54 protein-coding genes (1 of these 54 only partly in view) are annotated in these 54,351 nt (G+C 65.8%); 30 read left to right on the plus strand and 24 right to left on the minus strand.

Going from position 1 to position 54,351, the window contains the following annotated elements; genetic code table 11:
* Nucleotides 1-102 precede the first annotated feature (102 nt).
* A complete protein-coding gene (metE, locus tag N5D48_RS07755) occupies nucleotides 103-2,406 on the plus strand; it encodes a 5-methyltetrahydropteroyltriglutamate--homocysteine S-methyltransferase (RefSeq protein WP_279882832.1) in 2,304 nt (767 codons plus the stop codon).
* Nucleotides 2,407-2,486: 80 nt separating this feature from the next.
* Nucleotides 2,487-3,005, plus strand: coding sequence for a histidine phosphatase family protein (locus N5D48_RS07760; RefSeq protein WP_279882834.1), 519 nt, complete (start codon nucleotides 2,487-2,489; stop codon nucleotides 3,003-3,005).
* Between the two features lie 47 nt (nucleotides 3,006-3,052).
* On the opposite strand, the gene N5D48_RS07765 is transcribed toward N5D48_RS07760, so the two are convergent.
* Nucleotides 3,053-4,006: a bile acid:sodium symporter gene (locus N5D48_RS07765; protein ID WP_279882836.1), complete on the minus strand. Its 954-nt coding sequence runs from the start codon at nucleotides 4,004-4,006 to the stop codon at nucleotides 3,053-3,055.
* A 76-nt stretch (nucleotides 4,007-4,082) separates the two neighbouring features.
* Here N5D48_RS07765 and N5D48_RS07770 point away from each other — a divergent pair, with 76 nt between their 5' ends.
* Together N5D48_RS07770 and N5D48_RS07775 are read left to right on the plus strand one after the other, a co-directional pair.
* Nucleotides 4,083-4,790, plus strand: coding sequence for an SDR family NAD(P)-dependent oxidoreductase (locus tag N5D48_RS07770; RefSeq protein ID WP_279882838.1), 708 nt, complete (start codon nucleotides 4,083-4,085; stop codon nucleotides 4,788-4,790).
* Between the two features lies 1 nt (nucleotide 4,791).
* Nucleotides 4,792-5,334, plus strand: a complete 543-nt coding sequence (locus N5D48_RS07775) for a nucleotidyltransferase family protein (protein ID WP_279882840.1) — start codon at nucleotides 4,792-4,794, stop codon at nucleotides 5,332-5,334.
* 41 nt (nucleotides 5,335-5,375) lie between these two features.
* Here N5D48_RS07775 and N5D48_RS07780 read toward each other — a convergent pair whose 3' ends face one another.
* The 4 genes from N5D48_RS07780 to N5D48_RS07795 form a co-directional block, all read right to left on the minus strand.
* Complete coding sequence (locus N5D48_RS07780) at nucleotides 5,376-6,263, minus strand: hypothetical protein (protein WP_279882842.1); 888 nt, start codon at nucleotides 6,261-6,263, stop codon at nucleotides 5,376-5,378.
* Between the two features lie 375 nt (nucleotides 6,264-6,638).
* Nucleotides 6,639-7,817, minus strand: a complete 1,179-nt coding sequence (locus N5D48_RS07785; protein WP_279882844.1) for an acetyl-CoA C-acetyltransferase — start codon at nucleotides 7,815-7,817, stop codon at nucleotides 6,639-6,641.
* 155 nt (nucleotides 7,818-7,972) lie between these two features.
* Nucleotides 7,973-9,337, minus strand: a complete 1,365-nt coding sequence (locus N5D48_RS07790) for an ATP-binding protein (RefSeq protein ID WP_279882845.1) — start codon at nucleotides 9,335-9,337, stop codon at nucleotides 7,973-7,975.
* Complete coding sequence (locus N5D48_RS07795; protein WP_279882847.1) at nucleotides 9,334-9,999, minus strand: response regulator transcription factor; 666 nt, start codon at nucleotides 9,997-9,999, stop codon at nucleotides 9,334-9,336. The genes N5D48_RS07790 and N5D48_RS07795 overlap by 4 nt, the downstream gene beginning before the upstream one ends.
* 147 nt (nucleotides 10,000-10,146) lie before the next feature.
* On the opposite strand from N5D48_RS07795, the gene N5D48_RS07800 reads away from it, so the two are divergent.
* Genes N5D48_RS07800 through N5D48_RS07810 form a run of 3 tightly spaced genes read left to right on the plus strand, consistent with a single transcriptional unit; the run spans nucleotide 10,147 to nucleotide 12,640 of the window.
* Nucleotides 10,147-10,413: a PepSY domain-containing protein gene (locus N5D48_RS07800; RefSeq protein WP_279808796.1), complete on the plus strand. Its 267-nt coding sequence runs from the start codon at nucleotides 10,147-10,149 to the stop codon at nucleotides 10,411-10,413.
* Nucleotides 10,413-10,949: a cytochrome b/b6 domain-containing protein gene (locus N5D48_RS07805; RefSeq protein WP_279882849.1), complete on the plus strand. Its 537-nt coding sequence runs from the start codon at nucleotides 10,413-10,415 to the stop codon at nucleotides 10,947-10,949. Before N5D48_RS07800 ends, N5D48_RS07805 begins: the two co-directional genes overlap by 1 nt.
* 14 nt (nucleotides 10,950-10,963) lie before the next feature.
* The gene (locus N5D48_RS07810) at nucleotides 10,964-12,640 is read left to right on the plus strand and encodes a phosphoethanolamine transferase (RefSeq protein ID WP_279882851.1); all 1,677 of its coding nucleotides are present in this window, start codon (nucleotides 10,964-10,966) and stop codon (nucleotides 12,638-12,640) included.
* Between the two features lie 209 nt (nucleotides 12,641-12,849).
* Here the strand turns inward: N5D48_RS07810 and N5D48_RS07815 are convergent, their stop codons facing one another.
* The 4 genes from N5D48_RS07815 to N5D48_RS07830 are packed head-to-tail and all read right to left on the minus strand — an operon-like array spanning nucleotide 12,850 to nucleotide 17,010.
* Nucleotides 12,850-13,959: an agmatine deiminase family protein gene (locus N5D48_RS07815; RefSeq protein WP_279882853.1), complete on the minus strand. Its 1,110-nt coding sequence runs from the start codon at nucleotides 13,957-13,959 to the stop codon at nucleotides 12,850-12,852.
* 4 nt (nucleotides 13,960-13,963) lie between these two features.
* Nucleotides 13,964-15,058: an extracellular solute-binding protein gene (locus N5D48_RS07820; RefSeq protein ID WP_279882855.1), complete on the minus strand. Its 1,095-nt coding sequence runs from the start codon at nucleotides 15,056-15,058 to the stop codon at nucleotides 13,964-13,966.
* Nucleotides 15,059-15,061: 3 nt separating this feature from the next.
* Nucleotides 15,062-15,958 (minus strand): N-carbamoylputrescine amidase, encoded by an 897-nt coding sequence (aguB, locus tag N5D48_RS07825; protein ID WP_279882857.1) that lies wholly within the window; start codon nucleotides 15,956-15,958, stop codon nucleotides 15,062-15,064.
* Entirely contained in the window at nucleotides 15,955-17,010 is a 1,056-nt protein-coding gene (locus N5D48_RS07830; protein ID WP_279882859.1) for an agmatine deiminase family protein, read from the minus strand. Before N5D48_RS07830 ends, aguB begins: the two co-directional genes overlap by 4 nt.
* A 134-nt stretch (nucleotides 17,011-17,144) precedes the next feature.
* Between N5D48_RS07830 and N5D48_RS07835 the strand changes: the two genes are divergently transcribed.
* From N5D48_RS07835 to N5D48_RS07850, 4 genes are all read left to right on the plus strand, one after another.
* Complete coding sequence (locus tag N5D48_RS07835; RefSeq protein ID WP_279882861.1) at nucleotides 17,145-17,993, plus strand: LysR substrate-binding domain-containing protein; 849 nt, start codon at nucleotides 17,145-17,147, stop codon at nucleotides 17,991-17,993.
* A 230-nt stretch (nucleotides 17,994-18,223) separates the two neighbouring features.
* Complete coding sequence (fabV, locus tag N5D48_RS07840) at nucleotides 18,224-19,435, plus strand: enoyl-ACP reductase FabV (protein WP_279882863.1); 1,212 nt, start codon at nucleotides 18,224-18,226, stop codon at nucleotides 19,433-19,435.
* 166 nt (nucleotides 19,436-19,601) lie between these two features.
* Nucleotides 19,602-20,288 carry an N-acetyltransferase gene (locus N5D48_RS07845; protein ID WP_279882865.1) on the plus strand — a complete coding sequence of 229 codons (687 nt, stop codon included), beginning with the start codon at nucleotides 19,602-19,604 and terminating at the stop codon, nucleotides 20,286-20,288.
* Between the two features lie 161 nt (nucleotides 20,289-20,449).
* On the plus strand, nucleotides 20,450-21,358 hold the full coding sequence (locus N5D48_RS07850) for an alpha/beta fold hydrolase (protein ID WP_279882867.1): 909 nt from the start codon (nucleotides 20,450-20,452) through the stop codon (nucleotides 21,356-21,358).
* A gap of 46 nt (nucleotides 21,359-21,404) precedes the next feature.
* On the opposite strand, the gene N5D48_RS07855 is transcribed toward N5D48_RS07850, so the two are convergent.
* The 5 genes from N5D48_RS07855 to N5D48_RS07875 form a co-directional block, all read right to left on the minus strand.
* A complete protein-coding gene (locus N5D48_RS07855; protein ID WP_279882869.1) occupies nucleotides 21,405-21,746 on the minus strand; it encodes a HopJ type III effector protein in 342 nt (113 codons plus the stop codon).
* On the minus strand, nucleotides 21,739-22,035 hold the full coding sequence (locus N5D48_RS07860; protein WP_279882871.1) for a DUF1244 domain-containing protein: 297 nt from the start codon (nucleotides 22,033-22,035) through the stop codon (nucleotides 21,739-21,741). The genes N5D48_RS07855 and N5D48_RS07860 overlap by 8 nt, the downstream gene beginning before the upstream one ends.
* An 11-nt stretch (nucleotides 22,036-22,046) precedes the next feature.
* Entirely contained in the window at nucleotides 22,047-22,739 is a 693-nt protein-coding gene (gene folM, locus N5D48_RS07865; protein WP_279882873.1) for a dihydromonapterin reductase, read from the minus strand.
* A 76-nt stretch (nucleotides 22,740-22,815) separates the two neighbouring features.
* The gene (locus N5D48_RS07870; RefSeq protein ID WP_279882875.1) at nucleotides 22,816-23,388 is read right to left on the minus strand and encodes an antibiotic biosynthesis monooxygenase; all 573 of its coding nucleotides are present in this window, start codon (nucleotides 23,386-23,388) and stop codon (nucleotides 22,816-22,818) included.
* A gap of 148 nt (nucleotides 23,389-23,536) precedes the next feature.
* Nucleotides 23,537-24,160, minus strand: a complete 624-nt coding sequence (locus N5D48_RS07875; protein WP_279882877.1) for a hypothetical protein — start codon at nucleotides 24,158-24,160, stop codon at nucleotides 23,537-23,539.
* A 185-nt stretch (nucleotides 24,161-24,345) separates the two neighbouring features.
* On the opposite strand from N5D48_RS07875, the gene N5D48_RS07880 reads away from it, so the two are divergent.
* Nucleotides 24,346-24,801 carry a flavodoxin gene (locus N5D48_RS07880; RefSeq protein WP_279882879.1) on the plus strand — a complete coding sequence of 152 codons (456 nt, stop codon included), beginning with the start codon at nucleotides 24,346-24,348 and terminating at the stop codon, nucleotides 24,799-24,801.
* Nucleotides 24,802-24,898: 97 nt separating this feature from the next.
* Here the strand turns inward: N5D48_RS07880 and N5D48_RS07885 are convergent, their stop codons facing one another.
* Entirely contained in the window at nucleotides 24,899-25,786 is an 888-nt protein-coding gene (locus tag N5D48_RS07885) for a LysR family transcriptional regulator (protein ID WP_279882881.1), read from the minus strand.
* 101 nt (nucleotides 25,787-25,887) lie between these two features.
* Here N5D48_RS07885 and N5D48_RS07890 point away from each other — a divergent pair, with 101 nt between their 5' ends.
* From N5D48_RS07890 to N5D48_RS07910, 5 genes are all read left to right on the plus strand, one after another.
* Nucleotides 25,888-26,274: a CidA/LrgA family protein gene (locus N5D48_RS07890; RefSeq protein ID WP_279882883.1), complete on the plus strand. Its 387-nt coding sequence runs from the start codon at nucleotides 25,888-25,890 to the stop codon at nucleotides 26,272-26,274.
* Nucleotides 26,264-26,950, plus strand: a complete 687-nt coding sequence (locus N5D48_RS07895) for an LrgB family protein (protein ID WP_279882885.1) — start codon at nucleotides 26,264-26,266, stop codon at nucleotides 26,948-26,950. Before N5D48_RS07890 ends, N5D48_RS07895 begins: the two co-directional genes overlap by 11 nt.
* A gap of 173 nt (nucleotides 26,951-27,123) precedes the next feature.
* Nucleotides 27,124-28,029 carry an alpha/beta hydrolase gene (locus N5D48_RS07900; protein ID WP_279882888.1) on the plus strand — a complete coding sequence of 302 codons (906 nt, stop codon included), beginning with the start codon at nucleotides 27,124-27,126 and terminating at the stop codon, nucleotides 28,027-28,029.
* 117 nt (nucleotides 28,030-28,146) lie between these two features.
* Nucleotides 28,147-29,061, plus strand: a complete 915-nt coding sequence (locus N5D48_RS07905; RefSeq protein WP_279882889.1) for an SDR family oxidoreductase — start codon at nucleotides 28,147-28,149, stop codon at nucleotides 29,059-29,061.
* Nucleotides 29,062-29,494: 433 nt separating this feature from the next.
* Entirely contained in the window at nucleotides 29,495-32,725 is a 3,231-nt protein-coding gene (locus N5D48_RS07910; RefSeq protein WP_279882891.1) for a DUF6543 domain-containing protein, read from the plus strand.
* Here N5D48_RS07910 and N5D48_RS07915 read toward each other — a convergent pair whose 3' ends face one another.
* Nucleotides 32,726-33,508, minus strand: coding sequence for an IclR family transcriptional regulator (locus N5D48_RS07915; RefSeq protein ID WP_279882893.1), 783 nt, complete (start codon nucleotides 33,506-33,508; stop codon nucleotides 32,726-32,728). It lies immediately after the preceding gene.
* Nucleotides 33,509-33,700: 192 nt separating this feature from the next.
* On the opposite strand from N5D48_RS07915, the gene hmgA reads away from it, so the two are divergent.
* The 4 genes from hmgA to N5D48_RS07935 all read left to right on the plus strand — a co-directional run bounded on the left by hmgA (nucleotide 33,701) and on the right by N5D48_RS07935 (nucleotide 38,472).
* Nucleotides 33,701-35,002, plus strand: a complete 1,302-nt coding sequence (gene hmgA, locus N5D48_RS07920; RefSeq protein ID WP_279882895.1) for a homogentisate 1,2-dioxygenase — start codon at nucleotides 33,701-33,703, stop codon at nucleotides 35,000-35,002.
* Nucleotides 35,003-35,005: 3 nt separating this feature from the next.
* Nucleotides 35,006-36,298 (plus strand): fumarylacetoacetase, encoded by a 1,293-nt coding sequence (fahA, locus tag N5D48_RS07925; RefSeq protein ID WP_279882897.1) that lies wholly within the window; start codon nucleotides 35,006-35,008, stop codon nucleotides 36,296-36,298.
* Nucleotides 36,299-36,308: 10 nt separating this feature from the next.
* Nucleotides 36,309-36,938, plus strand: a complete 630-nt coding sequence (gene maiA, locus N5D48_RS07930; RefSeq protein WP_279882899.1) for a maleylacetoacetate isomerase — start codon at nucleotides 36,309-36,311, stop codon at nucleotides 36,936-36,938.
* A 184-nt stretch (nucleotides 36,939-37,122) separates the two neighbouring features.
* Entirely contained in the window at nucleotides 37,123-38,472 is a 1,350-nt protein-coding gene (locus N5D48_RS07935; RefSeq protein WP_279882901.1) for an aromatic acid/H+ symport family MFS transporter, read from the plus strand.
* Here the strand turns inward: N5D48_RS07935 and N5D48_RS07940 are convergent.
* Nucleotides 38,461-39,267 (minus strand): tetratricopeptide repeat protein, encoded by an 807-nt coding sequence (locus N5D48_RS07940; protein WP_279882902.1) that lies wholly within the window; start codon nucleotides 39,265-39,267, stop codon nucleotides 38,461-38,463. The two genes, N5D48_RS07935 and N5D48_RS07940, sit on opposite strands and share 12 nt — an antisense overlap.
* Before the next feature lie 123 nt (nucleotides 39,268-39,390).
* On the opposite strand from N5D48_RS07940, the gene N5D48_RS07945 reads away from it, so the two are divergent.
* The gene (locus N5D48_RS07945; protein WP_279882905.1) at nucleotides 39,391-40,410 is read left to right on the plus strand and encodes a Glu/Leu/Phe/Val dehydrogenase dimerization domain-containing protein; all 1,020 of its coding nucleotides are present in this window, start codon (nucleotides 39,391-39,393) and stop codon (nucleotides 40,408-40,410) included.
* A gap of 57 nt (nucleotides 40,411-40,467) precedes the next feature.
* Here N5D48_RS07945 and N5D48_RS07950 read toward each other — a convergent pair whose 3' ends face one another.
* Nucleotides 40,468-40,731 carry a YebG family protein gene (locus tag N5D48_RS07950; protein ID WP_279882907.1) on the minus strand — a complete coding sequence of 88 codons (264 nt, stop codon included), beginning with the start codon at nucleotides 40,729-40,731 and terminating at the stop codon, nucleotides 40,468-40,470.
* Between the two features lie 245 nt (nucleotides 40,732-40,976).
* Between N5D48_RS07950 and N5D48_RS07955 the strand changes: the two genes are divergently transcribed.
* Nucleotides 40,977-41,447: a phosphate-starvation-inducible PsiE family protein gene (locus tag N5D48_RS07955; RefSeq protein WP_279882909.1), complete on the plus strand. Its 471-nt coding sequence runs from the start codon at nucleotides 40,977-40,979 to the stop codon at nucleotides 41,445-41,447.
* 3 nt (nucleotides 41,448-41,450) lie between these two features.
* On the opposite strand, the gene N5D48_RS07960 is transcribed toward N5D48_RS07955, so the two are convergent.
* The 5 genes from N5D48_RS07960 to N5D48_RS07980 all read right to left on the minus strand — a co-directional run bounded on the left by N5D48_RS07960 (nucleotide 41,451) and on the right by N5D48_RS07980 (nucleotide 46,301).
* On the minus strand, nucleotides 41,451-41,738 hold the full coding sequence (locus N5D48_RS07960) for a DUF3509 domain-containing protein (RefSeq protein ID WP_279882911.1): 288 nt from the start codon (nucleotides 41,736-41,738) through the stop codon (nucleotides 41,451-41,453).
* A 120-nt stretch (nucleotides 41,739-41,858) separates the two neighbouring features.
* Nucleotides 41,859-42,206: an HPF/RaiA family ribosome-associated protein gene (locus N5D48_RS07965; protein ID WP_279882913.1), complete on the minus strand. Its 348-nt coding sequence runs from the start codon at nucleotides 42,204-42,206 to the stop codon at nucleotides 41,859-41,861.
* Nucleotides 42,207-42,384: 178 nt separating this feature from the next.
* Nucleotides 42,385-44,697, minus strand: a complete 2,313-nt coding sequence (gene fecA / locus N5D48_RS07970) for a TonB-dependent Fe(3+) dicitrate receptor FecA (protein ID WP_279882915.1) — start codon at nucleotides 44,695-44,697, stop codon at nucleotides 42,385-42,387.
* A 186-nt stretch (nucleotides 44,698-44,883) separates the two neighbouring features.
* Complete coding sequence (locus N5D48_RS07975) at nucleotides 44,884-45,810, minus strand: FecR family protein (RefSeq protein ID WP_279882917.1); 927 nt, start codon at nucleotides 45,808-45,810, stop codon at nucleotides 44,884-44,886.
* Complete coding sequence (locus tag N5D48_RS07980; RefSeq protein ID WP_279882919.1) at nucleotides 45,807-46,301, minus strand: sigma-70 family RNA polymerase sigma factor; 495 nt, start codon at nucleotides 46,299-46,301, stop codon at nucleotides 45,807-45,809. The genes N5D48_RS07975 and N5D48_RS07980 overlap by 4 nt, the downstream gene beginning before the upstream one ends.
* Before the next feature lie 198 nt (nucleotides 46,302-46,499).
* On the opposite strand from N5D48_RS07980, the gene N5D48_RS07985 reads away from it, so the two are divergent.
* From N5D48_RS07985 to N5D48_RS08010, 6 genes are all read left to right on the plus strand, one after another.
* Nucleotides 46,500-46,805 carry a DUF3649 domain-containing protein gene (locus tag N5D48_RS07985; protein WP_279882921.1) on the plus strand — a complete coding sequence of 102 codons (306 nt, stop codon included), beginning with the start codon at nucleotides 46,500-46,502 and terminating at the stop codon, nucleotides 46,803-46,805.
* Nucleotides 46,802-48,364 carry a PepSY-associated TM helix domain-containing protein gene (locus tag N5D48_RS07990; RefSeq protein ID WP_279882923.1) on the plus strand — a complete coding sequence of 521 codons (1,563 nt, stop codon included), beginning with the start codon at nucleotides 46,802-46,804 and terminating at the stop codon, nucleotides 48,362-48,364. The genes N5D48_RS07985 and N5D48_RS07990 overlap by 4 nt, the downstream gene beginning before the upstream one ends.
* Complete coding sequence (locus tag N5D48_RS07995) at nucleotides 48,364-48,690, plus strand: DUF3325 domain-containing protein (RefSeq protein ID WP_279882925.1); 327 nt, start codon at nucleotides 48,364-48,366, stop codon at nucleotides 48,688-48,690. Before N5D48_RS07990 ends, N5D48_RS07995 begins: the two co-directional genes overlap by 1 nt.
* 4 nt (nucleotides 48,691-48,694) lie before the next feature.
* The gene (locus tag N5D48_RS08000; RefSeq protein ID WP_279882927.1) at nucleotides 48,695-49,252 is read left to right on the plus strand and encodes an RNA polymerase sigma factor; all 558 of its coding nucleotides are present in this window, start codon (nucleotides 48,695-48,697) and stop codon (nucleotides 49,250-49,252) included.
* On the plus strand, nucleotides 49,249-50,220 hold the full coding sequence (locus N5D48_RS08005; protein WP_279882929.1) for a FecR domain-containing protein: 972 nt from the start codon (nucleotides 49,249-49,251) through the stop codon (nucleotides 50,218-50,220). The genes N5D48_RS08000 and N5D48_RS08005 overlap by 4 nt, the downstream gene beginning before the upstream one ends.
* A gap of 212 nt (nucleotides 50,221-50,432) precedes the next feature.
* A complete protein-coding gene (locus N5D48_RS08010; RefSeq protein WP_279882931.1) occupies nucleotides 50,433-52,835 on the plus strand; it encodes a TonB-dependent receptor in 2,403 nt (800 codons plus the stop codon).
* Here N5D48_RS08010 and N5D48_RS08015 read toward each other — a convergent pair.
* A complete protein-coding gene (locus N5D48_RS08015; RefSeq protein WP_279882933.1) occupies nucleotides 52,832-53,758 on the minus strand; it encodes an AraC family transcriptional regulator in 927 nt (308 codons plus the stop codon). The two genes, N5D48_RS08010 and N5D48_RS08015, sit on opposite strands and share 4 nt — an antisense overlap.
* Before the next feature lie 222 nt (nucleotides 53,759-53,980).
* Here N5D48_RS08015 and N5D48_RS08020 point away from each other — a divergent pair, with 222 nt between their 5' ends.
* A protein-coding gene (locus N5D48_RS08020) for a DMT family transporter (protein WP_279882935.1) crosses the window boundary here: on the plus strand, nucleotides 53,981-54,351 show its start. It continues 529 nt past the right edge of the window; only the first 371 of its 900 coding nucleotides appear in the window; its start codon is at nucleotides 53,981-53,983; its stop codon lies off the right edge, out of view.

Consider the following 54,351-nt stretch of genomic DNA (forward strand, 5'->3'; position numbering starts at 1 on the left):
ATGAACATATCTTGAGTTCATCTCAAATTTAATGAGTTTGTCTCACCTTTCCCGTCCCCCCAGAATTCCCTCATTCACGTTTAAGGATCGAGGGACGACAACATGGCACTGGCACACAACCTGGGTTTTCCACGCATCGGCCGCGACCGTGAGCTGAAGAAAGCCCAGGAGGCCTTCTGGAAGGGCGAGCTGGACGAAGCCGGCCTGCGTGCCGTGGGTCGTGGCCTGCGCGCCGCGCACTGGCAGGTGCAGAAGGCTGCCGGTATCGAGCTGCTGCCGGTGGGCGACTTCGCCTGGTACGACCAGGTGCTCACCCATTCGCTGACCTTCGGCGTGATCCCCGAGCGCTTCCGTGCCAAGGACGGTGCCAAGCCGACCCTGCAGACCCTGTTCGCCATGGCCCGGGGCGCCGTGGCGACGGACCGCAGCGATAGCTGCTGCGGCGGCGCCCACGCCCAGGAAATGACCAAGTGGTTCGACACCAACTATCACTACCTGGTCCCCGAATTCACCGCCGACCAGCAGTTCGCCCTGAGCTGGGAGCAGTTGTTCGAGGAAGTCGAAGAAGCCAAGGCCCTCGGCCACGCGGTCAAGCCGGTGGTGATCGGCCCGCTGACCTACCTGTGGCTGGGCAAGACCAAGGGCGCTGATTTCGACAAGCTGGAGCTGCTCGACCGCCTGCTGCCGCTGTATGACCACATTTTCAATCGCCTGGCCGTGCAAGGCGTGGAGTGGGTGCAGATCGACGAGCCGATCCTCGCCCTGGACCTGCCGCAGGACTGGAAGAACGCCTACGAGCGGGTCTACAACATCCTCCAGCGCGCGCCGCTGAAAAAGCTGGTCGCCACCTATTTCGGTGGCCTGGAAGACAACCTGGGGCTGGCCGCCAACCTGCCGGTCGATGGTTTGCACATCGACCTGGTACGTGCGCCGGAGCAGTACCCGACCATCCTCGATCGCCTGCCGGCCTACAAAGTGCTGTCGTTGGGCGTGGTCAACGGTCGCAACGTCTGGCGCTGCGATCTGGAGAAGGCGCTGGAGGTGCTGCGCCATGCCCACGAACGCCTGGGTGACCGCCTGTGGGTCGCGCCGTCGTGCTCGCTGCTGCACAGCCCGGTGGACCTGGCGCGCGAAGACCAGCTCGATGACCAACTGAAAAGCTGGCTGGCCTTCGCCGTGCAGAAGTGCCAGGAAGTGGCGCTGCTGGCCAAGGCGCTCAACCAGCCCGAAGCGGTCGATGTGGTCGAAGCCCTGGCGCAGAGCCGCGCCGTGCAGCACGGCCGCGCCACCTCGCCGCGTATTCACAAACCGGCGGTGCAAGCTCGCGTGGCGGCGATCAAGCTCGCCGACAGCCAGCGCGTCTCGGCCTTCGAGCAGCGCATCGCCAAGCAGCGCGCCAGGCTGAACCTGCCGGCGTTCCCGACCACCACCATCGGTTCGTTCCCGCAGACCTCGGCGATTCGCCTGGCGCGTCAGGCGTTCAAGCAGGGCAGGTTGACGGAGGCGGACTACGTCGAGGCCATGCACAGCGAGATCCGCCACGCGGTGCAGATCCAGGAGAACCTGGGCCTGGACGTGCTGGTGCATGGCGAGGCCGAGCGCAACGACATGGTCGAGTACTTCGCCGAGCAGTTGGACGGCTATGCGTTCACCCGTTTCGGCTGGGTGCAGAGCTATGGTTCGCGCTGCGTGAAGCCGGCGGTGATTTTTGGCGACCTGAGCCGCCCGAAGGCGATGACCGTGGCGTGGATCGAGTACGCCCAGGGGCTGACCCGCAAGGTCATGAAAGGCATGCTGACGGGGCCTGTGACCATGCTGATGTGGTCCTTCCCGCGCGAGGACGTGACCCGCGAAGTACAGGCCCGCCAGCTGGCGCTGGCGATCCGCGACGAGGTGGTCGACCTGGAAGCGGCGGGCATCAAGATCGTGCAGATCGACGAGGCGGCCTTCCGTGAAGGCTTGCCGCTGCGCCGCAGTGCCTGGCCGCGCTACCTGGAATGGGCCATCGAGGCGTTTCGCCTGTGCGCCTCGGGCGTGGGTGACGCAACCCAGATCCACACCCACATGTGCTACAGCGAGTTCAACGATGTGATCGAGTCGATCGCGGCGATGGATGCCGATGTGATCACTATCGAGACTTCGCGTTCGGACATGGAATTGCTGGAGGCGTTCGAGCGCTTCGACTACCCGAACGAGATCGGCCCGGGGGTGTACGACATCCACTCGCCGCGGGTGCCGGACAAGGACGAGATGGTCACGCTGCTGCGCAAGGCGGCTCGGCGTATTCCGGCCGAGCGGTTGTGGGTCAACCCGGATTGCGGGTTGAAGACCCGCGCCTGGCCGGAGACCGAGGCGGCGTTGGTGAACATGGTCGCTGCTGCCCGCGAGCTGCGTGCGAGCGTCTGATCCTGAAGGGCCCTCTCGCGCATGTTTCCCGCACTTCGGCTAGAGTGCCCGGACACTCCAGCCAAAGCCCCGCCATCGCCATGAAACCCATTCACCTCACCCTGATCTGCCACGCCCGCACCGAGGCGCAAAGGGTGGGGCGCTTCGCCCTGGACGACGAACCGCTGCGTGATCCTCCGTTGCTGGCGCCTGAGCGTTCGGCCCGCTACCTCACGGCACCTGAGCTGCGCACCCGCCAGACCGCCGAGGGGCTGGGAGCGGTGGTCGATGACGGCTTGCGCGACTGCGACCTGGGTCGCTGGAAAGGCTTGCCGCTCAAGCAACTGGATGACGCAGACCTCCAGGCTTGGTTGGCCGATCCGCAGGCCGCGCCCCACGGTGGTGAGTCGATCGCCGGCCTGTGTCAGCGTGTCGCCGGTTGGATGGACAGTGCCCTGAGCGAGGGCGAGTGGGTCGCCATCACCCATCCTTTCGTTATCCGTGCGGCGATGTTGCATGCGCTGGGTGCGCCACTGCAGGCCTTTGAGCGCATCGATGTGCCACCGCTGGCGCGGGTGCGGTTCAGCCATAGTGGCCTGTGGCGGTTGCAGCTGGGCTGACGGTATGCCTTTCGAGGTGTTCGCCGCAGCCCTTGCAAGGCCCAGGTCTAACGCCGAACCAACGCCGGTACTGCACGGACATAGAGCAGCTCGCTCACCAACTCCACCAACGTCTGGGTGATCACCGCCGCGGCCGCCAACGCGCGGATCGACTCCGGCAGCGCCAACGCCAACGGCAGCACCACCAGCGAATTGCGCGTGGCGGCACTAAACGTCACCGCTCGGGCTTCGCCTGTGGACAACCGGAACAGCCGCGCAGCGATCATCCCCAGCAGCGGTGCCAACAGGGCAAAACCGACATACACCGGCACCACCGGCAGCAGGTCGTCCAGCCGGCTGGCCACCACGCCGATCTGCGAGCCGATCACCGCGATCAGCACCAGGGCCATGGCCGGCACTGGCAGCCAGGCCCAGGCGTCGTTCCATTTGGCGACCAGCGTCGAGCGCCGTGCTCCCGCGCTGGTGGCGACCGCCAGCAACAGCGGCAGCACGATCAGCAGCACGAAGGCCTCGACGAAGGGCGCGATGGAAATCTCGACCTGGCCGCCACCAAGCATCAATGCCAGGTACAGCGGCAACAGCGCCAGTTGCACCAGCAGGAGTACCGGCGTGGCGGCCAGGGTCAGGCGCGAGTCGCCCTTGCCGATATGGGTGAACACCACCACATAGTCGATGCACGGGGTCAGCAGCACCAGCAGCGCGCCGACCAGCACCGCCGGATGATCGACCAGCCCGCGGGTGCCGATCCATACCAGCAGCGGCACCAGCACGAAATTGGCCAGCAGCAGCGCGGCCATGAAGCGTCGGTTGCCCAGGCCGGCGCGCAGGTCGAGGAAGGGGATCTGCAGGAACATCGCATACATCAGCACGGCGATGGCCGGGGTCACCAGCATCTCCAGTGACTGGGCCACGCCCGGCGCCAGCAGGCCGACGGCGGCGGCGAGCGCCACGGCGATGAAGTACAGGGGGATCTGGTTGCGTTCGAGCTGCTCTCTGTCCACGGGCGTCCTGGCATTTCTGACTGAATTACTGGGTCGGGCAGGGTACTATCTGGCGCAATCCATAGGGAGTGATTCGATGCGAATTCTAGTGGTGGGTGCGAGCAAGGGATTGGGTAAGGCACTGGTCGAGGGCCTGGGTAACGCGGGCGACACGCTGATCGGCGTGTCGCGTACCCGGCCGGCGTCGTTGCCGAGCGCGGTGCGCTGGATCGAGGCCGACCTGGGCCAGCCGCGCCAGGCGGCGACGGCGATCCATGAGGCGCTGGCCGACGGCGGATTGGATGTGCTGGTCTACAACGTCGGGATCTGGGAGCAACGGGCCTTCGAGGACGACTACGACTTTCTTGGCGATGACGACGGGCAGATCGAGCGCATGGTCGCCACCAACCTCACCGCGCCGCTGCTGCTGATCAAGCGCCTGCTGCCGCTGCTGCTGCAGAGCGACCGGCCACGGATCATCCTTACCGGCTCCACCTCGGGCCTGGCGGGCAGTGGTCGCCCGGAAGTCACCTTCGGCGCGAGCAAGTTCGGCCTGCGCGGGATCGCCGAAACCTTGCGCGAAGGGTTTCGCGAGCAGGGCTTGGGCGTGAGCTGCCTGAACCTTGGCTACCTGAACACCGAGGATGGGCTGGACGTGCCGCTGGCGCAGGCCGAGCAGCGGGGCGAAGGGACGCTGATTCCGCTGCACGATGTGGTGCAGGTGTGTCGGATGATGCTGAGCCTGTCGTCGGCCAGCTACGTGCGCGACATCACCTTGCCCGCGCTGCGCGACGAGCGTTTCTGAGATGACCTTCGAGCAACAGGTCCGAGCGATTATCCACAACGATCCGCTGCGCTGGCGGTTGCTGGCCTGCGTGCGGGAGCTGGCGCTGGCGGATGGCTGGGTTGGCGCAGGCTTCGTGCGCAATGCCGTGTGGGATCACCTGCATGGTCGGGCGACGACGGCCCCGGGCGGGGATGTGGATGTACTGTGGTTCGATCGCTCGCGCACCGACCCGGCAGAAGACCGGCGCCTGGAGGTACGGTTGCAGGGTTATGCGCCACAGGTGCCCTGGTCGGTCAAGAACCAGGCGCGCATGCATCTGCGCAATGGCCAGGCGCCGTACGCCTCGACCGAGGATGCCATGCGCTATTGGCCGGAGACGGCCACGGCGGTGGCGGTGCGGCGCACGGCGGACGACCGGTGCGAGGTGCTGGCGCCGTTGGGGCTGGACGATCTGTTTGGCCTGCGGCTGCGCTCCACGCCGGGCAAGGCCGAGGTGATGGCCGCCCGGGCTCGGGACAAGGGTTGGATGCAGCGCTGGCCGACGTTGCGTTCGCTCGGTTGAACAAGCCCGGCAGGTGAACCTGCCGGGCTTGGTTCGCGGTCTCAACTGACCAGGCAGATCGCTCGCAATGTCGAGCCTGGTTTCACAGGCGTGGTGGTGTCACCGAGCCATTGCTGGGTATCGGTCTTCTGCTGTTTGGCGAACACGTCCCTGACGTTCTCCCAGCTTTCCACCGACAGCTGGTAGACCGCCTGGGACAAGGTGTAGGACGACTGGAAGGTAATGGTGCCTTTCTTGCTGGTGGCCTTGATGGTGAATTCGCTGGCATACAGCATGAAATTCACCGAGCCGGCGATGCCGGTCTGCAGGATGTTCTGGTTGAAGTTGGACTGGCGCTCGGTCTGTTCGGAATAGGACAGCGCCGCGTTCACCAGGCTGCTCAGGGATTTCTTGATCTGTTCGACGTCCTTGGCCGCCAGGCCGATGAAGCCTTTGACGAACGAATCGATCAGCGCATTGGCGTCATGGCTTTTCTGCTGGATCTGCGTTACCTGGGCGGCGAGCAGCGACAGGAAGGGGATCTCGGCGATCTGCTGGGTGAAGGCGATGAAGTGTTCGCGGTCACCCTTGGCCTTGGGCTTCTGGTCGGTGGGTTGGTCCAGTGGGTTGTATTCGGAGCGCCGGCGGGCGATGTCGATGGCGGTCTGCAGGCCCTCGTAGATGCTGACCGGCGCTTTGCCTGGGCTGACGTTCTTGTTGGCATCGTTGGCATAGCTGTCGGTCGCCGAGCCGGCCGCAGGGCTGAAGAACGGGTTGATGGCGTCGGCGCCGCTGCGCATGGAGCGACCTGTCGCGGTGAGCTGGTGGTGATGATTGTAGTCGTGGGCGAAGATGTTGCCGTGTGGTGTCGTCGACTTCACGCGGGCCTTTCCTTCCAGCCAGGCATGAGCAACTTCTTTCTCGGACGGGGCGGCTCCTGGAGCGTTCATGGCAAATCCCTTTAGCAGATTTATTAATAGGGTCTGGTGCGCTGGAACTTAAGCAGTTCATTGGGCGCCTGACTCAGGCTAGAGGGGAGTTTGAAAGTGTCAAAGTGTCATTTCTAACACTGTAGGAAAGTAGTGGAGTACATGGAGCCAATCGAATTAAATAAAGATTGGCTTATCGTGAAATGCAGATATTTATGGATGATGAATATTCATTTGAATATGTTTTATTGGTAAACATATTCGTTGGATTTTTTAAGTAAATTGCAACTAATGCTTCGGAGAGGTCAGGCGGTCGCTGCCGGACGCTTCGCGGGTGAACCCGCTCCCACAGGTTTCGGTGTCGCCGTGGCGGGAGCGGGTTGGTCGGGGCGTGGATCAGCGCTCGATGGCCAGCGCCACACCCTGGCCACCACCGATGCACAGGGTCGCCAGGCCCTTCCTGGCATCGCGCTTGATCATCTCGTGCAGCAGGGTCACCAGCACCCGGCAACCGGAGGCGCCGATGGGGTGGCCCAGGGCGATCGCGCCGCCGTTGACGTTGACCTTGGACGCATCCCACTCCAGCTGCTTGCCCACCGCCAGGGCCTGGGCGGCGAAGGCTTCGTTGGCTTCGATCAGGTCCAGTTCGCCGAGCTGCCAGCCAGCCTTGTCCAGGCAGCGCTGGGTCGCCGACACCGGGCCGATGCCCATGATCGCCGGGTCGACGCCGGCACTGGCGTAGGCGGCGATCTTCGCCAGCACCGGCAGACCGAGGGCCTTGGCCTTGCTGGCGCTCATCAGCAGCACCGCGGCGGCGCCGTCGTTGAGGCTGGAGGCGTTGCCGGCGGTGACACTGCCGTCCTTCTTGAACGCGGCGCGCAGCTTGCCCAGGGATTCGGCGGTGGTGCCGGGGCGTGGCTGCTCGTCGGTGTCGAACACCAGCGGCTCGCCTTTCTTCTGCGGGATGTGGATCGGCGTGATCTCATCCTTGAAGCGCCCGGCCTCGATGGCGGCCACGGCCTTGCGCTGGGATTCGGCGGCGAAGGCGTCCTGCTGCTCGCGGGTCAGGCCGTATTTTTCGACCAGGTTCTCGGCAGTGATGCCCATGTGGTAGTCGTTGAACGCGTCCCACAGGCCGTCGCTGATCATGCTGTCGATCAACTGGCCGTGGCCCATGCGCTGGCCGGTACGGGCCGAGGGCATCACGTAGGGCGCCAGGCTCATGCTTTCCTGGCCGCCGGCGATGACCACCTCGGCGTCGCCGCAGCGGATGGCCTGGGCACCCAGGTGCAGGGCCTTGAGGCCCGAGCCACAGACTTTGTTCAGGGTCAGGGCCGGGACCTCGAAGGGCAGGCCGGCCTTGACGGCGGCCTGGCGGGCGGGATTCTGGCCGGCGCCGGCGGTGAGCACCTGGCCGAGGATCACTTCGTCGACCTGGGCCGGATCGAGCTGGGTCTGGGCCAGCAGCTGGCGAATCACGGCGGCGCCCAGCTCGACGGCGGACACGTTGGCCAGTGCCCCCTGGAAACTGCCGATGGCAGTGCGGGTGGCGGCGACGATGACGACTTCGTTCATTGTTGTTCTCCGGGATACGAGCGTGATCGGCACAGCATCCCCGCCCCGCGCTCATTTGAGAAGTTTGTTTTTCTTTGCGATTGATCGGGTTTGCAAATGAATGGGCATCCCGTGCCGGCCCCACGGCAATAGCGCAAGACTTGAGGTCAGCGCGATCACTGAGGGAGCGGGCTCGCCGCGAAGCGCACCTTCACGCCGAACCCGCCGCCATCACGGTTGAAGTACTCGAGCCCGCCCCCTAGCTGTTCCACCACCAGCGCCACGATCGCCAGCCCCAGCCCGGCACCGCCGGGATTGCTGTCGCTGTAGAAGCGATCGCTCAGCCGCGCCAGCTGCTGTGGCGCCACCCCGGGGCCCTGGTCGAGCACCTGCAGGGTCAGCCAGTCATCGTGCTGGCGCAGTTCGAGGGTGACTTCGCCACCGGGCGGGCTGAAGTGCAAGGCATTGCCGATCAGATTCTGCAGCATCACGGTCACGGCGGTGGGGTCGGCGTAAAGGTGGCAACTGCCTTGCTCGTCGAGCACCAGGTCGACCTGGCGGCGCAGGGCCAGCGGCGCGAGTTGCGCCAGCTCCTCCCGGGCCAGGGCATCCAGGCGTACGCGCTGACGGACTTGGGTCAGGGGCTCCAGGCGGGCCATGGTCAGCAGTTGGCTGGCAAGGCGGGTGGCACGGGCCACGCCCTGTTCGAGAAATACCAGCGCTTCGTCGCGCTCGGCATCGCAGGTGGCACGACGGGCATTGCTGGCATGAATGGCCAGCACCGCCAGCGGCGTGCGCAACTCATGGGCGGCGTCGGCGATGAAGCGGCGTTCGCGTTCGAGCAGGCGGGTGAGCTGCTGCAGTTGATGGTTGAGGGCGTTGGCCATGGGGGCCAACTCAGGTGGGAGCGGTGCGACGGCCAGTGGCTCCAGGCTGTCCACCGGGCGGACGCGCAGGTGCCGGGCCAGGCGCCGCAGCGGTTGCAGGCCCCAGCCTAGCAGCAGCCAGATGGCCACGGCCAGCAGCGGGATGCCGACCAGCGCGGGAGCCAGGGCCTGATCGGCGATGCGCTGGATCAGGTCCTGGCGCAGGTCGTCGCGCTCGCCGACCCAGATCAGCAGGCCGCGCTGGCGGTCTTCGAGCAGCACGCCGCACCAGTCCTGGCCCTGGTAGAGCAGGTCATGGATGCCGGGAGCGGGCGGGCTGTCGAGGTGCGGCGCATCGGCCGAGCGCATCAGCAATTGGCCATCGCTACGCCAGACCATGAAGTCGAGGTTGATCTCGTAGGGGTGGCTGAGAATGTCCCTGCCGGACTGCTCCATGGCTTGTTCCAGCGCCGCGCGCACGCCTTGCCAGTCCTGCTCCGCCGGCATCTGCCGGAACAGTCCCTGCAGCACCCGCGCGGCCTGCACCAGCTGGGCGTCGTAGACGTTCTCGATCTCCTCGTGGTTGTCGCGCAGCACGCTGAGCACCAGGCCGAGGCTGCCGAGCAGCACCAGCAGCAGGGTGGGCAGCAGGATACGTGTGCGGATGGCGGTCATGGGGCATCCTCGATGAGGTAACCGACGCCGCGCACGGTGCGGATCAGGCCACTGTCGAGCTTGCGTCGCAGGTTGTGGATCAGCACTTCGAGGGTGTTGCCGCAGCCGCTTTCGTGCCAGCCGTATAGCGCCTCGGCCAGGCGTTCGCGGGTCAGCACGGTGCCGGGGCGGGCCAGCAACTGGTGCAGCAGCTGGAACTCCATGGGCGTCAAGGCCACCGGCCGGTCCCGGTAGCGCACCGTCAGGCGCGCCGGGTCGAGGCTGACCCCGGCATGCTCCAGCAACGGTTGCGCGCGGCCCTGGCTACGCCGCAGCAACGCACGGATGCGCGCCTTGAGCTCGTCCACGTCGAAGGGTTTGACCAGGTAGTCGTCGGCGCCGGCATCCAGGCCCTGGATTCGTTCGCGGGTGGCATCGCGGGCGGTCAGTACCAGTACCGGCGCCTTGCCCGTGGGGGCGGCGCGCAGGCTGCGCAGCAAGTCCAGGCCATCGCGTCGGGGCAGGCCGAGGTCGAGCAGCACCAGGTCGAAGGTTTCGCCGCGCAGGGCCTGCTCGGCCTCCAGGCCGTCGGCCAGCCAGTCCAGGGTGTAACCCTCGCCGCGCAGGGCGGTGCGGATGCCCTGGGCCAGGGCCTGATCGTCTTCCACCAGCAGTACGCGCATGCTTCGGTTCCCCCGTCGAAGGCGCCATGATGGGCCCTGCGCGCAGCCTGTCGCCCGGGGAAATGTAACCAGTGATGACCTACTAAGCTGCCATTAAGTTTGGCACTGCATCGTGCGGGTCCCTTCTCATCAACGGAGCTTATCGCCATGCGTTTCCTTCTTGCCTTCGCCTTGCTGCTGGGCAGTGGCAGCGTCTTCGCCGCCACCCAGTGCACCACCGCCGACAAAAGCACCTGGCAGGACCCGGACAAGTTCCAGGCCCAGCTCAAGGAGCAGGGCTACAAGATCAACAAGTTCAAGGTCACCAAGGGCAACTGCTACGAGATCTACGGCTTCGACAAGGACGGGCGCAAGGTCGAGATCTATCACGACCCGGTTAGTGGCAAGGCGGTGAAGACCGAGATCGAAGACTGATGCCCGAGGCCACGGTGCGCCTGTGGGACCCCTTGCTGCGGGTGTGCCACTGGTCCTTCGCCACCGTGTTCTTCGCCAACTACTTCTTCACCGAAGAGGGCGAGGACTGGCACCAGTGGCTCGGCTACTACGCCGTTGGCTGTGTACTGCTACGCATCGTCTGGGGCTTCGTCGGGCCGCGCAGCGCGCGCTGGGCCGACTTCTGGCCGACGCCCAGGCGCCTGGCGGCCCACGCCAGGGCGCTGCTGAACGGGCAGCCCTACCATCGCCTGGGCCATTCGGCCATCGGCGCGCTGGTGATGGTGCTGATGCTCGCCTGCATCGCTGGCCTGGGGCTGACCGGCTGGCTGGCCGAGGAAGTCGATGCCCTGTGGGGCGCCGATTGGCCGATGGACCTGCACAGCTGGCTGGCCGATGCGCTGCTGGCGCTGGTGTGCGTGCATGTGCTGGCGGCGCTGGTCGAGAGCCTGCGCCTGGGCGAGAACCTGCCACTGTCGATGCTCACCGGCCGGCGCCGTTACCGCGACGATCCCTGACCACGAGATTTCCCATGCTGATGTCCCTGACCCTGCGCGCCCAGCCCGAGCGTGGCGCCGCCTGGCTGCGTTTGTGCGCGCTGGCCAGTTTGAGTTGCGCGTTGCTGCTGGCTGACGATTTCATCCAGCAACTGTTCACCGGCAACAACCGCGCCGAGCTCGAGGCCGGCTGGGTCGCGGGGCTGTGGGCGTTCTGCGCGGCGTTGTGGCTGTGCAACCTGCGCGTGGTCGTGGTGGCGATCCTGCTGCTGTTCGCCGGCATGCAACTGCTGCAGCTGGCCAATATCAGCTTTTTTGGCGAGCCGTTGAGTGCGGTGGACATTCGCAGCCTGCTGCGCGAGCCCGGGGAGGTCGGGCTGACGGCCTGGCACAGCCTGGGCGCGCATTGGCCGGCGGCGCTCAGTGTCGGGCTGCCCTACGCGTTGCTGCTGGCCTTGCATGGGTGGCTACCGGGACGAGTGAGCCTGCCGGCCAGTCGCTGGGCGCTGCTATTGATCGCCGTGGTGCTGCTGGCCAAGCCGTATCGGGCCACCTATCGCAACCTCGATTCGTTCACTCCGGGGCCGACCCGCAGTGGCCTGCACAACAGCCTCAATGCGTTTTCCGCCTGGGCCGTGCGCCTGGCGTTCGCGCCCGAGGTGAGCTTGCCGGCCGCGCCGTTCGCCCCCTATCGGATCGAGCCGATTCCCAGCAGCGCCCGGCATGTCTGGCTGGTGGTGGCCGACTCGCTGCGCAGCGAGCGCATGGGGTTGTACGGCTACGCCCGGCAGACCACGCCGCGCCTGCAGCGTTACCTGGACAGCCATCCCAGTGCCTTGGTGCGGCCAGGTGTTTCGGCAGGCGTGGCCACCGATGTCAGCCTGCCGTACTTGCTCAACCCGATCCGCGAGCCTGGCCAGGACCACCTGCTGCGCGAGGGCGATATCAACCTGTTCCGCTTCGCCCGCGAGGCCGGCATGCGCACGCACTGGATATCGTCCCAGGAATCGCGCTTGCTGGCGCACCTGGGCAGCCGCCATCTGGACGTGGCGATCACCCGCGAAGACCACCCGCTGCGCTTTCTCAAGCGCCAGGACCATGCCTTGCTGGAGATCCTTGACCAGCAGCGCTTTGGCCCGCGCAACTTCGTGGTGCTCAACCTGCGCACGGCGCATCTGCCTTACGCGCGCAACTACATGCACCAGCAGGGCGAGCGGCCCTGGCCGGATCAGGGCGTGCAGGGGCAGGCCAATGCCTATGACAACTCGATTCATTACCTGGACGGTCTGCTGGAGGACGTCATTGCCCGTTTCGACCGCCTGGAGGGCGAGCGCTACCTGGTGATCACCGGCGACCACGGCCAGCGTCTGGGCGAGGATGGCAAGTGGGGGCACAACGACCTGGTCCCGGAGGTCAGTGACGTGCCGATGATCGTGCTTAGCCGCGAGGCGCCGCGCGAGGCACTGGGGGCGTTGGCGCCGGAGCGCTGGATCAGCCACTACGAGATCGGCAAGTGGCTGGCGGCGCGGCTGGGCATGCGCATCGACAACCCCAACCTGCGCAAGGACGAGCATTTCGTGCATGGCAAGTTGCTGTTCAGCGACAACTATATCCAGCCGGTGTGCGAGACGGCGCAGGGGTTGGTGCACCTGACGCCGGTGCAGCTGAGTGAATGGCTGGCCAGGAGCAGCCAAGGCGCGTGCGGCTCCTGATCGGGCTCGGTTTGCGTGCCGCGAATACCGGAACCGCGTGGCCTGCTTCGCGGCGGCTCGGCGCCCCGATAAGCCCGCCCCCAGGAACAGCACATGGCTTGAGCTCAGTGCGCTCCCTGTGGGAGCGGCTTTAGCCGCGAACACCGGCGAAGCCGGTGCCAGGCACCGCAGCGCCTACATGTCTGCGGCTTTTGCGCAGGCTCCGTCATTCACAGGGCGGGACACTGGTTGGTCACGCAGTGAATCCCGCCGCCACCGGCGGCGATCGCGTCGATATCCAGCAGCACCACGTCCCGGCCCGGATACAGTTTTTCCAGCAACGCCCGTGCCTTCTCATCGGCGCTGCGATCGCCGAACTGCGGGGCGATCACCGCGCCATTGATCACGAAATAGTTGATGTACCCCGCGGCGAAATCCGGGTTGCCCTTGCTGAACTTGTTACGGCGTGGCCTGAGCGGCGGCGACACCGTGTGAATCTCCAGCTTGCGCCCATCGGCGTCGGTGGCGTTGCGCAGGATCTCCAGGTGCTCGCGGGTCACGTCGTGGTCATAGGAATCCGGATCGTTGTCCAGGTTCGCCACCACCACGCCGGGCGCCGCGAAGCGCGCATAGAAGTCCACGTGGGCATCGGTGATGTCCTTGCCCTTGATGCCCGGCAGCCAGATGATCTTGCGCAGCCCCAGCCGCTCTTTCAGCTCCGCTTCGACCTGGGCCTTGCTCCAGCCGGGGTTGCGGTTGTCGTTGATCCAGCTGCTCTCGGTCATGATGCCGGTGCCGTGGCCGTCCACCTCGATGCCGCCGCCTTCGCCCACCAGCCCGCTGCGCTGGTACTGGGCACCCGCCAGCTTGGCGACGCGCTTGGCAAGCTTGCTGTCGTAGCGGTGCTGCTGCTTGCCGCCCCAGCCATTGAAGTTGAAGTCCACCGCCGCCAGCTCGCCATCGTCGTCGACGACGAAGTTGGCGCCGATATCGCGCATCCAGATGTCGTCCAGCTCGGTCTCGACGTAGGTGATGTTGTGGCTGCCGCATTCTTCCTCGGCGATATCCCGCTCGCTGGCGCGGCAGAACACCGTCACCGGCTGGTAGGCGGCGATGGCCCGGGCGATGCGCCCAAGGGCGGCCTGGACGTCTTCGGTGAAGTCCTCCCAGATGTCATCCTGGGCGCCGAAGGCGATGTAGGCACGTTGCTGTTTCTCGCCTTCGTCGGGCATGAACCAACGCTCCGGGTCGGCGGCGCGGGCAACGCCCATGGGCAGGCCGAGCCCGGCGCCGATACCGGCGGCGAGTGACAGTTGCAGGAAGGTTCGACGGGTAGGCATGGGTTCAGTCCTGTGCAGTCTTGAAGCGGGTCCAGACCCGCATGCGCGCGCGCATGTCGGCCTGGGGGATGTCCTTGCCCGGGATCAGCCGGGCATAGGTGGCTGGGTCGATGTAGATATCGGGGTTGTCCCGCAGGCTCGCGTCCACCAGCGGACGCGCCTTGGCGCTGGCGGTTGGGTAGCCGGTGGTGTTGCTGATCGCCGCCATGTTCTCCGGGCGCATGACGAAGTTGATGAAACGATAGGCGTATTCCGGGTGCTTGGCATCGGCGGGGATGGCCATGGTGTCCATCCACACCGTGGTGCCTTCGCGGGGCACGCGGTACTGGAAGTCGATGGTCTTGCCGGCGGCCTCGGCGCTGCGCTGGGCCTGGATCACGTCGCCGCTGTAGCCCAGCGACAGGCAGGTGTTGCCGTTGACCAGCTCGGTGACCGGCTGCGACTGCAGCTTGCGCACGTAGGGGCGGATGCCCTTGAGCAGCTCGCTGGCGGCGGCCAGGTCTTCGCGCTTGGCGCTGCGCGGTTCGCGGCCCAGGTAGTGGAGCACCACGGCGAGCACTTCGTCGGGCGAGTCGATCATCGAGATGCCGCAGTCGGCGAACTTGGCCGCCAGCTCAGGCTTGAACAGCAGGTCGAGGCTGTTCAGCGGGGCGTCGGGCATGCGCTCGCGGATCTTCTTCGCGTCCATGGTCAGGCCGATGGTGCCCCAGGTATAGGGCACGGTGGCCTGGCTGGCCTTGGGGTACTGGTCGTGCAGCTTGCGCAGGCCCGGCTCGATATCGTCCAGCGCGGTCAGTTGCGTCTTGTCCAGCGGCAGCAGGCTGCCGGCGCGCATCAGTCGTTCGGCGACGGTGTCGCCGGGGAAGATCAGGTCGTAGCCGCTGCGCCCGGACATCAGCTTGGCTTCCAGCACCTCGCTGCCGTCCATGACGTCATAGATCACCGGGATACCGGTCTCGGCGGTGAAGCGCTTGAGGGTGTCTTCGGCGAAGTAGTCGGCCCAGTTGTACAGGCGCAGGGCGTCCTGCTTGGCCTGGGCGACGCTGGCGCAGGCCACCAGGGCGGCGATGGCCAGCAGTTTCGATGGACGGCTTGGCATGGTTCAGGCCCTCGCGGTTTGTGGGGTGCGGCCGTCCAAGGTCAGCAGCGGCGCGTACATGCTGGGGCGGCGGTCGCGATAGATGCCCCAGGTCAGGCGGTCCTCGCGCATGCGCGCCAGGTCCAGGTCGTGCAGCCAGACGCCGCTGCTGTCGCGGTCGGCCTCGGCGAGCATCGCGCCCTTGTGGTCGCAGATGAACGACGAGCCGTAGAAGCGCATCGACAGGCTGTCATCGCTGCGCGCCACTTCATGACCGACACGGTTGGCGGCCACCACCGGCAGCAGGTTGGCGGCGGCGTGGCCACGCATGGCCATCTGCCAATGGTCGCGCGAATCCAGTTCGGCGGCGCCCGGCTCCGAGCCGATGGCGGTGGGGAACAGCAGCACCTCGGCACCCATCAGGGCCAGGCAGCGGGCCGTTTCGGGGAACCACTGGTCCCAGCAGATACCGATGCCCAGGCGGCCGAAGGCGGTGTCCCAGACCTTGAAACCAGTGTCGCCGGGGCTGAAGTACTCCTTCTCCTGGTAGCCGATGGCGTTGGGGATGTGGGTCTTGCGGTACACGCCCAACAGGCGGCCATCGGCGTCGGCCACGGTCAGCGAGTTGAAGAAGGCGTTGCCGGCGCGCTCGTACCAGCTTAGCGGCAGCACGACGCCAAGCTCTTTGGCCAGGGCGGCGAAGCGCCTGAGCAGCGGGCTGTCGTGGTAGTCCTCGGCCAGCGCCTGGTGGCTGTGGCATTGCTCGATGCAGAAGTACGGGGTGGCGAACAGTTCCTGCAGCAGGATCACCTGGGCGCCCTGGGCCGCGGCCTTGCGCACCAGCTTCTCGGCGCGCTCGAGGTTGGCGGGCAGGTCCCAGCTGCAGGGCATCTGCGTGGTGGCGATGCGCAGGGTGCTCATGGGCGCTCTCCCTGCACTGGCCAGGCGGGCTGTTGCTGGGTGATGCAGTGGATGCCGCCGCCACCGTGGGCGATGTGGTCGATGCGCACCGGCACGATTTCGCGACCGGGGAAGGCCATGGCCAGCTGCTGCGCGGCGGCCTGGTCGGCGTCGATGCCGTAGGCCGGCATGATCACCGCGCCGTTGGCCAGGTAGAAGTTGGTATAGGAGGCGCAGAACACCTCGGCGTCGGTATCCACGGCGGCGGTGGCCTCGAACAGGTCGAGCAGCTCGAACGAACGGCCCTGGGCGTCGCTGGCCAGTTCCAGGGCGCGGCGGTTCTCGCGCACCACCTCGGCATACACCGACCCCTGGTCGTGGGTAGCGTCCACCAGCAGCACGCCGGGGCGGGCGAAGGCGCACACGCCATCGACATGGCCGTCGGTCATGTCGCCGGTGACGTACTCAGGGTCGCCCGGCAGCCAGATGGTCTTGCGGATGCCCAGCAGGCGGGCGAAGCAGTCCTCGAAGTCGGCCTTGGTCAGCCCTGGGTTGCGGTTGGGGTTGAGCAGGACCGATTCGGTGGTGATCAGCGTGCCTTCGCCGTCCACGTGAATGGCGCCGCCTTCGTTGCACAGCGGGGTGCTGAAGCCTTCCAGGCCCAGCTGGTCGAGGATGCGCCGGGCCAGGCTGCGGTCCTTGCCGTGCTCGGACTTGTTGCCCCAGGCGTTGAAGCGCCAGCTCAGCCCAGCGACGCCGCGCTGTGGATGCACCAGGAAGCTCGGACCGCTGTCGCGGCACCAGCTGTCGTCCACGGCCAGCTCGATCAGTTCGATGCCAGGGCCGCACAGTTCGCGGGCGCTGGCGATGGCGCAAGGGTCGACCACCATCTTCACCGGCTCGTAGCGAGCGATGGCGGCGGCCACGCGGGCATAGTCACGCTGCACGTCGGCCAAGGTCACGCCCCAGCCGGACTCCCACAGCGGTTGGTTGTGCGGCCAGATCATCCAGGTGGCGGCGTGGCGGGCCCATTCGGCGGGCATGCGCCAGCCGCTGTCGATGGACAGGGTCATAGTGAACTCCGATCTATTAGGGATTTTTATCAACGAAGCCCGCCGTCGCGGGTGTTGGGATCAATGTTATGACTGTGAAGTAGGCGCGACAAACGATAGATTTAGCGTACTTCTGATCAGTAAGGCTTATCAGCATGCTCAAGCATTGGCCCCCGCTCAACGCCCTGCGCGGCTTCGAAGCCGCCGCTCGCCTGGGCAGCTTCCACAAGGCCGCCGAGGCCCTGAACCTCACCCAGTCGGCGATCAGCCAGCAGATCCGCAGCCTGGAAAGCTACCTGGAGCAGCCGCTGTTCCACCGCAGCGGTCGCAGCGTCAGCCTGACCGATGCCGGGCATGACCTGCTCAGCACCACCCAGGCCTTGTTGCAGCAACTGGCGGTGGGCATTCGCCGGCTCGACCAGTACCGCAAGCCCAACCAGCTGGTGGTCAACACCACGCCGGCGTTCGCCCGGCACTGGTTGCTGCCGCGCCTGGCGGACTTTCACCAGCGCTACCCGGAGGTGGACCTGTGGCTGTTCACCAGCTTCGAGGCGCCGGACATGGCCAGCGAGACCATCGACCTGGCGATTCGCGACGATATCGGCGCCCAGGCCGAGTGCAGTTTCACCGTGTTGCACCTGGATCAGTTGTATCCGGCCTGCCACCCGGACTTGCCCGCCCAAGGGCGTACCACCTTGCATGGCGAACGGGAGATGGACTGGAGTCACTGGCAGCTGGAGGGGGGCGAGGACATCGGGCAGCAGGGCAAGGGACTGAATTTCTCCGACCCAGGCCTGTTGCTGGATGCGGCGGCGGAGGGGGTGGGCGTCGCGCTGGTCAGCCAGCTGCTGGCGCAGCGGCTGGTGGAGCAGGGGCGCTTGCAGGCTTTGTCGGCGCAGCGGGTGCGTGGGCCGGTGTGGAGTTGCCTGGTGCATTGGGAGAGCCAGGATGACCCGCTGGCGCGGCGGTTTCTGGCGTGGCTGCGAGAGGCCCTGCAGCCCTGAGGGCGCGATTCCCTGTGGGAGCGGGTTTACCCGCGAAAGCTTCACCACGGTGCATGGCACGGGCTGCGCCCGTGTTCGCGGGTGAACCCGCTCCCACAGACCATGCAGCAATCCCTATGACCCCGTAATATGTGTCGGATGTCCCATGAGGGTAGTCTTACCCTCCAGATCAAACGGAACCGTCCGCTATCCGGGCGCTTCCCCAGCCTAAACCTGACGAGGTACAGACATTGGCCATCATTCATCCCAAGGTTCGCGGTTTCATCTGCACCACGACTCACCCCAAGGGCTGCGAGCTCAACGTCCGTGACCAGATCGAAGCCACCCGCAAGCTGGGCGTGCGCGAGGATGGTCCGAAGAAAGTCCTGGTGATCGGTGCTTCCAGCGGCTACGGCCTGGCGGCGCGCATCACCGCGGCATTCGGCTTCAAGGCCGACACCCTGGGCGTGTTCTTCGAAAAACCGGGCACCGAGACCAAGGCCGGTACCGCCGGCTGGTACAACGCCGCCGCCTTCGACAAGTTCGCCAAGGCCGAAGGCCTGTACAGCAAGTCGATCAACGGTGACGCCTTCTCCGACGAGGCCCGCGCCAAGGTCATCGAGCTGATCAAGAACGAAATGGGCGGCAAGGTCGACCTGGTCGTCTACTCGCTGGCCTCGCCGGTGCGCAAGCTGCCGCAGACCGGTGAGCTGATCCGTTCCGCGCTCAAGCCGATCGGCCAGCCGTACAAGTCGACCGCCATCGACACCAACAAGGACACCATCATCGAGGCCAGCATCGAGCCGGCCACCGAGCAGGAAATCGCCGACACCGTCACCGTGATGGGCGGGCAGGACTGGCAGCTGTGGATCGACGCCCTGGCCGGCGCCGGCGTGCTGGCCGAAGGCGCGCGCACCGTGGCCTTCAGCTACATCGGCAGCGACATCACTTGGCCGATCTACTGGCACGGCGCCCTGGGCCAGGCCAAGCAGGACCTGGACGAAACCGCCCTGCGCCTGGACCAGAAACTGGCCGGCGAAGTCAAGGGCGGCGCCAACGTGGCGGTGCTCAAGTCCGTCGTTACCCAGGCCAGCTCGGCCATCCCGGTGATGCCGCTGTACCTGTCCATGGTGTTCAAGATCATGCAGGAAAAGGGCGTTCACGAAGGCACCCAGGACCAGCTGGACCGTATGTACCGCGACCGCATGTACCGCGCCGATGGCCAGCCTGCCGCAGTCGACGACAAAGGCCGCCTGCGCCTGGACGACTGGGAACTGCGCGACGACGTGCAGGACGCCTGCAAGGCGCTGTGGCCGCAAGTGACCACCGAGAACCTGTTCCAGCTGACCGACTATGCTGGCTACAAGAAGCAGTTCCTCAACCTGTTCGGCTTCGAGCGTGCTGACGTCAACTACGACGAAGACGTGGCCACCGACGTACGGTTCGACTGCATCGAGCTGTAAGCAAGTCCTTGACCGCGCAGCCGTTGATGACGGCTGCGCGGTTCCCGCCGACGACTTGTTAATATTCTGAAACAAATCACCAATGGCCCTTTGCCATGGGCACCCTCCGCCTGATCTATACCCCAGCTATTGGCCTGGCAATTCCGCCGGGGCCAGGGAGGGAGCAATGGGCGCACTGCAAAAACTACAAGAACGAATTCGCCAGAAAGGTATCAAGCGCACAGCCAAGACCTTGTTCGAACGCTACGTGTTCTTCCACTGGGAGTTGTTGTGGATGGAGCGCGACCTGGTCAGCCCGGTGCCACCCTACAGCCTCAAGGAACATCCACCCGTTACCCTGGTGCCGATCACCGCCGCCAACGCCGATGCCTTCGCCCGTCATTTCGGCGACCGCGTCGAGACCATGCGCGAATTGGCCGTCGAGGGGCATACCGGGCACATGTATCTGGACGAGCAGGGCGATGCCGTGGCCTTCATATGGGCCAGCGTGGTCGACTACCACGACAAGCACTACTACGGTTGCACCTTCCCGGTGAAGCCTGGCGAGTTCTTCGAGTTCGGTGGCGAGATGACCCGGCGCTACTTCGGCAGCGAGCTGTCGGTGACCGCCCAGGTCGAGCTGTGGAACGCCATGCATGAAAAGGGCTGCCACAAAGTGGTGGACGTGGTGGAGACCCACAACGTACCGGCGATGAAACTGCACCTGCGCATGGGCTACCACGAGCAGGGACGGGTCATGCACGTGTACGGCCTGTTCGGTCGCTGGAAGTTCTTCCGCGAAACCCGCTACGACGGCTCGCGCCTGGCGGTGCTGCGCAAGCCGGGCGTGGCACGGGCCCTGCCGACCACCTGAACCTATCGCGGGGCAAGCCCGCTCCCACGCCAGCCCCGTAGTTGGCGTGGGAGCGGGCTTGCCCCGCGATAGGGCCGGTACAGGCACCGATTTTTTTGCTAGCGTGGGCGCACGACAACAGCCCGTCCGCCAGCATGGCGCGACGCCGCAGGGAGCGCGCCATGAGCAGCCTCACCCAACCCGCCTGTGCCTTTCGTCATGCCGCCGCCGACGGCTACCGCCTCGGCGGTTTGCGCTGGCGCCACGCCGAGTCCGACCCCCGGCGCCCGCTGGTGATCATCAACGCCGCCACCTCGGTACGCTGCCGTTACTACGCGCGCTTCGCCGACTACCTGTTCGCCCAGGGCTTCGATGTGTTGACCTACGACTATCGTGGCATCGGCGAGTCGCGCCCGGCCTCGATGCGTGGTTTCCAGGCGAGCTGGAGTGACTGGGGCCGCCTGGACTTCGAGGCGATGCTGCAGCTGGCCAGTGCCGAGCATCCCGGCCAGCCGGTGCATGTGGTCGGGCACAGCTTCGGTGGCTGGGCACTGGGGCTGGCGCCGTCGGCGGCGCAGGTGCGCCATGCGGTGCTGGTGGGGGCGCAGTTCGCCTACTGGCGCGACTATGCGGCGGATCAGCGCTGGCAGCTGTTCGGCAAGTGGCATGTGCTCATGCCCCTGTTGACTCGGCTGTTCGGCTACTTTCCCGGCAAGCGCCTGGGGTGGCTGGAAGATACCCCTGCTGGCGTTGTGCAGGATTGGAGTACCCTCACGCCGCGCTACGAGCATCGCCCCAGTGGGCGCTTGCTCGAGGCGGTGCCGTTCGATCAGGTGCGCGCGGCGACCTTGGCCGTCAGCTTGACCGACGATCCGTTCGGCACGGTGGCGGCCACCGAGCGGCTATTGAGGTATCTGCGCAACGCCGAGCATCGGCACCTGCGGGTGGCGCCTGTGGATATCTCGGTCGGGGAGATCGGGCATTTCGCGTTCTTTCACGATCGTTTTCGGGAAAGTTTGTGGCCGATTGCGCTGGGCTGGTTACAGAAGGGGCGCCTGGAGGCTGGAGCACCAGGCCAAATCATCAGCTGATGTCATCGGTGTCGGCGAAAGGGCCGCAAAGCGGCCCTATCCGCTATCAGGCCAGACGCGCCAGCGGCTGCGCGGCGAACTTCACGCCGGCCAGGCCATGCTTGATCAGCGCGCGGATGTTGCCGTGGTCGCTGCCCTCGGGGGTGGCCAGCACGCTGCGGTAGTGTTCGCCGAAGGCCAGCAGTGCTTCCTGATCGCTCAGCCCTTCGAGCAGCGCCAGGCCCAGGGTCTTGCACGAGCCTTCGTTCTGCCCGGCGGCGTTATGCACGTCGCCATTGTCGAAGGCCTGGGGCTGGTAGCTGTAGTTCGCGGCGATGAACGCCAGGGTATCGGCGAAAACGTGCTCGCCGCCGGCAAGGCTGTTGCGCAGGGTGTTCAGTTCAGTCACGGGGTTTTCCTTGTTCGAACGCGGCCTGTTGCTCGGCGCTGGCCTCTTTCTGGTACTGGGCTTTCCACTCGGCGTAGGGCATGCCGTACACCTGCTCGCGGGCATCGTCCAGGCTCAGCTCGACCTGGCGCTCGTCGGCCGCGGCCTTGAGCCATTTCGACAGGCAGTTGCGGCAGAAGCCGGAGAGGTTCATCAGGTCGATGTTCTGCACGTCGGTACGCTTTTGCAGATGATCGACCAGGCGCCGGAACGCGGCGGCTTCGAGTTCGAGCTGTTGTTGCGGGGTCATGGGCGGTCTCTTCAGGTCATGCGGTTCTTCAGATGGCGGCCACCGTTGATGACCACCTGGCTGCCGGTGCTGTACTGGCTTTGCAGCAGGAACAGCACGGCGTCGATCAGCGGGCGGGCGCCGGGTTCGAATTCCAGCAGGGCCTTTTTCAGGGTCTGCTGGCGGTACTGCTCGTCGCCGCCTTCCTTGAGGATCAGCAGGCCGGGCAGGATACCGTTGACCCGCACCTGCGGCGCGTACTTTTCGGCGAACGACAGCACCATGTTCTGCAGCGCGGCCTTGGTCGCGGCATAGCCGATGTGGCTCTTGCTGCCGCGCGAGGAGGTTTCGTCGCAGATGTGGATGATGTCGGCCTTGTCCACCTTGCTCAGCAGCTCGCCCAGGGCAAGATTGAGGTGGTAGGGCGCCTCGACGTGCAGGCGGAACATGGTCTCGAGGTTGTCCAGGCCATCATCGAGCCACAGCGAGGCGTTGTGGATGATCGCGCGCAGGCCGTCGTAGTGGCCATACAGGTGGTCGATCAGGGCCTGGCGGTCTTCGCCGCGGGTCAGGTCGGCCTGGAACTGCCGGATGTTCGGGTGTGCCGCCTGGGCATGCAGGCTGCGGCTGGCGCTGACCACCGTATGACCGGCGTGGGCCAGCTCCAGGGCCAGAGCTAGCCCGACGCGCTGGCTGGCGCCGGTGATGAGGATTGGGCTGTTCATGTGCGGGCGGTCTGTTCGTCTGTCCGTGCGTGATGCCCCAGCATACCCGAACTGCGTGGCCTTGCGCGCCTGCGCCTCAGCGGCTGCGCAGGCCGGTGGAGCGTGCCTGCGCATCGCCGGGCGCGGGGTTCAGCCAGCCGGCCAGCAGGCGGGTGGACAGGGGAATGAACAGGTACACCATCACCGGTGTCAGGGCCAGGGTGCTGATCAGCACCCGGGGCAGCAGCTCCAGCGGCGCCAGCCAGTGGCCGAACAGCAGGTTGAACAGCAGCGAGACCGGGAAGAAGGCCAGCCAGATGGCCGTGGCCTGCTTCCAGCGTGGCGGTTTTTGCACCATGTTGGTGCCGAACCAGTCGTCGATGCCGCTTACGCGCCTCTCTTTGGGGCGCTCGAACAGGCCGTTGCCGCGTGCCAGCCAGGCCCGGCGCGAGGCCGAATGCTCCCAGGCGTGCAGGGTCTGCTCGCTGGTGAAGCGGAAGATGATCTGGAATTCGTCGCCCTCGATGGGCGGGGCGAGGATGCCCGAACCGAGATAGCCGGGGAAGTCGGTGGCCAGTTGCTCGCCTTCGTGCAGCCAGGACAGCAGGTCCTGGTAACGGCCATGGGCGGCGCGGCGCGACACCATCAAGGTGACGGGTGGGGTAGACATCGTGTATCTCCTGGCGACGGGGCTAGCGGGTAGCCGGCCCCTTGGCGTGCGGCCCGGGGTGGTGGGCGGCGCAAGCGTGCTTGCAAGAATCGGGCACGGATTATCGCTGATCGATCATGACCGGTCAGTTTCAGTCGGCGGACGGTCGTCAGAAGGTGGTCGGGGCCTGGGCGTGCAGTTCGGGATGGGCCTGGCGGTGGGCCTGCAGGATGTACTCGCGCAGGCGCTCGATTTCCTCGGCGGGGCTGTGGGACAGGTCGTAGGCGGCCAGGCGTGGGCCGATGCGGCGGCGCAGCAGGCCGAGCAGGCCGATGGGTGGGATGTCCTCGGCGGCGAAGCGCAGGTCGAACTGCGCGGGCGCTTCACCGCCGCCGCGCACCTCCACCAGAACGCCCTTGAACGAGATATCGCGCACCCACAGATCGCTGGCCTGGCCGTGGTCGTCCAGCAGGGCGACCGGTTGCTCCAGCGACAGGCGCCAGGGGCGCAGCATGGGGCCGTCTTCGTAGATGTCCGGCGAGCCCAGCTGCAGGTGCAGGGCGTGGAACTCGTCCTCGACCAGTTGCAGGGGGAAGCTCAGTTGCTGGTTGTTGAAGCTGGCTTGCAGCGTCACCTGCTCGTTGGCCACCAGGCGGGTGAGCAGATCCTTCAGGCGGCGATCGCCATTGACCAGCAGGCTGGACATGGGGTCGGCCAGGTTCAACTGGGGCGAATGCTGCATGTCCTGGATGAAATCCAGTTCGTCCTGGGAAAGAAGGGCGTCTGCTTGCATGGTCGAACTCGAAGGGGCGAGCGATTCGGGCGGTTTCTTCACGGCGATGGACAGCGGCAAATGGGCTTTGTTCAGGTCACTCGTCGGATGACGGTGCGGGCATGTGACTTTGGGCTGAGCAGGCCTTTTGCCACTGTCGGATGCTAGTATCCTACGTTTTCACTCAGTTTCGGAATCCTCACCCGATGAAAGTCGCCATTATTTCCGGTTCGGTGTATGGCACCGCCGAAGAAGTCGCCCGTCACGCCGAATCGCTGCTCAAGGCCGCCGGCCTGGATGCCTGGCACGCCGCCCGCGCCACCCTGCAGGACATCGAGGGCTTTGCCCCGGACGCGCTGCTGGCGGTGACCTCGACCACTGGCATGGGTGAACTGCCCGACAGCCTTATGCCGCTGTACAGCGCCATTCGTGACGTGCTGCCAGCGGCCTGGCGAGGGTTGCCGGGGGCGGTGATCGGGCTGGGCGACTCGAGCTATGGCGATACGTATTGCGGCGGTGGCGAGCAGATGCGCGAGTTGTTTGCCGAGCTGGGGGTGAACGAGGTGCTGCCGATGCTGCGCCTGGATGCCAGCGAGACCGTGACCCCGGAGACCGATGCCGAGCCGTGGTTGGCGGAGTTTGTGGCTGTCCTTAAAGGCTGATGTTGCCTGGACTGGCCCTATCGCGGGGCAAGCCCGCTCCCACAAGTGCCATTTGGGTCTGTGGGAGCGGGCTTGCCCCGCGATAGGGCCGGTCGCCTCAATGCATGGCTGAATGTTCACGCAGCAACGCCAGCCACGCCTGCGCCGCCCGCGAAAGATACGCTCCGCGCCGCCAGATGAAAGCGATATCCCATCTCAGGTAGTCCGGTGCCCGCAACGGCAGGCGCACCACCCCGGGGCGCTCCAGCGCCCGGGCGACGATCGCCGGCAGCAGCACCACGCCTTGCCCGGCCGCCACCAGCGCGGCGAGAAAATCCGCCTGGCCGCTGCGGCCACCTTCCTTCGGCGTGAACCCCACCTGCTGACAGGCACTGAGCAGCCGGTCGTTGAGCAAGAAACTGCGCTGGTACAACAGGAATGGCGTATCGGCCAATTGCGCCAGTTCGACTTCAGCCTGCCCAGCCAGTGAATGCTCGGATGGCAGCAAGACTTCCAGCGGTTCATTGCAAAAGGGCTGGTACTCGAACGCCGGATCGTTTGGCGTGAGGCTGCCGCCCAGTTCCAGCTCGCCACTTTTCACCGCCTGCTCGACCATGCGGCTGCCGCCTTCGAGCAGCTGAATGGCGATGTTCGGGTGGCGTCGCCGGTACTCGGCGAACAACCCGGCGAACAGCGCGTCGCTGCCCAGCAGCGGCAGGCCCAGGCGCAGCTCGCCGCGGGCCATCTGGCTGAGGTCGTCCAATTCGCTGAGCAGTTCCTGGCGCTGGCGCAGCAGCGCCTCGCCGCGCTCGAGCACGATGCGCCCGGCGGCGGTCAGCAGCAATTGCGAGCCCTGGCGTTCCAGCAGCGGCTGGCCGATGTCCTGCTCCAGTTGGGCGACTTGCTTGCTCACCGCCGACTGGCTGACATGCAGCGTGCCTGCCGCCTGGGTGAAACCGCCGCGATGGACGACTTCGATGAAGCTGCGCAGCTGTTTGAATTCCATGTTCGTTGAATTCCATTTTGGAATGGATGCCATTCTAACAATTCGCTTCTGGCCTAGCTGGGTGACTTTTACAATGGCCGCGTTGTCGAGGAACTCCCGTCATGAATCCCGAATTGCTCAAGAAAACCCTGCGTCTGCTCGCCGAACTGACGGTGCTGCTGGCGCTGTTCCTGATCGGCGGCCAGCTGGCCGCCTGGCTCGCCTGGCCGATCCCCGCTGGAGTGATGGGCCTGGCGCTGCTGCTGGTGCTGTTCGCCACGGGCGTGCTCAAGCCAGCCACCCTGCAACTTGGCGCCGGCTGGCTGATGGCCGAGATGCTGCTGTTCTTCATTCCGGCGCTGATGAGTCTGCTGGACTACGGCAGCCTGCTGCGCAGCGAAGGCTGGCGCATCCTGCTGGTGATCGCCGTCAGCACCTTGCTGGTGATGGTGGTCACCGCCGCGACTGTGGAGCTGGTGTGCCGCTGGAGGCTGCGCCATGAGCCTTGAACCCATGCCGCTGTTCTGGCTGGCACTGACCCTGGGCGCCTACCTGGGCAGCCGCTGGCTGTACCGGCGCAGCGGGCGCTACCTGCTGTCGCCGTTGATCCTGGTGCCGGCGCTGTTGCTGGCGGTGGCCGTGCCGTTGCACACCGCCTACGCCGAGTACGCCCGCAACACCCACTGGCTGATGGGCGTGCTGGGGCCGGTGACGGTGGCTTTCGCGGTGCCTATCTGGCAACAGCGGGCATTGCTGGCGCGACACTGGCCGGCGTTGCTGGTGGGCATGCTGGCCGGCAGCGTGGCCTCGATCGGCAGCTCCTGGGCATTGGCGCACATGCTGGCGCTGGACGATTCGGTCAGCCTGTCGTTGCTGCCGCGCTCGATCACCACGCCGTTCGCCATGCCGGTGGCCCAGGATCTGGGCGGGGTGCCGGAACTGACGGCGGTGTTCGTGATGTTCACCGGCGTGCTCGGGGCGATGTTCGGCGGCATCCTGTTGCGCTGGCTGCCGCTGCGCACACCGCTGGCGCGGGGCGCGCTGTTCGGTGTCGGGGCCCATGGCGCCGGGGTGAGTCGGGCGCAGGAGGTCGGGCGCGAGGAAGGATCGGTGGCCGGGCTGGTCATGGTCCTGACCGGGTTGCTGAACCTGCTGGCCGCGCCTTTGCTGGCGAGGCTGATCTGACCGTTCGTGCCACTGACCCGTTCGGTCATCAGGCTGGCTGCCAAGGCGACCTATCACCTTCGTATTGGCTTCTAGACTCAGCCTCGACATAGAGAGCACATGTATGTGCCGAGGTGACATGCAATGAACGCAGCCTTGCCCTATTCCGACACTTATCCACCGGGACGACCGTGATGCCACTGGCCGAGATTCCATTGTGCGTCTGGCGCACCCGGAGCCAGGGTTTCACCTTCCGGGGCCAGAACATCCGTTACTGGACGGCAGGGCAGGGCGAGCCGCTGCTGCTGCTCCATGGCTTCCCCACCGCCAGCTGGGACTGGCACTACCTGTGGGCACCGCTGGCCCAGCGCTTTCGCGTGGTGGCCTGCGACATGCTGGGCTTCGGCGACTCGGCCAAACCCGCGGACCACGACTACAGCCTGTTGGAGCAGGCCGATCTGCAGCAGGCGCTGTTGGCGCACCTGCGTATCGATCAGCCGGTACACCTGCTGGCCCACGACTACGGCGGCAGCGTGGCCCAGGAGCTGCTGGCCCGCCACCACGAGCAGCGTCTGCAGATCGCCAGCTGTGCATTCCTCAACAGCGGGCTGTTTCCCGAGACCTGTCGGGTGCTGCTGATCCAGAAGCTGTTGCTGAGCCGGCTGGGCTGGCTGGTTGGGCGCTCGTTCGGGCGAGACGACCTGGTGCGCAATGTCATCCAGGTCTACGGCCCCTGCACCCATCCCAGCGAAAGCGCGCTGGACGATTACTGGAGCCTGATCGCCTCCAACCGTGGGCCGCGTATCTTGCACAAGCTGATCAGCTTCCTGCCCGAACGCCGAGCCCAGCGTGAGCGCTGGGTCGGGGCGCTGCAGCGCGAGGGCGTGCCGCTGCGCTTCATCAATGGCGCGGTCGACCCGTTGTCCGGGGTGCATATGGTCGAGCGCTACCGCCAGTTGGTGCCGGAGCCGGACACCGTGGTGCTACCGGGCATCGGCCATTATCCGCATACCGAGGCACCGGTGCAGGTGCTGCGCCATTACCTGGCCTTTCGCGAACAGCCGATGAGCTACCTGCCGCAGAAGGTCGCCTGGTCCTGACCGGGCGATCATCGCCGTGCGTTATTGCCCGGCATTCGCCGCGATGCGCTTGATTGCCCGGCCTTGGCTGGCTGGTCGACACTGCCTTGCATCCCTTCATTGCCAGGAGCCTTGAGCATGAGCGAGCCGGTAAGTCTGCAGGATCGAGTGGTGATCGTCACGGGGGCCGGCGGCGGCCTGGGGCGGGCCCATGCCTTGCTGTTCGCCGCCCGGGGCGCGAAGGTGGTGGTCAATGACCTGGGCGGCTCGACCCATGGCGAGGGCGCCAACGCCTCGGCGGCGGACCAGGTGGTGGCGCAAATCCGCGCGGCCGGGGGCACGGCGGTGGCCAACCATGATTCGGTCACCGATGGCGCGCGGATCGTCGAGCAGGCGCTGGACAGCTTCGGTCGGGTCGATGTGCTGGTGAACAATGCCGGCATCCTGCGCGACAAGACCTTCCACAAGATGGAGGACAGCGACTGGGAGCTGGTCTACCGCGTGCATGTCGAGGGCGCCTACAAGGTGACCCACGCTGCCTGGCCGCACCTGCGGGCGCAGAATTGGGGGCGAGTGATCTTCACCTCGTCCACCTCGGGCATCTACGGCAACTTTGGCCAGGCCAACTACGGCATGGCCAAGCTTGGCCTCTATGGATTGACCCGCACGCTGGCCATCGAGGGGCGCAAGCACGGCATCCTGGTCAACGCCATCGCGCCCACGGGGGGCACGCGCATGACCGAGGGCCTGATTCCACCGCAGGTGTTCGAGCGCCTGAAACCTGAGCTGGTCAGCCCGCTGGTGGTGTACCTGGGCAGCGAGCAGTGCCAGGACAGCGGCGAGCTGTTCGAGGTAGGCGGCGGCTGGGTCGGCAAGCTGCGCTGGGAGCGCAGCCTGGGCATGGGCTTTGACCCGCGCGAAGGTTTCACGCCCGAGCAAGTGGCGGACAACTGGGCGCGGATCGGCGACTTCGACGGTGCCGGGCATCCGCAGGACAGCCTGCAGGCGTTGCAACAGATGATGACGAACCTGCAGAAGTATCCATTGGGTTGAACAATGCCGGGACCGCACAGCGGCCCTTTCGCCGAATTGCCGGCGATGAATCTAGTGTCGATCTTGCGATTCTTGCAGAAATAAAAAAGGCCGCTGCAAACGCAGCGGCCAATCGAGACGTTAGATCAAGGAGCTTCAAAATCAACGTCGGTGAACCTTGGTGGCGCGAAAGGCGGGGGAGAGCCCTGCGTGCCGAACCAATGACGTAAGAATAAGCACTTGGTGGCGCGGGAAAAATAGTCGCTTCTGACATTCTCTATTACGTCCTTCGAGATAATCGTAAAGCTCTTACCCCGGTATGTCGGCCTGCGCTGCTGGTCGTAGGATGCTTCTGCAAGATCGCTCTGGCTTGCGCGTAGGAATGAATTCCCGATTTTTCGCGGCCCAGGCTTGACGACACCATCCGGCTCCATTTTTCCGTTTGGAGTTCGTGATGATTTCTGAGGCCTTGTTTCCCGATCTTTCGTTTCTCAAAAAGCAGAACGCTCCCGCTTCCAACGATGAGTTGCTGGCTCAACTGTCGTTGCTGACATTGGCGCTTCAAGCGCAGCTGTCCACCGTGCCCCGTTTCAGCAAGGAGTATGAACCGGACACCCTCGAGCAGGTGTCGCTCGATACGGCGCGGATCGAACAGCGAATGCCTGAATGGCAGGTCGACATGGATGAGTGGTGGACGGCACAGGGAAAAGGTGGGCCGTCGTCCTCCAATTTACGTGCGCAGCTCTATCAACTGTTCGAGCTGGAGCTGGCCTTGCATGCGATCGTCGAGCCGGAATTCAGGGCGGTGATCGAGTCCCTGCTCAGCGCCGGCGAGCAGTCAGGTGACATGGTCGGCGTCGTGGTCACCGCAGGTGAGGTGCGGGTGCCGTTGGCGGGCAGTTTCGCGGTGGTCCGCGATATTGATGAGTTTGCCGATGACGACGCGTTTCTTTTCTACGGGCCAGCCTGGGGCGTAAAGGTGCACAGCCAACGCATCGATGCTGTCGATAGCCTGCGCCAGGCGTTGCTCCAGGGTATGGCCGAGCAGGCCGGGTGGATTCGATTCCTGCCCGGCGAATTGCTGACTGCCGTTGAGAATGGGGAGACGCTGGCGCTGAGTTTCGAGGACTTTGCGCAGGCGTTCGCGGTGCGGCAGATGGCGGATCTGCGGACGTTGCAGGGCAATCTGTTGGCAGACCTCGAGGCCAGGGCCACCGAGAGCCCGGTCGAGGCGCGTCTGTTCAACGAAACAGCGCGGTTGGACGCTTGGATCGGCCCGATTCAGACGCGTCTGGCCGCCCATATGAAGACGTTGCGGCTAGCGCGTGTGCCTTCCTGGCGCAGTAACCTGGAGGAGGAGGCGTTGGCTGCGTATTCACAGCTGGAGCTGCAGATGGCGCAGACGAAAGCGCGCGTCGATGAACACTTGGGCAATCTACGTGACTACCGCACGTTTGCCGCAAGCAGGATGCGCGATTGGTTGCAGCGCAATCTCAAATGGGCAAGCGTGGCGCCCGAGCGGATTCGGGTTACGGTTCGCACTACCGGCTACGGGGCTCCCCTGTACCGTTCCTGCAGTTTGCTGGACTGGGTCATCAGTGGCGGTTACGCACCTTCCAACGAACTTGGGCACAGGCTTGTAGCAGAGGTGGACGATGAGGGGCTGCGCGAGCGCCTGACACATGCCCAAATGCAGCGGATGATCGATGGCCTGAATCTGCGGCTGGAGTATCGCCGCCTGCTCGTCAACGCCTTGAACACGCCAGCAACCCGCGACCGCTTGAGCGACGCAGCGACTACCCAGCTGGCCCTGGCGAATGCGCAGGCTCACCATTCAGGCGAGCTTCCTGAGCCGATCCACGCGCGCATTACCGAGTTGCTGGCCGGAAATCTGGCTGTCGAGGGGCTTGATCTACACCGGATCAAAGTGCATGGCATGCCACTGCGCAACATCTACTGCATGACTCATGGCAATGACTTCTTGCTCTATGCGCCAGGCGCACCGGGTGGTGACCTTCGACGTTTTGCACCGCTGGTGGCTGTCCAGCTCGCGCTGGTTGGCATGTTGTCCAATCCGACGGGGATGGCCTTCGTGCTGTCGCGCACGCGAGCCGCCCAGCGCGCGAAACTGCAGAGCTATCTCAGCCGGCTCGAGTCGCCCACCTGGTACCCCGGGATGATCACCCTGGAGCCACTCAAGGGCAGCCTCGCCCAAGCAATGGCCAGAGACCTGATCCTGGCGCAGTACGACGAACTCCAGTTGCTCGTGCCCAGGTGGTATCTCAACGCCAAGCCCGAGGATCGACTGCGGATCGCCTCGCTCGACAACGAGTTGGCGTCATTGCAACCGGCGCATCAGGCCGATTGCACGATACCCACGCTCCAGGCCTTCGCGCGTGAGGTGGCGGCCAAACGGATCAACGAGTATCCGGGCAACTCGGGTCGCTGGATCGATCCGGACAGCGTGATGATCGAGTCGACAGAGGGCAAGTTGACCTTTACCCAATGGATGGCCTGGGGCTATCCGAGCAGCGTCAATTTCCAGGAGAGCTCGACGATAAGCTCTGAAGTCGGTCAGGATCTTTCGCACCTGGAACTGGCTTCGCTTGCTGGCGCCATTCGCGAAGCCAGCAGTGGTATGGGAGCCCGATACGCGAACCACATGAAAGCGGTTTTCCTCGATAAGGCGCGTCCGCAGCAGGAGCGGCAATCGTGGTTGCACCGGTCGATGATGGGCGTGAAGGTCCGTCGGGATTTTCTTGCGGCCAGTCTGGCAGGGCACCTCGACACAGAACAGTCGGCGTGGCTACGGTCGATCAGCGAAACCGTCGCGGACGATGACATCCTCAAATTTCATCATTTCGAGCGATTGGCGTTCAAGCAAGGGCTGGACCGGCTGGTGGAGGGGGGCTATCTGCTCAATGGATCGCCAAACGACCATCTCGTCTATCTGAGCGACGCCGCCGATGGGCGTATGGTGCGCACGCTTGCGGACATCGCCGAGTCGTGGCGAGTGGAAAACCTGGGCGTTTATTTCGCCAGTCGGGCCACCTCCGCCGACAAGGCCGCGATGCGGCAATTGGATCATGTTCGGCTGAATGATCCAGAGGGCGTGCAGATTGTGTATGACGCTCATTCCCATACCGCCCAAGGTCGAATAACGGACTGGGATCATGACTTGGTCCTGCGTGCAGATCATCGCCTTCGTGACGCAGCGCATCAGACGACAAGCATCAGTGACCGTGTCCTGCAGTCGATGGAGCATGTCGTGCTTCCTGTGGTTGGCGTCTTGACAGGAGGGATCGCAGTGCTGGGCATGCCTTTGCTGCTGATTTCCTCCACCGTCAACTTGGCGTTGTCCTCGCTGACGTTCTCGGAGGGGGCGCATGCCTGGTGGGAAGGCAACAGAAGCGAGGCCGTGATGAAGTTCGTCAGCGGTGCGATGAGCGTGGGCTCCGCCGTTGGCCTGGGGAAAGTCATCGCCTCGCTCTACACCATCTGGTCCCCGGGCCCTTCAGGGGTTTTCAGCGGGCTCTTGAAAGAGACGCTCTTCGACTGGGGGCCAAAGAGTGCCTCCCCGGTTGCCGAGACATTCGGCGACGAGCTGATGGCGTTTTTGGATAGCGCACTGAGCGGGGCCCCCCAGGCTGCCCGCGAGCTAGCGCCGATTCTCGACCTAACCTGATCAGCCGACAACCTCATGTCCCATTCGCCTGCTGGTCGCCTGGGCGGCGGCCAGCAGGCTCTGCGCCGCAGGCCCCTGTTCATCGGCATGGAAGATCGACGTCGGCCCGACCACGGTCATCACCGCGCAGATCTGCCCCATGGCATTGAACACCGGGGCCGACAGCGCATCCACCCCTGGCATCAGCAGGCCGTGCACATGATGCAGGCCGCGTTGGCGGATCTGCGCCAGCAGTGGCGCATAGTCCCCGGCAGCCTGGCCCAGTGCGGCCAGTTCCCGGTCGCGCAGCTCGACGATCTCCCGCTCCGGCAGATGGGCGGCGAACACCAGCCCGGTGGACGAACTGAGCAATGGCAGCACCGAGCCGATCTGGGTCACCACCGTCACCGCGCGTACCGCCGGCTCGATGCTCACCACCGTCGCCCCTTGGTTGCCCCACACGGCGATGAAGCAGCTTTCGTTGAGTTCGTCGCGCAACTGCGACAGCGGCAGCGCCGCCACCTTCAACACATCGATGCTGCCCAGCGCCGCCATGCCCACCCGCAGCGCCTCGCGCCCCAGGCCGTAGTGATTGGTGGCCGGGTCCTGCTCGGCGAAACCGCTGGCGATCAGCGCCTGCAGGTAACGATGCACCTTGCTCGCCGGCATCTGCACATGCTCGGCCAGGCGCGACAGCGAGGTAGACGGCGAGAGCTCGGCCAGGGCCTTGAGGATATCGGTGCCGACTTCCGCCGAGCGAACCTTCTGTTTGCCGTTGTCGGCGCTGCTGCTGGCTTTGGCCATGGGGGACTTCTTATGCGGATTTTCCAGGGTGGCGCCTTTATAGCTTGACGCCTGCGCAGGAGCAAATTACGTTATTCGTAATCTGATTACGATAAAAACAATGCAGACGCGCTGCCGCCCTTGGTGCCGGTTTCAGGATCGGGCCCGCAGCCAGCTGCCCGCAACGGCTCCCAGCAGCCCGGAGGCACCGAGATGACCCGCGACACCTCACCCGAACTCCAGTACCTGAGCGGTTTCGGCAACGAATTCGCCAGCGAAGCCTTGCCCGGCGCCCTGCCGGTCGGGCAGAACTCGCCGCAGAAGGCCCCCTATGGGCTGTACGCCGAGCTGCTGTCGGGGACCGCGTTCACCATGACCCGCAGCGAACTGCGTCGTACCTGGCTGTACCGTATCCGCCCGTCGGCGCTGCATCCGCGCTTCGAGCGCCTGGAGCGCCAGCCGCTGAACGGCGCGTTGGGGCCGATCAATCCCAATCGCCTGCGCTGGAGCCCGCAACCGATTCCCGCCGAGCCCACCGACTTCATCGAAGGCTGGCTGCCGATGGTAGCCAACGCGGCCTCGGAGAAACCGGCCGGCGTGAGCATCTACATCTACCGCGCCAACCGCTCGATGGAGCGGGTGTTCTTCAACGCCGACGGCGAATTGCTGCTGGTGCCTGAGCAAGGTCGCCTGCGTATCGCCACCGAGCTGGGCGTGCTGCAAGTGGAACCTCTGGAAATCGCGGTGATCCCGCGTGGCATGAAGTTCCGCGTTGAGCTGCTCGATGCCCAGGCACGGGGCTATATCGCCGAGAACCACGGCGCGCCGCTGCGCATTCCGGACCTCGGCCCGATCGGCAGCAACGGCCTGGCCAACCCGCGCGACTTCCTCACCCCGGTGGCGCATTACGAAGAGGACACCGGCCCGGTGCAACTGGTGCAGAAGTTCCTGGGCGAGCACTGGGCCTGCGAGCTGCAACATTCGCCATTGGACGTGGTCGCCTGGCATGGCAGCAACGTGCCGTACAAATACGACCTGCGCCGCTTCAACACCATCGGCACGGTCAGCTTCGACCACCCCGACCCGTCGATCTTCACCGTGCTCACTTCGCCCACCAGCGTGCATGGCTTGGCCAACATGGACTTCGTGATCTTCCCGCCACGCTGGATGGTGGCCGAGAACACTTTCCGTCCGCCATGGTTCCACCGCAACCTGATGAACGAGTTCATGGGCCTGATCCACGGCGCCTACGACGCCAAGGCCGAAGGCTTCCTGCCCGGCGGCGCCTCTCTGCACGGGGTGATGAGCGCCCACGGCCCGGATGCCGAAACCTGCGACAAGGCCATCACGGCGGACCTGGCGCCACACAAGATCGACAACACCATGGCCTTCATGTTCGAGACCAGCCAGGTGCTGCGTCCGAGCCGCCAGGCCCTCGAAAGCCCGCAGTTGCAGGCCGACTACGATAGTTGCTGGGCCACCTTGCCGAGCACCTTCAACCCGAACCGGAGATAACCGATGAACCACACCGCCATTGCCCGTAGCTGGGTCGAGCACGCCAACGGGCACCGCGACTTCCCGCTGCAGAACCTGCCCCTGGGCATCTTCAGCCGTCCAGGGCAGGCGCCACGTTGCGGCGTGGCCATCGGCGACGCGATCCTCGATCTCGAGACCGTGCTGGCCGCCGGGCTGTTCGATGGCGCGGCCAAGGCTGCCGTCGAGGCCACCGTCGGTGGCGCGCTGAACGCCTTCTTCGCCCTTGGCCGTTCGGCCCGCGTCGCCCTGCGCGAGCGCCTGCTAGTACTGCTGGGCGAGGGCAGCGAGCACCAGGCCGCGCTGAAGGCCGCCCTGTACCCGGCCAGCGAATGCCAACTGCACATGCCGGCGCGGATCGGTGACTACACCGACTTCTACGTGGGCATCGAGCACGCCAAGAACGTCGGCAAGCTGTTCCGCCCGGACAACCCGCTGCTGCCCAACTACAAGCATGTGCCGATCGGCTACCACGGCCGCGCCTCGACCATTCGCCCGTCCGGTACCGATGTGCGCCGCCCCAAGGGCCAGACCCTGCCGGCGGGCCAGAGCGAGCCGAACTTCGGCCCCTGCGCGCGCCTGGACTATGAACTGGAGCTGGGCATCTGGATCGGCCAGGGCAACGAGATGGGCCAGTCGATCCCGGTGGGCGACGCCGCCGAGCACGTGGCCGGCTTCTGCCTGCTCAACGACTGGTCGGCACGGGATATCCAGGCCTGGGAATACCAGCCGCTGGGTCCGTTCCTGTCCAAGAGCTTCATCACTACCGTCTCGCCCTGGGTGGTCACCGCCGAGGCCCTGGAGCCGTTCCGCTGCGCCCAGCCGGCCCGTCCGGAAGGCGATCCGCAGCCGTTGCCGTACCTGCTGGACAAGCGCGACCAGGCCGGTGGCGCCTTCGACATCGAACTGGAAGTGCTGCTGCTGACCGCGCGCATGCGCGAGCAGAACCTGCCGGCCCATCGCCTGACCCTGAGCAACACCCGCAGCATGTACTGGACCGTGGCGCAGATGGTCGCCCACCACAGCGTCAACGGTTGCCAGCTGCAACCGGGCGACCTGTTCGGTTCGGGCACCCTGTCGGGCGCCGCGCCGGGCTCGTTCGGCAGCCTGCTGGAGATCACCGAGGGCGGCAAGCACCCGGTGGAGCTGGCCAGCGGCGAGGTGCGCAAGTTCCTCGAGGATGGCGACGAGATCATCCTGCGCGCCCGTTGCGTGCGCGATGGCGTGGCCAGCATCGGCTTCGGCGAGTGCCGCGGCACCATCGTCGCGGCCAACTGAGGGGCTGGCGATGGAACTGTTCACCTATTACCGCTCCACCTCGTCGTATCGGGTGCGCATTGCCCTGGCGCTCAAGGGCCTGGACTACCAGGCCGAGCCTGTGAACCTGCTCAAGGGCGAGCAGCGTGGCGCGGACTACCTGGCGCTCAACCCCCAGGGCCGGGTGCCAGCGCTGCGCCTGGAGAGCGGCGAGCTGCTGGTGCAGTCGCCGGCGATCATCGAGTACCTGGAGGAAGCCTTCCCGGAAGCACCACTGCTGCCCCGTGCGCCCGAAGCCCGGGCCAAGGTGCGCGGCGTGGCGGCGATCATTGGTTGCGATATCCATCCGTTGCACAACGTCAGCGTGCTCAACCAGCTGCGCCAGCTAGGGCACGACGAGGCCCAGGTCAATCAGTGGATTGGCCACTGGATCAGCCAGGGGCTGGCGGCGATCGAGCAGCTGATCGGTGATGACGGCTTCTGTTTCGGCGCTGCGCCGGGGCTGGCCGACGTCTACCTGATCCCGCAGTTGTACGCGGCCGAGCGCTTCAACATCGACCTCGGTGGCTACCCGCGCATTCGCCGCGTGGCCGCCTTGGCCGAGCAGCACCCGGCCTTCCAGAAGGCCCACCCGGCGAGGCAGACCGACACCCCCGACTGACCACAAACCCATTGTGTTGGCAGGGACACTGTGGGAGCGGGTTTACCCGCGAATGCAAGGGTGAGGCCACCGACGCTTTCGCGGGTAAACCCGCTCCCACAGGTACTGCTTCAGCCCGCAGGAGCAAGCTCCTGCAACGACCATCGCGACCCATGGCATAACAACAAAAGACAGGTACCTTGCGATGCACAACCAGATAGCCAGCTTTCGCGCGGCGCTCGACGCGCGCCCGGTGTCACCCTACCAGTGGCGCCTGCTGCTGCTGTTGATCCTGCTGTTGGTTACCGATGGTTACGACGCCCAGGTGTTGGGCTATGTGATCCCCGCCCTGGCGCAGGACTGGGGGTTGGAAAAGGCAGCCTTCGGGCCGGTGTTCAGTGCCAACCTGCTGGGGCTGACGGTGGGGTCGCTGGTGGTGACGCCGCTGGCCGACCGCTTCGGCGTGCGCCGCGTGCTGCTGTGTTGCGTGCTGTTGTACGCCAGCCTGACGGTGCTGATGGTGTTTGCCTCCTCGCTCGACAGCCTGATGCTGGCGCGCTTTCTTTGCGGCATCGGCATGGGCGGCGCCATGCCCAGCGCCATGGCGCTGATGGCCGACTATGCGCCGCCACGCCTGCGCACGCTGATGGTGACCCTGGCGGCCTGCGGCTTCTCCCTGGGAGGGGCGGCAGGTGGCTTCGTCGCCGCAGGTTTCATCGATCACTACGGCTGGCAGGCGGTGTTCCTCGCCGGTGGCGTGGCGCCGCTGCTGCTGTTTCCGTTCCTGGCGCTGTTCCTGCCCGAATCGCTGCCGCGCCTGCTGCGCGACGACCCGCCCTATGCGCGGCTGCAACGGGTAACTGCCCGCCTGCTGCCCGGCTGGCAGGTGCCGACCGCCCAGTTTGCGGCGGATGAACCCGGCAACAGCAAGTTCACCGTGGCGGCCCTGTTCCGTGAGGGCTTTGCCCGGCCGACCCTGCTGTTGTGGAGCACCTTCTTCGTCAGCCTGATCCTGCTGTACTTCATGATCAGCTGGCTGCCTTCGCTGTTGCAGGAAAGCGGGCTGGCGTTGAACCAGGCCAACCTGGTCACCTCGCTGTTCCTGTTTGCCGGCACCTTCGGCGCGGTGTGCCTGGCCTGGTGCGCCGACCGCATGAAGAACAAGGCCTACCTGTTGGCCTGCGTGCTGCTGGGCGCGGCATTGTTCAGCGTGCTGGTGGGCCTGAACCATGACGACCCGCGTTGGCTGGTGCCCAGTGTGTTCGCGGCGGGCTTCTGCATCATCGGTGGGCAGCTGACGCTCAATGCCTTCGTCAGTAATTTCTATCCGGCCCAGGTACGTGCCACCGGCACTGGCTGGGCACTGGGCGTCGGGCGCTTCGGTTCGATCCTGGGACCGTTGCTGGGCAGCCTGCTGTTGACCCTGCATATGCCGGTGGAACAGATTTTCTTCTTCTGCGCCATCCCGGCATTGCTGGGCGCGCTGCTGATCAGCCAGGTACGTGTGCCACGGCCGCGGGAGCCGCTGGCCAAGGCGCAGGTGTCAATGGATTGAGCGTTTGTCGCTGGGCAACTGGCCGAGGCGCTCGCTGAGCTTCAGGCGTTGCACAGGGTCGTCGCTGAGCAGCAGGGCATGCTCCAGGTCGAAGCGCTCGGCCTGGGGGCAGTCCAGGTGCTGGTACAGCGTGGCTCGGGCCAGGTAGTCGCCGACCTGAGCCGGGCCCAGTTGCATCACCCGCTCGGCATCGATCAGCGCGGCGAGGTCGTTGTCGTTGCTGCCGTGCAGTTGGCGCAGGTTGCGCGACAAACGCTGGAGCATCTGCATCGGCGAGGCGCCGCGCAGGTGTTCGGCGCTCAGCGTGGCCTGGGGGCCGAACTGACGGGCGAGCAGTTCCCGGCAGTCGTTGGGGTAGAGTCGACGGCCACCACAAGGGTCGAGCAGATGATCGGCGCCAGGCACGCGCAGCAGGAAATGTCCGGGAAAGTTGACCCCTTCGAGCGGGATCGACAGGCGCCGGGCCAGCTCCAGGGCGAGGATGGCCAGCAGCAGTGGCTGGCCACGGCGGCGTTGCAGCACCTTGTCCATCAGCGCCGCCTGTGGCCGCAGCGGGTGATACTCGTCCTGTTGGAAACCCAACGCATTGAGTTGACGCAGCAGGGGCTGGGCCAGTTCATTGACGGGCAGCATCGGCAGGCAGGTGCTGACTTCCCGCTGCAACTCCTGCAGTCGGGCAAGGCAGGTCGCGGGCTCGACCGTGCGATCATGCTCGACGGCGATCCACAGAGTGGCTTCCAGCAGGGCGACCGGCTCGCGCTCCAGGCAGGCCAGGCAGGCTTGGCGTGGGTTCATGGGACCTCTCCATCACGCTTAACTTGTAGCCCTGGCGCAGGCTTTCGTCCAGTGGTCCGCCCGCGTAGTGTCGGGCCTTGACCTGCCTATACTGGTAGGAGCACCTCTCGGGGGAGCCCGTCGATGTTCGCGCTCATGCAAAGCACCCGTACTCAGTCGCTGCACCTGTTCATCGACCCGCCCACCGGCCTGAAGGCCGTGGTGGTGATCCACAGCGAGCAGCTGGGACCGGCAATTGGCGGTTGCCGCTATCTGCCCTATGCCGATGACGAAAGCGCCATGACCGATGCCATCCACCTGGCCCAGGGCATGAGCTACAAGGCCGCCCTGGCGGGGCTGCCGATGGGCGGCGGCAAGGCGGTGATCGTGCGCAACCCGCATGTGGAAAACCGCGCCGCGCTGTTCGAGGCCTTCGGTCGCTTCGTCGACACGCTGCAGGGGCGTTTCATCACTGCCGTGGACAGCGGCACGTCAACCCTGGACATGGATTGCATTGCCCAATCCACTCCCCATGTCACCAGCACCACGGCCTCGGGCGACCCCTCACCCCACGCGGCCATGGGCGTGTTCGCCGGTATTCGCGCCACCTCCATGGCACGCCTGGGCAGCGACAACCTGGAAGGCTTGCGGGTGGCGGTGCAAGGGCTGGGCAATGTGGGGTATGCGTTGGCCGAGCAGCTGCATGCGGCGGGCGCCGAGCTGTTGGTCAGTGATCTGGACCCGGGAAAGGTGCGGCTGGCGGTGGAGCAGTTCGGCGCTCATCCGGTGGCCAACGATGCGTTGATCAGCACGCCGTGCGATATCTTCGCGCCCTGCGGGGTGGGGCCGGTGCTCACCGGTCAGAGCGTGATGCAGTTGCGTTGCGCGGCGGTGGCCGGTTCGGCCAACAACCAGCTGACCACCTTGCAGGTGGCCGATCAGCTGGAAACCCGGGGGATTCTGTATGCGCCGGACTATGTGATCAACGCTGGTGGGCTGATCTACGTGGTGCTCAAGCATCGAGGCGAGGACCTGGGCACCATCACCGCGCACCTGGCGCGGATTCCGACAAGGCTGACCGATGTGTTCGCCCATGCCCAGGCGGAGAAGCGATCGCCGGCGCGGGTCGCGCAGATGCTGGCGGAGCGGCTGCTGTACGGCTGAAGATGGGTGTCGGCCCCTTCGCGGGCAAGCCCGCTCCCACAGGTACCAGCGCCGAGACTACTCGGCTTGGCCAGCTTCGAGCAGTTCGGCCAGCGCATCGGGTTGGTTCTTGAACGCCCGGGCGAACACATCGCGATGCTTGGCCATGTAGATGCCGGCTTCCTCGACCTGCTGCTCGCTCAGTGACGGCACCGCCTTGTGCAGCACCTCGGCCAGGCGCTCGGCCAGTTCGAGCATCTTGTCGTGACGGTCTGCTTCGGCCTTATCCATGAACAAGCGCTCCGGGTCGCGGCTGCTGCGGTACACCACTTCGACGGCCATTCATCACCTCTATGCCTTTTTGCTGGTTGGGTTGCTGGTTAACTGTATTTTTATACAGTACATGGGCGCGCCACCGACCTGCAAGCTCGATGATGGCCTTGTGCGCAGAAAAACAGCGTAGCCCACAGGTGCCCTGCGGCAATCGACCGCCTTCCAAGACAAGGGCCAAGGCCCGTTAACTGCATGGCACAGCTGTCACAGGCGTGACGCACCATCCTTAAGGTCGTATCGGGGAATCGAACATCGTGAACATCAAATGGGCAGACAGACTGCGCAAGGGCCTGCACGGCTCCGCCGACTCGCTGGGCAACCTGTGCGTGGAGGCATTCCACTACCTGGCGCTGTTCGGCATTGGCGCGATCACCGCCTATGCGGCGGTAGTGACGTTCCTGGACATGCTGAGCAAGGGTGGGGTCAGCGTCGATGACATCCTGCTGCTGTTCATCTACCTGGAGCTGGGGGCGATGGTGGGGATCTACTTCAAGACCAACCACATGCCCATCCGCTTCCTGCTGTACGTGGCGATCACCGCGCTGACGCGCCTGCTGATCGGCGACGTATCGCACCACAAGGCGCCGGATGTAGGCCTGTTGTACCTGTGCGGCGGCATCCTGCTGCTGGCGTTCGCCATCCTCGTGGTGCGCTACGCGTCGTACCGCTACCCCTCGACCCGGGTGCTCGATGCCAACGGCAAGGAAGTGGACGAGGGCAAGTAGCCTTCAGTTGGCCAGGGTGCTCGCCGGCAGGTGATGGCTACGGGTGAGCGCGGCGAGCACTTGCAATGGATTCTGGCCGAGTTCGATGGCCAGGCCCAGGCGGATGCTGTCGATGACCCGCTGCAGGCGCACCGGGTCGTTGCGCTGGGCCTGGCTGATCAGGCGCTTGGCGACCACGCCGCTGTCATCGGAAAGGGTCAGCATGATGCTGCCGTCCAGGCGCTCGATGCTCAGGTTGACCCGGTACTCCGGCGCGAAGGCGGCACTGATGCGATCGAAGGGGTTGCTCATGGTCGGGCTCTGCAATGAATGGCTGCAGTGGTTGACCGGGGCGGGGCACGTTTGGTTCAGGCCCGTTGATCGGCACAAATGAAAACGCCCGGCGCAAGGCCGGGCGTTTTCGTTCGAGCGTCAGGCTTCTGGATCGCTCACTTCCAGGGCGCCACGCTTGCTGCGCAGCTTGCCGTAGAAGTGTTCCAGTGCGTGATTGAGCTTGCTGGCGGCGCCATCGACGGCCTGATCCAGCGACGCTGCGGTGTGGGTCACGGAAATCGGTTGGTGGCCTTTTGGGCGAGCCTCCATCTGGCAGCGTTTGTCGTGCGGTCCGGGCTTGGCGCCGTTGTCGTCGCGCAAGTGGACTTCGATGCGGGTGAGGTCGTCCTCGAAGCGTTCGAGGCTGCTGTGCAGCGTGCTGCGGACCCACTCGTTCAAACGGACGTTGCCTTCGATCTGGTTGCTGCTGTTGACCTGGATTTGCATGATTCAATCCTTATTCAGCTTGCTCGCAGAAGGCGCGCCCAGGTCACTGAGGACGTTGGGGTTTTTTGCGCCTCTTGACTCTAAGGTCAGGCATCCGCGCAACGAATTCAACCCCCTTTCGAAGAAAAATTTCCTGTTGCAAAAAGCCCGGCGCTGGCCGGGCTTTTCTTGTCGTCGCTCAGAACTCGACCGAGGTCTGCAGGTATAGAGTACGGGGTTCGCCCACGTACTTGCCCTTGTTGTTGTCGTCGAACGAGCGGGTGTAGTACTCGCGGTTGAACAGGTTCTTCACTCCCACCGCCACCTTGAGGTTCGAAAGCGTAGGCCCGAAGTCGTAGCCGGCGCGGGTGCTGACCAGCATGTAGCCGGGTATGCGCCCGGTGCTGCCGTCGGCGCTCTCGCGGCTGGTGTTGGCGTTGTCGGCGTACTGGCTGCTCTGGAAGCTGCTGTCCAGGTTCAGCTGCCACGGGCCCTGGGTGTAGCCCACGCCCAGCGTGCCTTTGTGGCGGGACGAGAACGGTACCTGGTTGCCCTTGTTCGGCCCGTCTTCGCGAATGCTGGCGTCGACGAAGGCGTAGCCGGCGTGCACGTCGAACCCGGCCAGCGCCGGGCTGAGGCCGTCGAGGGCGTAGCGCAGGCTGGTCTCGATGCCCTGGTGGCGGGTTTCGCCGCGGGCGATCACCGAGTCGTTGGTCTGGTTGCTTTCGTACTGGTTGTCGAAGTTGATCAGAAATGCGCCGATTTCCGCCTGCAGGTCGCCATTGTCGTAGCGCGTGCCGACTTCCCAGGTGCGTGCCTTCTCCGGTTTCACCTCGCCGCTGCTGACCCGGTTGGGCATCTGGCTGTACTGCACGCTGCCGAACGAGCCTTCGGTGTTGGCGTAGAGGTTCCAGTTGTCGGTCAGGTGGTACATCACGTTGAGCGCCGGCAGCGCGGTGTTGTAGCTGCCCTGGTAGCGCTGGCCGCTGAGCTTGTTGCTCTGCTCGGAATCGATCATTTCGTAGCGGATGCCCGGGGTGATGGTCCAGCGCCCGATGTCGATGCGATCGTCCAGGTAGATCGCGTGGGCTTCGGTGCCGCCACGGGTATCGCGGTCGTTGCGGCTGGCGCTGCTTGGCAGGCGGTTGGCGTTGCTCGGCTCGCGGTAGCGCAGTTCGTGGCCAGCTTCGTTGACGTAGCGGTAGCCGATGCCCAGTTCGTGCCAGCTGTCGCCCAGGGCGACGCCTTGGGAGAAGCGGGTCTCGATGCCGCGCACCCAGTATTCGCGCGGTGACAGCGAGACGAAGCTGCCCTGGTCGAGGTAGCCGCTGCGCAGGGTCTTGGTGAAGAAGCTGTTGACGCTGAACTGGCGGTCGTCCTGCTTGTAGTCGTAGCCGAAGTTGAACAGCGTGCGGCGGCCCCAGAACTTGTCCTTGAGGCGGGTCGACTGGTACGGATCGGCGTCGAAGTCGGCGCTGCTCAGGCCACCGGGCATCTGCGCCTCGCCCTCGTAGTACTGGGCCATGGCGTGCAGGCTGTTGGCCTCGTCGAGCTGCAGCTTGCCCTTGAGCATCAGGTCGTCGATCTGCGTGTCGCTGTGCTCGCGCCAGTCGCCGCCACGCGTGCCGGAGTAGAGCAGCGCGCCGCCCAGGCCGTTGGCGTTGGTGCCGCCGACCAGCAGGTTGGCGCTGTTCTTGAAGCCATCGTGGCTGGACGACGGGCTGACCTGGTTCTGCATCGCCGCCTTGAACGTCGCTTGCTCGGGAATGGCGCGGGTCACGAAGTTGACGATGCCGCCGACGTTCTGCGGGCCGTAGCGCACCGCGCCGCCACCGCGCACCACGTCCACCGCGTCCATGTTGCCCAGGCTGATCGGCGCCAGCGACAGCTGCGGCTGGCCGTAGGGCGCGAAGGGCACCGGGATGCCGTCCATCAGCACGGTGGAGCGCGACGCCAGGCGCGGGTTGAGCCCGCGAATGCCGAAGTTCAGCGCCAAGTCGTGGCTGCCGGTGCCGTTGTTCTCCGGGGCGTTGACGCCGGGGATGCGGTTGAGCACTTCGCGGGCGCTGCTGGCGCCGCTGCGCTCGAACTCCTCGCGGCGCACCACGTCGCGGGCGCCGGGGTGTTCGAAGACGTTGTCCTGGCGCGCGTCGGCCAGCCAGTCGCCGACCACGGTCGAGGCGCCCAGCTCCATGGCCGCGTCCTGGCCGGTGGCCTGCACCGGTTGCAGGCTGTAGGCGTTGTCGGTCTCCCGGCGCGCCTGCAGGCCGCTGCCGCGCAACAGCGTGTCGAGGCCTTGGCCGACCTCGTACTGGCCCTCAAGGCCAGGGCTATCCAGGCCTTGGGTCAGTGCCGGGCTGAACGAGATCAGCGCGCCGCTTTCGCGGCCGAACTGGGTCAGGGCCTGTTCCAGGGTGCCGGAGGCGATGTGGTAATCGCGGGATTCGCCGGCCAGGGCGAACGGCGCGGCGAGGATCAGGGCGTAGGCGAGGGGGCTGGGGCGCAGGGGCATGTGGCGAAGGTCCTGTGACGAGAGGGTTCTGCCTTCTCTGTCACGCGAGGTTCGGGAAATGGCTCAGGTGATTGAAAAGAATTTCAGCAGGAGCCCGTGGGAGCGGGCTTGCCCCGCGATGGCGATGCAAGGCACTCACGAGGCAAGAAGCACCAACGCTCACAGGCCATGACCATCACTCGCTGTTCAGCCGGTTGACGCAGCCTCGAGCGACACCCAGTAGCGGGTGAACCGCCGCACCTTCACCGGCAGCGCCACCTCCAGCATCTCCAGGATCCGCTCACTGTCTGCCAGTGGATACGACCCGGAAATCCGCAGGTCGGCCACCCGTTCGCTGCAACCGAGCTGCCCGAGCCGGTAGCGCGACAGTTCGGCGAGAAAGTCCGTCAGGCGCATCTGCGACACCACCAGCATGCCGTCGACCCAGGCCGCGCGGTTCGGGTCCAGCGGCGCGACCGCCTGCCAGCCATCCGCGGCGAAGCGCGCCTGGTGGCCGGCCAGCAACGCCGTGCCCGCCACGCTGGCACTGCCGCTGAACACCGACACCAGGCTGAAACCGTCGAACTGGCGTACGTCGAAGCGACCGCTGTCCAGGCGCAACTCGCCCTGGGCCGTGTGCAGGCGCAACGGTCGCGGGTCGCTGTTCACCTCCAGCAGCAGCTCGCCCTCCAGCAGCCGCACCCGGCGTTGTTCGCTGTCGAAGCGCACATCGGCGGCGCTGCGGGTGTTCAGGTGCAGTTGGCTGCCGTCATCGAGCGCCAGATGCCGCCGTTGTCCCACCGGGCTGCGGTAGTCGGCCAGCAGCCCCGGCACTGGATTGTGCCCGTGCAGGCCCAGCCCGGTGGCGCTGGCCAGCCCTGTCAGCAGCAGTGCCTTGAGCGCTCGGCGCCGGGCCGGGGAGGGCGGTGCCTCGAGGGTCGCATGAACCACGGGCGAGGCCACCCCGCGCAGACGTTGGTTGACCTGCTGGATATGCGCCCAGGCCCGCTGGTGCTCGCTGTCGGCCAGCAACCAGCGTTCCAGGGCCTGCTGCTGGTCGAAGCCGGCGCTCTGCGATTCGATCAGCCAATGCACCGCCTGCTCGGCGATATGTGGGGCGAACGCGCTGTTCACAGGGCGAAGTAGCAGCGCAGGGCTGCCTTGTGCAGGTAGCGCTTGACCGTCGCCAGCGAGATGCCCAGCTCACGGGCGATCTCGCCCTGGCCCAGGCCATCGACCTGGGCCAGCAGGAAGGCGCGCTTGACCAGCGGCGGCAGGCCATCGAGCAGGCGGTCGAGCTCGAGCAGGGTGTCGAAGATGATCGCCTTCTGCTCTTCGCTGGGCGCCACTTGTTCGGGGAGTTGTGCCAGGGCCTCGAGGTAGGCGCGCTCCAGTTCCAGGCGGCGGAAGTGGTTGCACAGCACGCGCTTGGCCACGGTGGTGAGGAAGGCGCGGGGTTCGACCAGTTGCGGCGCTTCGCGCGCCTGGAGCAGGCGCACATAGGTGTCCTGGGCCAGATCGGCGGCGCTGTGCGGGCAGCCCAGGCGCCGCCGCAGCCAGCCGGTCAGCCAGCTGTGATGGGCGAGGTAGAGACCTTCGACGGTGGAAGAGAGGGCGCTGGGCACCGATGCGACTCCGGCGCCAGGTAGCGCAACTGGAAGTAAGAATTGTTCGCATTGTATTCATCCGTCCGGTGTTCGGCAATCGATGCCGATATCCGGGCGTTCACTGCGCGATGGTTCAGCCTGGCAACTCATCTCTGATGTTTTGCCTGTGAGAATTAAAATCATTACTATTGCAGCCCCGCCCCTCGGACCCTCGCCATGAACAGCAAAGCCGCCGGCATCCCCTTGAGCTACCGCCTGGCCGTGACCTCGCGCAGTCTGGCCGCGTTGCTGGGCGGCTACCTGCTGGCGTCCATGGCCAGCATCGCCATCGCCCTGCTCGCGCCCATGGCCCAGGTCGATGCCGCGCTGACCGGCATGATGCTGTCGTTCGTGGTCTATCTGCTGGCCTTTCTCTGGTGCTTCGCCTGCCGCAGCGCCTGGCGGGCCTGGCTCGGCGTGCTGCTGCCGAGCCTGGCGCTGGGGTTGATCAATGGCCTGGCCTATTGGATGAAACAGCCATGAAAGAGGGCTTGCGCCAGGCCATGGCCTGGCTACACACCTGGACCGGCCTGATCTTCGGCTGGCTGCTGTTCGCCATTTTCCTCACCGGAACGCTGTCGTACTTCAAGGACGAGATCAGCCACTGGACCCAGCCCGAGGTCCAGTTTCACCCCTTGGACCCGGTGGCCAGCCTCGGCATGGCCCAGCGCTATCTCGAAGCCAACGCCGGCCATGCCAGCACCTGGTTCATTCGCCTGCCCAGCGAGCGCGATGCCGCCCTCGGTGTCACCTGGCGCGACCCCAACGGCGTCGGTCGCGCGGCTTTCACCAACAAGGCGCTGGACGCGCGCAGCGGCGAGGCGGTCGAGGCGCGTGACACGCGCGGTGGCGAGTTCTTCTACCGCTTCCACTTCCAGCTGCAGATGCCCCATCCATGGGGGCGCTGGCTGTCGACTTTCTGCGCCTTCATCATGCTGCTGGGGCTGGTCACCGGGATCATCACCCACAAGAAGATCTTCAAGGAGTTCTTCACCTTCCGCCCCGGCAAGGGCCAGCGTTCCTGGCTCGACGGGCACAACGCCATCGGCGTGCTGGTGCTGCCGTTCCACCTGATGATCAGCTACAGCAGCCTGGTGATCTTCATGTACATGGTCATGCCGGCCGGCATCCTGGCCAGCTACGGCGACAGCGATGGTTACTTCAACGACCTGTTCGGGCGTGACGAGGTGGTCAGCGCTGCCGCCCAGCCGGCGCCGCTGGTGCCGTTGACCGAGTTGTACGCCAAGGTCCAGGCACATGCGCCGGGGGCGCGGATGGGCTTCATCCAGGTGCTGAACCCCGGTGATCGCAATGCCCGGGTCAACTTCTCCTGGACGCCCGCGGACAGCGTCGCCTATTCGCGCAGCGCCACCTGGACCTTCGACGGCAGCAGCGGCGCACTGCTTCAGCAAGGTACGCCGGAAAGCGCGGCGATGAAGACCTCTTTCACCCTGGTCGGCCTGCACATGGGCAACTTCGCCGGGCCCTGGCTGCGCTGGCTGTACTTCGTGTTCGGCGTGGCCGGCACGGCGGTGATCGGCACCGGCCTGGTGATGTGGCTGGGCAAGCGCCAGCTCAAGCATGCCAAGAGCGCGCGCATGCCCGGCGAGCTGCGCCTGGTCGAAGTGCTGAACATCGCCGGCATGAGCGGCCTGCTGCTGGGCGTGGCGGCGTTCTTCTGGACCAATCGCCTGCTGCCGGTAGGCCTGGAAGGGCGCGCCGACTGGGAAATCGATGCGTTCTTCCTGGCCTGGGGGCTGTCGTTGCTGCACGCCATGCTGCGGCCGGGGCGTCGCGCCTGGGGCGAGCAGTTGCTGCTGGGCGCGCTGGCGTTCGCCTTGCTGCCGCTGCTCAATGCCCTGACCACCGGCAAGGGCCTGGACCATTCCATCGCCACGGGCGACTGGGTCATGGCCGGGTTCGACCTCACCGCGCTGGCGACCGGGCTGTTCCTGGCCTGGGCGGCTGGCAAGATGCTGCGCGCGCCCAAGCCTGCGCCCAAGCGTGCGCCACGCGCGGTGAAAACCGTGGAGGCGAGCTGATGCTGGCGATCGCCCTGATCGGCTTCGCCGGTTTCGCCGGCCTGTGCCTGGCCATGGACAAGCATTTCAGCGACCTGCTCGGACGCAAGCCCACGGCGTTCCAGCTGCGCGCCCTGCGCCTGGGCGGCTGGGCGTTGCTGCTGCTGTCGGTGGTCCTGGCCGTGCATTGGCGTGGTTGGGCCTTGGGCCTGGTGGAGTGGATCGCGGTGCTGATGGCCGGGGTGACGCTATGGGTATTCGCGCTGCCCTATCAACCGCGCCTGCTGCTTGGCCTGGCAGCGGCCAGCCTGGTGCTCGGGCCGCTGCTGGCCGTGCTGGCGGTGTAGGGCGGTGAGCGAGCCGGGCGCCGACAACGGCAGTGGCCGGGCGCGTTTTCTCCAGGTGTTCCTCGCCCAGCGCGCGCGCATGGAGGCGCTGGTCAGCCGGCGCATCGGCTGCCGCGCCACGGCCTCGGACCTGGTCCAGGACCTGTTCCTGCGTTTCTGGCGTCGCCCCGAGGTGCAGGTCGAGGCGCTCGATACCTACCTGTTGCGCAGTGCCAGCAACCTGGCCATCGACCATCTGCGCAGCGAAGGCACGCGGGATCGCGCCACCGAGGGCCTGCACAACGCTGATGATCCGGCGTGCGCCCCGGCACCCGAACAGGCCCTGGAAGTCGACCACGACCTGCAGCGCATCGAGGCGGCCCTGCGCGCCTTGCCCGAGCGTACCCGGCAGATCTTCCTGCTCAACCGCATCCATGGCTGTACCTACGGTGAGATCGCCAAGGCCATGCAGCTGTCCCAGAGCGCAGTGGAAAAGCATATGATGCGCGCCCTCGAAGCGTGCAAGGCGAGCGTCGCCGAACCCGCATCCCCACTGCGCCGGCCAGGGAGCGCCCGTCGATGAATGTTGAACAGCCGATCAGCGCCGAACAGTCCCAGGCGGCCCTGCGCTGGCTGGGACGTATCCAGCAGCAGCCGGCGCAGGCGCAGGGCGCGGCGTTCAAGCGCTGGCTGCTGGAGCACCCGGCCCATCGCCAGGCCTATGCCGAGGCCCAGGCGCTGTGGCGGCTGAGCGAAGTACCGGCGGCGCGGCTGGCGCTCGAGGAACGGGACAGCCTGCAGCAGTACCTCGAGGCGATGAACCGACCATCCCGCCGACGCCCCTGGCGCGGCCTGGCGGTCGCGGCCTGCCTGGTGCTGGCGCTGGGTTGCGCGGCGGGCTGGCAGCCACAGTCCTGGCTGCAGGACCTGCGCGCCGACTACACCAGCGGCGAGCGAGTGCGCCAGGTGACCCTGGCGGACCGTTCGCAGCTCACGCTGGACGCCGGCAGCGCCGTGGTGGTGGATTTCGACCATGGCGAGCGGCGCGTGCGGCTACTGCGGGGCGCAGCGTTCTTCGAAGTGACCCATACCGGCCAGCCGTTCATGGTCGAGGCCAATGGCGGTGAGGTGCGCGTGCTGGGTACCCAGTTCGAAGTTCGCGACCAGAATCAAGGCGCCTTGGTCACGGTGCGCAGCGGGCGGGTGGCGGTCACGGCGGGGCCGGGCCAGATGCCCCGGGAGCTGACGGCCAACCAGCAATTGGCCTATGCCGCGGGCGAGGCCGGCGCCGTCGAGGTCGCGGACAGCGAAAGCCGCCTGGCCTGGCGCCAGGGTTGGCTGAACTACTACCAAGTACCGCTGGGGCAGGTGGTCGAGGACCTCGGGCGCTATTACCCCGGGCGGATCCTGCTGCTCGACGGTGATCTGGCGCAGCGTAAGGTCAGTGGCAGTTTCCCGCTGGAAGAGCCGCTGGCGGCGCTGGACTCGCTGGGCAAGGTCATGGGCTTTTCGCGGCAGACACTGCTGGGGCGACTGACCGTATTGCGTTGACCTGTGCCGACGCCATCGCGGGGCAAGTCGCATCGGCGTACCGCCGCTCCCACGAGCCAGACACAAGCTGCGTGGGAGCGGGTTTACCCGCGATGGCGTCGGTACGGCAAAAAAATCCGATCAGGCGATGAGGTATCCCACCGCGGCATACGTGTAGTGAGTGGAAGTGCGATTCATTCGCAAACGATCATCCCTCTCACAGGTCAGCGTCCATGAAGTTCTCCCCGCGTTGTGTCCCGCTCTGGTTCGGTCTCTGTTCCTTGCCCGCGATGGCCGTCGCGCCCCAGGCCCTGGCCGCGCAGCAGAGCCAGGCCTACCGCTTCGCCCAGCCAAGCCAGCCGCTGGCCCAGGCGCTCAATGCCTTCAGTCGCGCCACCGGGCAGAGCGTGGTCTACACCTTGGCGCTGCCCGACCTGCAGGCCCCGGCCTTGAACGGTACCTTCGACGCCGAGCAGGCCCTGCAGCAATTGCTCGGCGGTTCGGGCCTGGGCTGGCGCCGTCTCGACGCCCGTACCCTGACCCTGGAGCCCATGGATACTTCCGGCGCGCTCAAGCTGCAGGCGATCAATATCGACTCCCAGAGCGACAGCTACAGCTACCAGCCGCCGACCAGCGCCTCGATCATGCGCGGCCAGGGCCCGACCCTGGATATCCCCCAGGCCATCAACGTGGTGCCGGCCCAGGTGATCCGCGACCAGGCGCCGCGCAACCTCGACGACGCGCTGTACAACGTCAGCGGCATCACCCAGGGCAACAACTTCGGTGGCACCGCCGACACCGTGATGAAGCGTGGCTTTGGCGACAACCGCGACGGCTCGATCATGCGCGATGGCATGCCGATCGTGCAGGGCCGCGCGCTCAATGCCAGCACCGAGCGGGTCGAGGTGCTCAAGGGGCCGGCCTCGCTGCTGTACGGCATCCAGGACCCGGGCGGGGTGATCAACGTGGTCAGCAAGCGTCCGCAGCTCGAGCAATACAACGCCCTGACCCTGCGCGGCTCGACCTACGGCAGCGGCAAGAACGGCAGCGGTGGTGGCCTGGACAGTACCGGCGCGCTGGGCGACAGCAACCTGGCCTACCGGCTGATCGTCGACCACGAGGACGAGGACTACTGGCGCAACTACGGTGTGCATCGCGAATCGCTGGTGGCGCCGTCGCTGGCCTGGTACGGCGAGGATACCCAGGTGGTGCTGACCTACGAGCACCGCGAGTTTCTCTACCCGTTCGACCGCGGCACCGCCTTCGGCAGCGATGGGCACCCGCTGGACATTCCCGCCACCCGCCGTCTCGACGAGCCGTTCAACGACATGCAAGGGCGCTCCGACCTGTACAGCCTGGAGGTCGATCACCAACTGGCCGACGACTGGAAGCTGCATTTCGGCTACAGCTTCAACCGCGAGACCTACGACGCCAGCCAGGTCCGCGTGACCGGGGTGGATGAACGCAGGGGCACCCTGACGCGCAGCATCGACGGCACCCAGGGCGCGATGAGCCGCGATCAGTTCGCCACCCTCAGCCTCAACGGCAGCGTGGAGCTGGCGGGCATGCGCCACGACCTGGTGCTGGGCGCCGACCACGAGGACCGCAAGGTCTACCGCGCCGACCTGATCCGCCAGAACAGCCGCTCGACCTTCAGCTACCTCGACCCGGTCTATGGCCGAGAAGTGCAGGGCACCACCGTGCGTGCCAGCGACAGTGACCAGACCGACAAGCTGCGCAGCGACTCGCTGTTCCTCCAGGATGCCTGGCACCTGGACGAGCACTGGATCCTGGTGGCCGGCGGGCGCTTCCAGCAGTACGACCAGTACGCCGGTCGTGGCCGACCGTTCACCGCCAACACCGACACCAGCGACCAGACCTGGGTGCCCCATGCCGGCGTGGTGTACAAGGTCGACGAACAGCTGTCGTTCTATGGCAGCTACAGCGAGTCGTTCAAGCCCAACTCCACCATCGCCCCGCTGAGCATCGGCGGTGGCCGCACGCTGACCCTCGACTCCGGCGTCGCGCCGGAAGAGGGCAAGTCGTGGGAAATCGGGGCCAAGCTCGATGTGCCGGGCGCGGTGACCGGTACCCTGGCGCTGTTCGACATCACCAAGCGCAATGTGCTGGTGGCCGATGGCGACAGCCAGCCCGGCACCATCCTCTACAGCAACGCCGGCGAGGTGCGTTCGCGAGGTGTCGAGCTGGACTTGAGCGGCCAGCTCAGCGAGCGCTGGAGCCTGATCGGCGCCTATGCCTTCACCGATGCCGAGGTGACCAAGGACCCGCAGCTCAAGGGCAATCGCCTGCAGAACGTCGCCCGGCACAGCGGTTCGCTGTCGGCGGTGTACGACTACGGCAGCCTGTTCGGCGGCGACAACCTGCGCCTGGGCGCCGGTGCCCGCTATGTGGGCGAGCGGGCCGGCAATGCGACCAACGATTTCGAGCTGCCGGCCTACACCGTGGCCGATGCCTTCGCCAGCTACGAGACCAGGCTGGACGAGCACAAGGTGCGTCTGCAACTGAACGTGAAGAACCTGTTCGACAAGGTTTACTACAGCTCGGCGGTGAACCGTTACTTCGTTGCGGTGGGGGATGCGCGGCAGGTCAGTCTGTCGAGCACGTTCGAATTCTAGATCGCCGGGACCGCGTTGCGGTCCTTTCGCGGTACAAGGCCGCTCCTGCAACTGGCGAACGCCGCCCGATACTCCCCCGGCGTCGCGCCCAGCACCTGGCGGAAGCGGTTGTTGAAATGGCTGGCGCTGGCGAATCCACACGCCAGCGCCACCTCGCCCAATGGCAGCGCGTCCAGGCGCAGCAAGCGGCACGCCCGCTGCAGCCGTCGGGCCAGCAGGTACTGGTGCGGCGGCAGGCCGAAGCTCGCCCGGAACATCCGCGCGAAGTGGTATTCGGACAGGTTGCAGCGCAGCGCCAGCTCGCCCAGCGTCAGCGGCTGGTCGAGGTTGGCTTCGATGTAGTCCACCAACTGCCTGCGTTGGTACGGCGCCAAACCTCCCTTGAGCTTGAGGCCCTGGCGCAAGCCAGCCTGGTTGAGCACCGCGTGGTCGATGATGTCGTGGGCCAGGCTGCTGGCCAGCAAGCGTTCGCCGGGTTCGGCCCAGTCCAGGGTGATCAGCTCCCGGAAGCGCCGGGCCTGTTGGGGTTCGTCGAGAAAGGTTTCTTCGCGCAGTTGCATCTCTCGCGGTTCGCGGTCCAGCAGGCGGGTACAGCCGAGGGCGAACTGCGCCTCGCTGATGTACAGGTGGGCCAGGCGGATCGGCCCGTTGACCACCCAGTTCGACTCGTGGCCGGCGGGCATGATGCACAGCTTGTCCGGCGCGCCCTTGTCGGCCGGGCGCTGGCGGCGGAAGGTGCCGGTGCCGTCGGCGATGTAGCAGGACAGGGTGTGGTGGCTGGGGGCGTGGTAGTCGCGGGCGTCGTCGCGGTTGCTCCACAAGGCGGCCGCCAGTCCGTCGCCCAGGTGCGCGCTCAGCTCCAGCCGGGCGTTGGGCGAGGCGTGCATGGCGTTGAAGACGTGCAGGTGATCGAGTGCGGGCATGGGCGGTTCCTCTGCTGGCCATCGTACTGCGCTGGCGCCGAGAAGACAGCTGGCGCGAGTGGAAAAGCGCAAGTTTGTGCAAGCGCCGGACCGGTGTGGCGCAAGAAACTGGGCTCATGGGGTGCCCATCGCGGGGCAAGCCCGCTCCCACGAAGACCTTCTGCGGCCTGTGGGAGCGGGCTTGCCCCGCGATGGGCCTAATGCCTGTCGAGGGAGTCCAACATGAACCTGTCGCTCTACCTGCTCACCGTCCTGATCTGGGGCACCACCTGGATCGCCCTGAAACTGCAGTTGGGCGAGGTTGCCATCGCGGTGTCGATCGTCTACCGCTTCGCTCTGGCCGGGGCGGTGCTGTTCGCGTTCTTGCTGCTCACCCGCCGCCTGCAACCGATGGACCGGCGCGGCCACCTGGTGTGCCTGGCCCAGGGCTTTTGCCTGTTCTGCGTCAACTTCATGTGTTTTCTCACCGCCAGCCAGTGGGTCGCCAGCGGCCTGATCGCCGTGGTGTTCTCCACCGCGACGCTGTGGAACGCGATCAATGCGCGGATCTTCTTCGGCCAGAAGATCGCCGCCAACGTGATTGGCGGTGGCGC

It is taken from the genome of Pseudomonas sp. GD03858 (genome assembly GCF_029840925.1).
Taxonomy (GTDB): Bacteria; Pseudomonadota; Gammaproteobacteria; order Pseudomonadales; family Pseudomonadaceae; genus Aquipseudomonas.

What these genes read in the sequence shown, in the direction of transcription:
- metE (WP_279882832.1), top strand. Translation starts at nt 103, where the DNA reads ATGGCACTGGCACACAACCTGGGTTTTCCACGCATCGGCCGCGACCGT.
- N5D48_RS07760 (WP_279882834.1), top strand. Translation starts at nt 2,487, where the DNA reads ATGAAACCCATTCACCTCACCCTGATCTGCCACGCCCGCACCGAGGCG.
- N5D48_RS07770 (WP_279882838.1), top strand. Translation starts at nt 4,083, where the DNA reads ATGCGAATTCTAGTGGTGGGTGCGAGCAAGGGATTGGGTAAGGCACTG.
- N5D48_RS07775 (WP_279882840.1), top strand. Translation starts at nt 4,792, where the DNA reads ATGACCTTCGAGCAACAGGTCCGAGCGATTATCCACAACGATCCGCTG.
- N5D48_RS07780 (WP_279882842.1), bottom strand. Translation starts at nt 6,263, where the DNA reads ATGAACGCTCCAGGAGCCGCCCCGTCCGAGAAAGAAGTTGCTCATGCC.
- N5D48_RS07785 (WP_279882844.1), bottom strand. Translation starts at nt 7,817, where the DNA reads ATGAACGAAGTCGTCATCGTCGCCGCCACCCGCACTGCCATCGGCAGT.
- N5D48_RS07790 (WP_279882845.1), bottom strand. Translation starts at nt 9,337, where the DNA reads ATGACCGCCATCCGCACACGTATCCTGCTGCCCACCCTGCTGCTGGTG.
- N5D48_RS07795 (WP_279882847.1), bottom strand. Translation starts at nt 9,999, where the DNA reads ATGCGCGTACTGCTGGTGGAAGACGATCAGGCCCTGGCCCAGGGCATC.
- N5D48_RS07800 (WP_279808796.1), top strand. Translation starts at nt 10,147, where the DNA reads ATGCGTTTCCTTCTTGCCTTCGCCTTGCTGCTGGGCAGTGGCAGCGTC.
- N5D48_RS07805 (WP_279882849.1), top strand. Translation starts at nt 10,413, where the DNA reads ATGCCCGAGGCCACGGTGCGCCTGTGGGACCCCTTGCTGCGGGTGTGC.
- N5D48_RS07810 (WP_279882851.1), top strand. Translation starts at nt 10,964, where the DNA reads ATGCTGATGTCCCTGACCCTGCGCGCCCAGCCCGAGCGTGGCGCCGCC.
- N5D48_RS07815 (WP_279882853.1), bottom strand. Translation starts at nt 13,959, where the DNA reads ATGCCTACCCGTCGAACCTTCCTGCAACTGTCACTCGCCGCCGGTATC.
- N5D48_RS07820 (WP_279882855.1), bottom strand. Translation starts at nt 15,058, where the DNA reads ATGCCAAGCCGTCCATCGAAACTGCTGGCCATCGCCGCCCTGGTGGCC.
- aguB (WP_279882857.1), bottom strand. Translation starts at nt 15,958, where the DNA reads ATGAGCACCCTGCGCATCGCCACCACGCAGATGCCCTGCAGCTGGGAC.
- N5D48_RS07830 (WP_279882859.1), bottom strand. Translation starts at nt 17,010, where the DNA reads ATGACCCTGTCCATCGACAGCGGCTGGCGCATGCCCGCCGAATGGGCC.
- N5D48_RS07835 (WP_279882861.1), top strand. Translation starts at nt 17,145, where the DNA reads ATGCTCAAGCATTGGCCCCCGCTCAACGCCCTGCGCGGCTTCGAAGCC.
- N5D48_RS07845 (WP_279882865.1), top strand. Translation starts at nt 19,602, where the DNA reads ATGGGCGCACTGCAAAAACTACAAGAACGAATTCGCCAGAAAGGTATC.
- N5D48_RS07850 (WP_279882867.1), top strand. Translation starts at nt 20,450, where the DNA reads ATGAGCAGCCTCACCCAACCCGCCTGTGCCTTTCGTCATGCCGCCGCC.
- N5D48_RS07860 (WP_279882871.1), bottom strand. Translation starts at nt 22,035, where the DNA reads ATGACCCCGCAACAACAGCTCGAACTCGAAGCCGCCGCGTTCCGGCGC.
- folM (WP_279882873.1), bottom strand. Translation starts at nt 22,739, where the DNA reads ATGAACAGCCCAATCCTCATCACCGGCGCCAGCCAGCGCGTCGGGCTA.
- N5D48_RS07870 (WP_279882875.1), bottom strand. Translation starts at nt 23,388, where the DNA reads ATGTCTACCCCACCCGTCACCTTGATGGTGTCGCGCCGCGCCGCCCAT.
- N5D48_RS07875 (WP_279882877.1), bottom strand. Translation starts at nt 24,160, where the DNA reads ATGCAAGCAGACGCCCTTCTTTCCCAGGACGAACTGGATTTCATCCAG.
- N5D48_RS07880 (WP_279882879.1), top strand. Translation starts at nt 24,346, where the DNA reads ATGAAAGTCGCCATTATTTCCGGTTCGGTGTATGGCACCGCCGAAGAA.
- N5D48_RS07885 (WP_279882881.1), bottom strand. Translation starts at nt 25,786, where the DNA reads ATGGAATTCAAACAGCTGCGCAGCTTCATCGAAGTCGTCCATCGCGGC.
- N5D48_RS07890 (WP_279882883.1), top strand. Translation starts at nt 25,888, where the DNA reads ATGAATCCCGAATTGCTCAAGAAAACCCTGCGTCTGCTCGCCGAACTG.
- N5D48_RS07895 (WP_279882885.1), top strand. Translation starts at nt 26,264, where the DNA reads ATGAGCCTTGAACCCATGCCGCTGTTCTGGCTGGCACTGACCCTGGGC.
- N5D48_RS07900 (WP_279882888.1), top strand. Translation starts at nt 27,124, where the DNA reads ATGCCACTGGCCGAGATTCCATTGTGCGTCTGGCGCACCCGGAGCCAG.
- N5D48_RS07905 (WP_279882889.1), top strand. Translation starts at nt 28,147, where the DNA reads ATGAGCGAGCCGGTAAGTCTGCAGGATCGAGTGGTGATCGTCACGGGG.
- N5D48_RS07910 (WP_279882891.1), top strand. Translation starts at nt 29,495, where the DNA reads ATGATTTCTGAGGCCTTGTTTCCCGATCTTTCGTTTCTCAAAAAGCAG.
- N5D48_RS07915 (WP_279882893.1), bottom strand. Translation starts at nt 33,508, where the DNA reads ATGGCCAAAGCCAGCAGCAGCGCCGACAACGGCAAACAGAAGGTTCGC.
- hmgA (WP_279882895.1), top strand. Translation starts at nt 33,701, where the DNA reads ATGACCCGCGACACCTCACCCGAACTCCAGTACCTGAGCGGTTTCGGC.
- fahA (WP_279882897.1), top strand. Translation starts at nt 35,006, where the DNA reads ATGAACCACACCGCCATTGCCCGTAGCTGGGTCGAGCACGCCAACGGG.
- maiA (WP_279882899.1), top strand. Translation starts at nt 36,309, where the DNA reads ATGGAACTGTTCACCTATTACCGCTCCACCTCGTCGTATCGGGTGCGC.
- N5D48_RS07935 (WP_279882901.1), top strand. Translation starts at nt 37,123, where the DNA reads ATGCACAACCAGATAGCCAGCTTTCGCGCGGCGCTCGACGCGCGCCCG.
- N5D48_RS07940 (WP_279882902.1), bottom strand. Translation starts at nt 39,267, where the DNA reads ATGAACCCACGCCAAGCCTGCCTGGCCTGCCTGGAGCGCGAGCCGGTC.
- N5D48_RS07945 (WP_279882905.1), top strand. Translation starts at nt 39,391, where the DNA reads ATGTTCGCGCTCATGCAAAGCACCCGTACTCAGTCGCTGCACCTGTTC.
- N5D48_RS07950 (WP_279882907.1), bottom strand. Translation starts at nt 40,731, where the DNA reads ATGGCCGTCGAAGTGGTGTACCGCAGCAGCCGCGACCCGGAGCGCTTG.
- N5D48_RS07960 (WP_279882911.1), bottom strand. Translation starts at nt 41,738, where the DNA reads ATGAGCAACCCCTTCGATCGCATCAGTGCCGCCTTCGCGCCGGAGTAC.
- N5D48_RS07965 (WP_279882913.1), bottom strand. Translation starts at nt 42,206, where the DNA reads ATGCAAATCCAGGTCAACAGCAGCAACCAGATCGAAGGCAACGTCCGT.
- fecA (WP_279882915.1), bottom strand. Translation starts at nt 44,697, where the DNA reads ATGCCCCTGCGCCCCAGCCCCCTCGCCTACGCCCTGATCCTCGCCGCG.
- N5D48_RS07985 (WP_279882921.1), top strand. Translation starts at nt 46,500, where the DNA reads ATGAACAGCAAAGCCGCCGGCATCCCCTTGAGCTACCGCCTGGCCGTG.
- N5D48_RS07990 (WP_279882923.1), top strand. Translation starts at nt 46,802, where the DNA reads ATGAAAGAGGGCTTGCGCCAGGCCATGGCCTGGCTACACACCTGGACC.
- N5D48_RS07995 (WP_279882925.1), top strand. Translation starts at nt 48,364, where the DNA reads ATGCTGGCGATCGCCCTGATCGGCTTCGCCGGTTTCGCCGGCCTGTGC.
- N5D48_RS08005 (WP_279882929.1), top strand. Translation starts at nt 49,249, where the DNA reads ATGAATGTTGAACAGCCGATCAGCGCCGAACAGTCCCAGGCGGCCCTG.
- N5D48_RS08010 (WP_279882931.1), top strand. Translation starts at nt 50,433, where the DNA reads ATGAAGTTCTCCCCGCGTTGTGTCCCGCTCTGGTTCGGTCTCTGTTCC.
- N5D48_RS08015 (WP_279882933.1), bottom strand. Translation starts at nt 53,758, where the DNA reads ATGCCCGCACTCGATCACCTGCACGTCTTCAACGCCATGCACGCCTCG.